The sequence below is a fragment of the Limosilactobacillus caccae genome (assembly GCF_900156885.1).
In the GTDB taxonomy this organism is placed as follows: Bacteria; Bacillota; Bacilli; order Lactobacillales; family Lactobacillaceae; genus Limosilactobacillus; species Limosilactobacillus caccae.
Genome location: NZ_FTOY01000008.1, coordinates 112,826 through 170,496 on the forward strand (window position 1 = coordinate 112,826; position 57,671 = coordinate 170,496).

Annotated in this window: 57 protein-coding genes, 1 tRNA gene, 1 pseudogene and 1 other annotated feature (2 of these 60 running past the window's edge); of the genes and pseudogenes, 49 read left to right on the forward strand and 10 right to left on the reverse strand. The window is 45.6% G+C overall.

Annotated elements, in window-relative coordinates; genetic code table 11:
* Nucleotides 1-138, forward strand: the 3' end of a protein-coding gene (locus tag CZ502_RS01585) for a hypothetical protein (RefSeq protein WP_076459365.1). It extends 381 nt beyond the left edge of the window; the window shows 138 of its 519 coding nt (coding positions 382-519); its start codon lies beyond the left edge, outside the window; the stop codon is at nucleotides 136-138.
* A gap of 390 nt (nucleotides 139-528) precedes the next feature.
* On the opposite strand, the gene CZ502_RS01590 is transcribed toward CZ502_RS01585, so the two are convergent.
* Nucleotides 529-602 (reverse strand) — tRNA-Arg (locus CZ502_RS01590).
* A gap of 179 nt (nucleotides 603-781) precedes the next feature.
* Here CZ502_RS01590 and CZ502_RS01595 point away from each other — a divergent pair.
* The 20 genes and pseudogenes from CZ502_RS01595 to CZ502_RS01685 all read left to right on the forward strand — a co-directional run bounded on the left by CZ502_RS01595 (nucleotide 782) and on the right by CZ502_RS01685 (nucleotide 15,316).
* Nucleotides 782-1,423, forward strand: a complete 642-nt coding sequence (locus tag CZ502_RS01595) for a TetR/AcrR family transcriptional regulator (protein ID WP_076459366.1) — start codon at nucleotides 782-784, stop codon at nucleotides 1,421-1,423.
* Between the two features lie 114 nt (nucleotides 1,424-1,537).
* Nucleotides 1,538-1,607 (forward strand) — a sequence feature (ribosomal protein L21 leader region).
* A 14-nt stretch (nucleotides 1,608-1,621) separates the two neighbouring features.
* Entirely contained in the window at nucleotides 1,622-1,930 is a 309-nt protein-coding gene (gene rplU / locus CZ502_RS01600; protein WP_076459367.1) for a 50S ribosomal protein L21, read from the forward strand.
* Between the two features lie 15 nt (nucleotides 1,931-1,945).
* Nucleotides 1,946-2,269 carry a ribosomal-processing cysteine protease Prp gene (locus CZ502_RS01605; RefSeq protein ID WP_076459368.1) on the forward strand — a complete coding sequence of 108 codons (324 nt, stop codon included), beginning with the start codon at nucleotides 1,946-1,948 and terminating at the stop codon, nucleotides 2,267-2,269.
* Nucleotides 2,270-2,294: 25 nt separating this feature from the next.
* Nucleotides 2,295-2,576 (forward strand): 50S ribosomal protein L27, encoded by a 282-nt coding sequence (gene rpmA, locus CZ502_RS01610; RefSeq protein ID WP_019252495.1) that lies wholly within the window; start codon nucleotides 2,295-2,297, stop codon nucleotides 2,574-2,576.
* A gap of 150 nt (nucleotides 2,577-2,726) precedes the next feature.
* Nucleotides 2,727-3,803, forward strand: coding sequence for a M24 family metallopeptidase (locus CZ502_RS01615; RefSeq protein WP_076459369.1), 1,077 nt, complete (start codon nucleotides 2,727-2,729; stop codon nucleotides 3,801-3,803).
* The gene (locus CZ502_RS01620) at nucleotides 3,804-4,478 is read left to right on the forward strand and encodes a 2'-5' RNA ligase family protein (protein ID WP_076459370.1); all 675 of its coding nucleotides are present in this window, start codon (nucleotides 3,804-3,806) and stop codon (nucleotides 4,476-4,478) included.
* 88 nt (nucleotides 4,479-4,566) lie between these two features.
* Nucleotides 4,567-5,004, forward strand: a complete 438-nt coding sequence (locus CZ502_RS01625; protein WP_076459371.1) for an Asp23/Gls24 family envelope stress response protein — start codon at nucleotides 4,567-4,569, stop codon at nucleotides 5,002-5,004.
* A 1-nt stretch (nucleotide 5,005) separates the two neighbouring features.
* The gene (nusB, locus tag CZ502_RS01630) at nucleotides 5,006-5,419 is read left to right on the forward strand and encodes a transcription antitermination factor NusB (protein WP_076459372.1); all 414 of its coding nucleotides are present in this window, start codon (nucleotides 5,006-5,008) and stop codon (nucleotides 5,417-5,419) included.
* 132 nt (nucleotides 5,420-5,551) lie between these two features.
* Nucleotides 5,552-6,409, forward strand: coding sequence for a bifunctional 5,10-methylenetetrahydrofolate dehydrogenase/5,10-methenyltetrahydrofolate cyclohydrolase (locus CZ502_RS01635; protein WP_083673296.1), 858 nt, complete (start codon nucleotides 5,552-5,554; stop codon nucleotides 6,407-6,409).
* A complete protein-coding gene (gene xseA, locus CZ502_RS01640; RefSeq protein ID WP_076459374.1) occupies nucleotides 6,402-7,739 on the forward strand; it encodes an exodeoxyribonuclease VII large subunit in 1,338 nt (445 codons plus the stop codon). The genes CZ502_RS01635 and xseA overlap by 8 nt, the downstream gene beginning before the upstream one ends.
* Nucleotide 7,740: 1 nt before the next feature.
* Nucleotides 7,741-8,019, forward strand: a complete 279-nt coding sequence (locus CZ502_RS01645; protein ID WP_076459375.1) for an exodeoxyribonuclease VII small subunit — start codon at nucleotides 7,741-7,743, stop codon at nucleotides 8,017-8,019.
* 12 nt (nucleotides 8,020-8,031) lie between these two features.
* Nucleotides 8,032-8,907 carry a polyprenyl synthetase family protein gene (locus CZ502_RS01650; RefSeq protein ID WP_076459376.1) on the forward strand — a complete coding sequence of 292 codons (876 nt, stop codon included), beginning with the start codon at nucleotides 8,032-8,034 and terminating at the stop codon, nucleotides 8,905-8,907.
* Between the two features lie 11 nt (nucleotides 8,908-8,918).
* Nucleotides 8,919-9,740 (forward strand): TlyA family RNA methyltransferase, encoded by an 822-nt coding sequence (locus CZ502_RS01655; protein ID WP_076459377.1) that lies wholly within the window; start codon nucleotides 8,919-8,921, stop codon nucleotides 9,738-9,740.
* Between the two features lie 16 nt (nucleotides 9,741-9,756).
* Nucleotides 9,757-10,209 carry an arginine repressor gene (locus CZ502_RS01660; protein ID WP_076459378.1) on the forward strand — a complete coding sequence of 151 codons (453 nt, stop codon included), beginning with the start codon at nucleotides 9,757-9,759 and terminating at the stop codon, nucleotides 10,207-10,209.
* A gap of 17 nt (nucleotides 10,210-10,226) precedes the next feature.
* The gene (gene recN, locus CZ502_RS01665) at nucleotides 10,227-11,906 is read left to right on the forward strand and encodes a DNA repair protein RecN (RefSeq protein WP_076459379.1); all 1,680 of its coding nucleotides are present in this window, start codon (nucleotides 10,227-10,229) and stop codon (nucleotides 11,904-11,906) included.
* A gap of 81 nt (nucleotides 11,907-11,987) precedes the next feature.
* A complete protein-coding gene (locus tag CZ502_RS01670) occupies nucleotides 11,988-12,212 on the forward strand; it encodes a hypothetical protein (RefSeq protein ID WP_076459380.1) in 225 nt (74 codons plus the stop codon).
* Nucleotides 12,213-12,470: 258 nt separating this feature from the next.
* Nucleotides 12,471-12,702: pseudogene (locus CZ502_RS10840) on the forward strand (IS4 family transposase); the annotation flags it as partial.
* Between the two features lie 397 nt (nucleotides 12,703-13,099).
* The gene (locus tag CZ502_RS01675; RefSeq protein ID WP_076459381.1) at nucleotides 13,100-13,354 is read left to right on the forward strand and encodes an AbrB/MazE/SpoVT family DNA-binding domain-containing protein; all 255 of its coding nucleotides are present in this window, start codon (nucleotides 13,100-13,102) and stop codon (nucleotides 13,352-13,354) included.
* Between the two features lie 61 nt (nucleotides 13,355-13,415).
* Nucleotides 13,416-13,766, forward strand: coding sequence for a type II toxin-antitoxin system PemK/MazF family toxin (locus CZ502_RS01680; protein ID WP_076459382.1), 351 nt, complete (start codon nucleotides 13,416-13,418; stop codon nucleotides 13,764-13,766).
* A gap of 722 nt (nucleotides 13,767-14,488) precedes the next feature.
* A complete protein-coding gene (locus tag CZ502_RS01685; RefSeq protein ID WP_076459383.1) occupies nucleotides 14,489-15,316 on the forward strand; it encodes an exodeoxyribonuclease III in 828 nt (275 codons plus the stop codon).
* A gap of 59 nt (nucleotides 15,317-15,375) precedes the next feature.
* Here CZ502_RS01685 and CZ502_RS01690 read toward each other — a convergent pair whose 3' ends face one another.
* Nucleotides 15,376-15,846: a hypothetical protein gene (locus CZ502_RS01690; RefSeq protein WP_076459384.1), complete on the reverse strand. Its 471-nt coding sequence runs from the start codon at nucleotides 15,844-15,846 to the stop codon at nucleotides 15,376-15,378.
* 329 nt (nucleotides 15,847-16,175) lie between these two features.
* Between CZ502_RS01690 and CZ502_RS01695 the strand changes: the two genes are divergently transcribed.
* From CZ502_RS01695 to CZ502_RS01705, 3 genes are all read left to right on the forward strand, one after another.
* Nucleotides 16,176-17,186 (forward strand): LacI family DNA-binding transcriptional regulator, encoded by a 1,011-nt coding sequence (locus tag CZ502_RS01695; protein ID WP_076459385.1) that lies wholly within the window; start codon nucleotides 16,176-16,178, stop codon nucleotides 17,184-17,186.
* A gap of 157 nt (nucleotides 17,187-17,343) precedes the next feature.
* A complete protein-coding gene (locus tag CZ502_RS01700) occupies nucleotides 17,344-19,263 on the forward strand; it encodes a sugar MFS transporter (RefSeq protein ID WP_076459386.1) in 1,920 nt (639 codons plus the stop codon).
* A gap of 13 nt (nucleotides 19,264-19,276) precedes the next feature.
* Nucleotides 19,277-21,289: a beta-galactosidase gene (locus tag CZ502_RS01705; protein WP_076459387.1), complete on the forward strand. Its 2,013-nt coding sequence runs from the start codon at nucleotides 19,277-19,279 to the stop codon at nucleotides 21,287-21,289.
* A gap of 180 nt (nucleotides 21,290-21,469) precedes the next feature.
* Here CZ502_RS01705 and CZ502_RS01710 read toward each other — a convergent pair whose 3' ends face one another.
* A complete protein-coding gene (locus tag CZ502_RS01710) occupies nucleotides 21,470-22,450 on the reverse strand; it encodes a polyprenyl synthetase family protein (protein WP_076459388.1) in 981 nt (326 codons plus the stop codon).
* A gap of 81 nt (nucleotides 22,451-22,531) precedes the next feature.
* On the opposite strand from CZ502_RS01710, the gene CZ502_RS01715 reads away from it, so the two are divergent.
* Complete coding sequence (locus CZ502_RS01715; protein ID WP_076459389.1) at nucleotides 22,532-23,434, forward strand: prenyltransferase; 903 nt, start codon at nucleotides 22,532-22,534, stop codon at nucleotides 23,432-23,434.
* A gap of 33 nt (nucleotides 23,435-23,467) precedes the next feature.
* On the opposite strand, the gene ubiE is transcribed toward CZ502_RS01715, so the two are convergent.
* Genes ubiE through CZ502_RS01730 form a run of 3 tightly spaced genes read right to left on the reverse strand, consistent with a single transcriptional unit; the run spans nucleotide 23,468 to nucleotide 26,827 of the window.
* Complete coding sequence (gene ubiE / locus CZ502_RS01720; RefSeq protein WP_076459390.1) at nucleotides 23,468-24,169, reverse strand: bifunctional demethylmenaquinone methyltransferase/2-methoxy-6-polyprenyl-1,4-benzoquinol methylase UbiE; 702 nt, start codon at nucleotides 24,167-24,169, stop codon at nucleotides 23,468-23,470.
* 26 nt (nucleotides 24,170-24,195) lie between these two features.
* A complete protein-coding gene (locus tag CZ502_RS01725; RefSeq protein ID WP_076459391.1) occupies nucleotides 24,196-25,413 on the reverse strand; it encodes an MFS transporter in 1,218 nt (405 codons plus the stop codon).
* A 58-nt stretch (nucleotides 25,414-25,471) separates the two neighbouring features.
* Nucleotides 25,472-26,827, reverse strand: a complete 1,356-nt coding sequence (locus CZ502_RS01730; protein ID WP_076459392.1) for an MFS transporter — start codon at nucleotides 26,825-26,827, stop codon at nucleotides 25,472-25,474.
* A gap of 102 nt (nucleotides 26,828-26,929) precedes the next feature.
* Between CZ502_RS01730 and CZ502_RS01735 the strand changes: the two genes are divergently transcribed.
* The 7 genes from CZ502_RS01735 to CZ502_RS10850 all read left to right on the forward strand — a co-directional run bounded on the left by CZ502_RS01735 (nucleotide 26,930) and on the right by CZ502_RS10850 (nucleotide 37,487).
* Nucleotides 26,930-27,781 carry a metallophosphoesterase family protein gene (locus tag CZ502_RS01735; protein WP_076459393.1) on the forward strand — a complete coding sequence of 284 codons (852 nt, stop codon included), beginning with the start codon at nucleotides 26,930-26,932 and terminating at the stop codon, nucleotides 27,779-27,781.
* Nucleotides 27,782-27,906: 125 nt separating this feature from the next.
* The gene (gene rpsN, locus CZ502_RS01740) at nucleotides 27,907-28,176 is read left to right on the forward strand and encodes a 30S ribosomal protein S14 (protein ID WP_076459394.1); all 270 of its coding nucleotides are present in this window, start codon (nucleotides 27,907-27,909) and stop codon (nucleotides 28,174-28,176) included.
* Between the two features lie 194 nt (nucleotides 28,177-28,370).
* Nucleotides 28,371-29,048, forward strand: coding sequence for an FIVAR domain-containing protein (locus tag CZ502_RS01745; protein WP_234982433.1), 678 nt, complete (start codon nucleotides 28,371-28,373; stop codon nucleotides 29,046-29,048).
* A 210-nt stretch (nucleotides 29,049-29,258) separates the two neighbouring features.
* Complete coding sequence (gene ahpC, locus CZ502_RS01750) at nucleotides 29,259-29,822, forward strand: alkyl hydroperoxide reductase subunit C (RefSeq protein WP_076459395.1); 564 nt, start codon at nucleotides 29,259-29,261, stop codon at nucleotides 29,820-29,822.
* Nucleotides 29,823-29,843: 21 nt separating this feature from the next.
* Nucleotides 29,844-31,499: an FAD-dependent oxidoreductase gene (locus tag CZ502_RS01755; RefSeq protein ID WP_076459396.1), complete on the forward strand. Its 1,656-nt coding sequence runs from the start codon at nucleotides 29,844-29,846 to the stop codon at nucleotides 31,497-31,499.
* A gap of 773 nt (nucleotides 31,500-32,272) precedes the next feature.
* On the forward strand, nucleotides 32,273-35,314 hold the full coding sequence (locus CZ502_RS10845; protein ID WP_076459397.1) for a mucin-binding protein: 3,042 nt from the start codon (nucleotides 32,273-32,275) through the stop codon (nucleotides 35,312-35,314).
* Nucleotides 35,262-37,487, forward strand: a complete 2,226-nt coding sequence (locus CZ502_RS10850) for a mucin-binding protein (protein WP_076459398.1) — start codon at nucleotides 35,262-35,264, stop codon at nucleotides 37,485-37,487. The genes CZ502_RS10845 and CZ502_RS10850 overlap by 53 nt, the downstream gene beginning before the upstream one ends.
* A 222-nt stretch (nucleotides 37,488-37,709) precedes the next feature.
* Here the strand turns inward: CZ502_RS10850 and CZ502_RS01775 are convergent, their stop codons facing one another.
* Nucleotides 37,710-39,113, reverse strand: a complete 1,404-nt coding sequence (locus tag CZ502_RS01775; protein ID WP_076459400.1) for a C69 family dipeptidase — start codon at nucleotides 39,111-39,113, stop codon at nucleotides 37,710-37,712.
* A gap of 143 nt (nucleotides 39,114-39,256) precedes the next feature.
* Here CZ502_RS01775 and CZ502_RS01780 point away from each other — a divergent pair, with 143 nt between their 5' ends.
* From CZ502_RS01780 to CZ502_RS01795, 4 genes are all read left to right on the forward strand, one after another.
* On the forward strand, nucleotides 39,257-41,086 hold the full coding sequence (locus CZ502_RS01780) for a cation:proton antiporter family protein (RefSeq protein WP_076459401.1): 1,830 nt from the start codon (nucleotides 39,257-39,259) through the stop codon (nucleotides 41,084-41,086).
* Nucleotides 41,087-41,167: 81 nt separating this feature from the next.
* Nucleotides 41,168-41,353 carry a 2-hydroxymuconate tautomerase gene (thmT, locus tag CZ502_RS01785; protein WP_065533034.1) on the forward strand — a complete coding sequence of 62 codons (186 nt, stop codon included), beginning with the start codon at nucleotides 41,168-41,170 and terminating at the stop codon, nucleotides 41,351-41,353.
* Between the two features lie 120 nt (nucleotides 41,354-41,473).
* Nucleotides 41,474-42,979: a glycerol kinase GlpK gene (gene glpK / locus CZ502_RS01790; RefSeq protein WP_076459402.1), complete on the forward strand. Its 1,506-nt coding sequence runs from the start codon at nucleotides 41,474-41,476 to the stop codon at nucleotides 42,977-42,979.
* Between the two features lie 62 nt (nucleotides 42,980-43,041).
* Complete coding sequence (locus tag CZ502_RS01795; protein ID WP_076459403.1) at nucleotides 43,042-43,551, forward strand: hypothetical protein; 510 nt, start codon at nucleotides 43,042-43,044, stop codon at nucleotides 43,549-43,551.
* On the opposite strand, the gene CZ502_RS01800 is transcribed toward CZ502_RS01795, so the two are convergent.
* The 3 genes from CZ502_RS01800 to CZ502_RS01810 form a co-directional block, all read right to left on the reverse strand.
* Nucleotides 43,497-45,242 (reverse strand): IS1182 family transposase, encoded by a 1,746-nt coding sequence (locus CZ502_RS01800; RefSeq protein ID WP_076459404.1) that lies wholly within the window; start codon nucleotides 45,240-45,242, stop codon nucleotides 43,497-43,499. The genes CZ502_RS01795 and CZ502_RS01800 overlap by 55 nt on opposite strands.
* Nucleotides 45,243-45,396: 154 nt before the next feature.
* Nucleotides 45,397-45,639: a hypothetical protein gene (locus CZ502_RS01805; protein ID WP_076459405.1), complete on the reverse strand. Its 243-nt coding sequence runs from the start codon at nucleotides 45,637-45,639 to the stop codon at nucleotides 45,397-45,399.
* A gap of 12 nt (nucleotides 45,640-45,651) precedes the next feature.
* Nucleotides 45,652-46,227, reverse strand: a complete 576-nt coding sequence (locus CZ502_RS01810; RefSeq protein ID WP_076459406.1) for an RNA polymerase sigma factor — start codon at nucleotides 46,225-46,227, stop codon at nucleotides 45,652-45,654.
* Between the two features lie 222 nt (nucleotides 46,228-46,449).
* Here CZ502_RS01810 and CZ502_RS10745 point away from each other — a divergent pair, with 222 nt between their 5' ends.
* The 13 genes from CZ502_RS10745 to CZ502_RS01875 all read left to right on the forward strand — a co-directional run.
* Nucleotides 46,450-47,169, forward strand: a complete 720-nt coding sequence (locus tag CZ502_RS10745; RefSeq protein ID WP_200804209.1) for a hypothetical protein — start codon at nucleotides 46,450-46,452, stop codon at nucleotides 47,167-47,169.
* A gap of 107 nt (nucleotides 47,170-47,276) precedes the next feature.
* Entirely contained in the window at nucleotides 47,277-47,672 is a 396-nt protein-coding gene (locus CZ502_RS01820; protein ID WP_076459407.1) for a winged helix-turn-helix transcriptional regulator, read from the forward strand.
* A gap of 405 nt (nucleotides 47,673-48,077) precedes the next feature.
* The gene (locus CZ502_RS01825; RefSeq protein WP_076459408.1) at nucleotides 48,078-49,079 is read left to right on the forward strand and encodes an LCP family protein; all 1,002 of its coding nucleotides are present in this window, start codon (nucleotides 48,078-48,080) and stop codon (nucleotides 49,077-49,079) included.
* 18 nt (nucleotides 49,080-49,097) lie between these two features.
* Nucleotides 49,098-49,976 carry a YveK family protein gene (locus CZ502_RS01830; RefSeq protein WP_076459409.1) on the forward strand — a complete coding sequence of 293 codons (879 nt, stop codon included), beginning with the start codon at nucleotides 49,098-49,100 and terminating at the stop codon, nucleotides 49,974-49,976.
* Between the two features lie 14 nt (nucleotides 49,977-49,990).
* The gene (locus tag CZ502_RS01835) at nucleotides 49,991-50,737 is read left to right on the forward strand and encodes a CpsD/CapB family tyrosine-protein kinase (RefSeq protein ID WP_076459410.1); all 747 of its coding nucleotides are present in this window, start codon (nucleotides 49,991-49,993) and stop codon (nucleotides 50,735-50,737) included.
* 26 nt (nucleotides 50,738-50,763) lie between these two features.
* A complete protein-coding gene (locus tag CZ502_RS01840) occupies nucleotides 50,764-51,414 on the forward strand; it encodes a sugar transferase (protein WP_083673299.1) in 651 nt (216 codons plus the stop codon).
* A gap of 16 nt (nucleotides 51,415-51,430) precedes the next feature.
* The gene (rfbA, locus tag CZ502_RS01845) at nucleotides 51,431-52,300 is read left to right on the forward strand and encodes a glucose-1-phosphate thymidylyltransferase RfbA (RefSeq protein ID WP_076459412.1); all 870 of its coding nucleotides are present in this window, start codon (nucleotides 51,431-51,433) and stop codon (nucleotides 52,298-52,300) included.
* Between the two features lie 10 nt (nucleotides 52,301-52,310).
* Nucleotides 52,311-52,892, forward strand: a complete 582-nt coding sequence (gene rfbC / locus CZ502_RS01850; RefSeq protein WP_076459413.1) for a dTDP-4-dehydrorhamnose 3,5-epimerase — start codon at nucleotides 52,311-52,313, stop codon at nucleotides 52,890-52,892.
* A gap of 11 nt (nucleotides 52,893-52,903) precedes the next feature.
* On the forward strand, nucleotides 52,904-53,944 hold the full coding sequence (gene rfbB / locus CZ502_RS01855) for a dTDP-glucose 4,6-dehydratase (protein WP_076459414.1): 1,041 nt from the start codon (nucleotides 52,904-52,906) through the stop codon (nucleotides 53,942-53,944).
* 82 nt (nucleotides 53,945-54,026) lie between these two features.
* On the forward strand, nucleotides 54,027-55,244 hold the full coding sequence (gene cps2T, locus CZ502_RS01860; RefSeq protein WP_076459415.1) for a beta 1-4 rhamnosyltransferase Cps2T: 1,218 nt from the start codon (nucleotides 54,027-54,029) through the stop codon (nucleotides 55,242-55,244).
* Nucleotides 55,245-55,246: 2 nt separating this feature from the next.
* Nucleotides 55,247-56,404: a glycosyltransferase family 4 protein gene (locus tag CZ502_RS01865; protein ID WP_076459416.1), complete on the forward strand. Its 1,158-nt coding sequence runs from the start codon at nucleotides 55,247-55,249 to the stop codon at nucleotides 56,402-56,404.
* Between the two features lie 14 nt (nucleotides 56,405-56,418).
* A complete protein-coding gene (locus CZ502_RS01870; RefSeq protein WP_076459417.1) occupies nucleotides 56,419-57,372 on the forward strand; it encodes a glycosyltransferase family 2 protein in 954 nt (317 codons plus the stop codon).
* A gap of 13 nt (nucleotides 57,373-57,385) precedes the next feature.
* On the forward strand, nucleotides 57,386-57,671 hold the start of the coding sequence (locus CZ502_RS01875; RefSeq protein WP_076459418.1) for a glycosyltransferase family 2 protein. The gene runs 737 nt beyond the window's last position; only the first 286 of its 1,023 coding nucleotides appear in the window; it begins with the start codon at nucleotides 57,386-57,388; its stop codon lies beyond the right edge, outside the window.

Genomic DNA, 57,671 nt, shown 5'->3' on the forward strand with positions numbered 1-57,671 from the left:
TACAACCACCAGCAGGAGAGCTTTCGCCATGCCTGGCACCTGTTATTAAAGATGGGCCTCGTTGACTGGCAATTGACAGTTAGCGAAGTCACTGCTGCTTATGAGAAAATGCTTGCTGAGCAACGTGCGGCACTATAATGAATTTAAAATAGGAAAGAGGCTGGAACCAATGATTCCAACCTCTTTTTATGTTGAACGGATAAAAGATTAAGCTTTTCGATCTCGTAAGTGATTGTTTGAAGCGCCGTGCTTGCCAGCCTCTTGATTGTTGAGGGTGCCAAACATAACTTCACCAATCACTGACGCAACCAAGATTAAAACAATAATAAAAAATGGTAGCATATAAATCACCTCAAAAAGCAATCTCTACCTAATAGATTAGGGTGAAAAATAAGCTTTTGCAACAATTCTGTAACATTCTTAAGCTGATTTAAGAAAATGTTTAGAAAGTTAATGGATCCTTTAATATTAAAGGTAAAATCCTTTTTAAAACAAAATGAAGCTAGCAAACACTAGCTTCATTGCTGATGAGGCGAGAGGGACTTGAACCCTCAACCCTCGGTTTAGAAGACCGATGCTCTATCCAGTTGAGCTACCGCCTCAGACAAAATTAAGTATATAATTTCTGGTCAAGCATTGTCAATGTGAAAAAGCAAATATAATTTTTTTCTTAAAATAAATTGCTTGTTTGACAAACCGCTTTCATGACAACTATACTTTAAATTAGTAGAAGTACGAAAGTGGGAAGAACTTAAGCTGGATATGGAAGGATGATGATTAAATGGCCGTAAATAAGACAGACCCGCGCGTAGTCAAGACACGGAATAGTCTACGCAAGGCGCTTGTTTATCTGATGAGACGTGAAAAGCTTGAAGACATCAGCGTCCAAAAGATTACTGAAACTGCCAACATCACCCGGGGAACATTCTACCTGCATTATAAGGATAAGCATGATTTTATTGAGTCCGCCATGCACGAGATCATCAATGAGTTCTTTAGCCAAGTAATGGTAGATAGTAATGATTTCCGCCTAGCAAAAGGGCGAACGGTACAGGTATTCTCACTGTGCAAGGCGTTTCAGTGCATTGGAAATGATGCTGATATTTTTGATGTTTTACTGAATAACGAAAAGAATAATTTCTTTTATGAACAACTTTACAATCGGCTGGACAATGAGATGACACGATTTAGTGAACAAATCTATGGAAACCAGCAATTGGAAGTTCCGCTCAATTTGCAGATTGCCTTTGTTGATTCCGCATTCTTAGGCTTAGTAAGTCGCTGGCTTGCAGATGGCATGATTTACACACCGCGGTACATGACCCAAAGTGTTGCCAGAATGTTAGAACAATATAGTAGCGACAGCGCTTCGCTGGTCAATTTCTTTGATTGGGAACCAGCGCCATCCCTCAAAGAAATGTGATTGCTACGGTAAAAGTCGGGGAATAGTTCACCGGCTTTTTTCTTTGGAAAATCTGGAGAAATAGTTGACGGTGCATGAAATATTTGCTATCATACAAACGTTGTATTTGTGAACCAACAACTACAACCGCACGTTACCAAGTTTAAAGCAACTGCTGCTTGGAGCGGCGAGTCTGAGATATTAAGGAGGTGCACAAAGATGTACGCAATTATCGTTACTGGTGGTAAGCAATACAAGGTAGAAGAAGGTGCTTCTATCTACGTTGAAAAGCTTGATGCTAAGGAAGGTGACAAGGTTACTTTTGACCAAGTTGTCTTCGTCGGTGGAGACGACACTAAGATCGGTACTCCATTAGTTGATGGTGCTTCTGTTGAAGCTACTGTTGACAAGCAAGGCAAGGAAAAGAAGGTTGTTACCTTCAAGTACAAGCCTAAGAAGCACACTCACACTAAGCAAGGTCACCGTCAACCTTACACTAAGGTTACTATCAACAAGATCAACGCTTAATGTGGAGGTGAGATCATGATTCGGGTACAATTTAAGTTAGATTCGAATCAACGGGTCACTTCTTTTAAGATGACTGGACATGCCGATGCTGGTCCGTATGGGCAAGACATTGTGTGTGCTGCAGTTTCGGCATTATCTATTTCAACGATCAATGGTCTTGAACAAGTTGTTCATAAAAAACCACACCTTGAACAGGATAGTGCTAATGGTGGTTTCCTGGAGGCCACCAAGTTGGACTTAGGCCGTGAGAGCCAAGTCCTCCTTCAGACTCTTCTGAATGGCTTAGTAGACATTCAAGAGAGCTATCCACAAAACATTGAAGTTAAAATGTTAAATTAAAGTTCATTTTCGGAGGTGAACAACTATGATTATGGATTTGCAATTCTTCTCCCACCACAAAGGGGGCGGTTCCACTGCCAACGGTCGGAACTCAGCTGGTCGTCGTCTTGGTACAAAGGCTGCTGATGGTTCAATCGTAACTGCAGGATCGATCATTTACCGTCAACGTGGTACGCACATCAACCCAGGTGAAAACGTGGGTCGTGGTGGCGACGATACATTATACGCTAAGGTAGCCGGTGTTGTTAAGTTTGAACGCATGGGCCGCAGCAAGCGGAAGGTATCTGTTTACCCAATCGCTGAATAAGCTAATAGATAAGGGAACGCTGTTAACGCAGGGTTCTCTTTTTTATTTTCGCTATTTTTAGGTTACAAGGGGGACTTTAGGGGGATTTGCGGTCAACCGTAGCAAATATTTGCTAAAATGATACTAATTAATAGGTTGGAGGAATAGCTAATGACCCGAATTGAACGGCTACAAAAGAAATTACCGGAATTATTTATCGATGCCCTGTTAGTTACCGATGAAAAAAATATCTATTACCTAACGGGATTTGACCTGTTGCAGGGGGATGGTTTCTTATTGGTGACGGCTAACAATGCAATTATCGTGACCGATGACCGTTACCAGTTAGCCTTAGAGGAGTTTGATAGCGATGAAGTGGTGGCCACGATTACTCGTGACTATTACGGCTCGTTAAATAGGATTTGCCAGGGGTTGCGGGTTGCAGTCCTTGGTTATGAAGATACGATTTCATATTCTTTGTATGACCTGTTAGACGAGTTAATGGATGCTGACTTGGTTCCCTTCCACCAGCAAATCGAACGGATGCGGATGATTAAAGATAGTCAGGAAGTTGCAAAACTACAGGCCGCGGCGAAGTTGCAGGAGCAAGGCTTTGAATATATCTTAGGCCAAGTCCGTCCCGGGATAACAGAACGACAAATTGCCAACCGCCTTGACTTTTGGATGAAAGAACACGGGGCTAGCGGGGCCTCTTTTCCGACGATTGTCGCTAGTGGGGCCAATGCCGCCAAACCACATGCCACGGCAAGTGACAAGCAAATTGAGGACGGCGATATTGTAACTTTAGACTTTGGCTATTACCTTGATGGCTATACGGCAGACATGACGAGGACCTTTGCTGTTGGTTCAGTTGACCCAGAGCTACGTGATGTTTACCAGATTGTCAACGAAGCCCGGCAGGCGGTTATCGATGCGGTGAAGGTCGGCCAACGGGGTGACCGCCTCGACTTTGCCGGCCGGCAGTTAATCGAAGAAGCCGGTTATGGTGATGAGTTCAACCACGGGATGGGTCACGGGATTGGCCTCTCCGTTCACGAGCTTCCGGCTAGTTACGGACCATCGACGACTGATCTTAAGCTCCGCAATAATGAAGTAATCACGGTTGAACCAGGGATTTATATTCCAGAAATTGGTGGGGTCCGGATTGAAGATGATGTTCTGGTAACCCACGGGGGACCGCAATTATTAACGACTGCTTCTACCGACCTAATTATTGTGGGTGATTAGGTGGACAAGTTAACGAACCTGTACAGCAACATCAACGCTGATGGAATTAGCGCAATCAAAAACCATCACGAGCAGGTTGACCCCTATTTAAGTCGCAAGCAGAAGGATGACCGTCGTGGCTTGACCTTGTTAGCAGCGCTGCCCGCCCATGTTTCGCGAAATATCAGCTTTTGCTTGCAGGAGTTGAAAGGCTTAGCACCGGCAGTTTATTTTTATCCGTCGGTAGATATGCATATTACAATCATCGACCTGCTTGCGGCAAGAAGCAATTTTTCCTTGCCAGCGGAAACGGCCGCTGCTTACCAGCGGGCATTACAGCGGGTGCTTGCCGGACAAGCGCCGGTTGAGTGGCACTTTGCTGGATTTATCGTTAGTCCTGGGGCAATTTTAGCAACGGGGTATTATTCACCAAGTTTAGCTAAGTTACGGACGGCGATTCGCACTGAGCTACCAAGTCAGGGCTTGGCGCTTGATGAACGTTATCCGACCTATTCAGGGCATGTGACGGTTGCCCGCTTTGCTGGCCCGTTAGCAGATAGTGATCAATTACTCCGTTTCATCCAACAAAATCGGCACACTGCTTTAGGAAATTTTCGGATAACCGAACTCAACCTGGTGAAACACGACTGGTATAACCACTATCAGGAATTACTTGGCCACTACCAACTAGGGTGAACTTGGTCCAGCTGTTGCATTTCATCGTGATTTAGTGCAAAATAGAAACGATACTTAAGAGAAGAAATATGATATTGGAGGGCTGACGATGGCTGAAGAATCAAAGATTGTTTTAAGTAGTGAAGACCAATCACTAGGGACAATTCAAATTTCGCCACGAGTTTTAGAAATTATTGCGGGGATTGCCGCAAGTGAAATTGATGGTGTTTCAAAGATGTATGGCTCCTTTGCCAACAGCGTAAGTGAGCTTTTGGGACGCTCAGATCACCGGCGCGGTGTAAAGCTTTCCAGCAATGACGAAGACATTTCCTTAGACGTGGATGTTTACGTTGAATATGGTGTATCCGTACCTAAGGTTGCTGCCCAGATCCAAGACAAGGTGAAGCAACAGATTACCCTGATGACTGATTTGAAGGTAAAGGAAGTAAACGTCCACATCAAGGGGATCGTCACGGCTAAAGAAGACCAACAGGTTGACCCTGATGACTTGTTTGGCGAACATGAAGATAGCGAGGCTGGTGAATAAGATGAGTTTGAACCGACACATGATTCGGGAAGAGGCCTTCCAGGTTCTCTTTGCATTGCAATCAGATCCCGAGACTGATATTCAGGCAATCTATGAAGCCATCCCCCACCACGATAAAAAAGAAATTCCCGCCTACCTCCTAACCTTGGTAAACGGGGTCCGTGAACACCAAGATGAACTCGATAAACAAATCAATGGTTTGTTAGCTAGCGGGTGGACGATTAGCCGCTTGGCTAAGCCGGACCTTGTCATTCTCCGTTTAGCATTATTTGAGATGCAATATGTCGATAATGTTCCCGCAGTCGTTGCGATTAACGAAGCGCTGGAGCTGACGAAGACCTTTAGCAGTGACAAGTCCCGCAAGTTTATCAACGGTGCCCTTGGCCAGTTTGAAAAGCAAACCACAAATAATTAGTTGATGATGAGGCTGAGAGTGATTACTCAGTCTCTTCATTATTTTTAAACTTAATTTTTACGATGGTAAACACCACGGGTTTCCGGACCCGGTATGGTAAAATATAACGAGGATAAAAAGGAGGCAATCGCTGTGACAACACTCATTGATGGGAAAGCACTTGCTAAAAAGACAAATGAAATAACGCAACAGCGGGTAAGTAGCCTGGCACACCAGGGGATTACACCGGGAATTGCGGTTGTAATTGTCGGCGAAGACCCGGCCAGTTTGATTTACACCCGTAATAAGCACCGTAAGGCCCAAAAGCTGGGGATTTACTCGGTCTTAAATCAGTTTCCGGCAACAATTAGCCAGGCAGAACTGCTGACGGAAATTGACCGCCTAAATGCAGACGAGCAGATTGACGGGATCCTGGTGCAACAGCCGCTGCCTGTACAAATCGATCCTGCTGTGGTTACGCAGGCGATTGCCCCTGATAAGGACGTCGATGGCCTTAACCCGCTCAACCTGGGCAAATTATTTGCGGGCGAAGGCGGTCATTACCCGGTTGCTTGCACTCCCCGGGGGATAATGAAGATGTTTAGCGAATACCATGTCGACCTGACAGGAGCGAACGTGGTAATCGTGGGCCGGAGTATCCTCGTTGGCAAACCAATGCTCGCATTATTAAATAACGCTAACGCGACGGTGACGCTCGCTGGTAGCCGAACGAAGAATTTGTCAGCGTTAACTAGGTCCGCGGATATTCTGATTGTCGCAACGGGGGTTCCTCAGCTGATCAAGGAAGCAGATGTCAAAGACGGTGCTGTCGTGATTGATGTTGGGATTAACCGCTTGCCATCTGGTAAGCTAGCTGGTGACGTTGATTTTGCGGGGGTAAAAGATAAGGCCCGGCTGCTTACACCCGTCCCTGGTGGAGTAGGCCCGATGACGATTGCCAGTTTAATGGAGCAGACTGTTGACCTTGCACAGTGGAGGCACCATGGATAGAAGTCAGTATTTAACCGTAAGTGAATTAACGAAGTACCTTAAAATGAAGTTTGACCGCGACCCCTACCTTCAGACGGTTTACCTGACGGGGGAATTGTCAAACTTTCGGTTGCGACAGCGGCACCAGTACTTCAGTATCAAGGATGATAATGCAGTCATCGATGCCGTCATGTTTGAGCGCCAGTTTCGGACAGTGAAGTTTACGCCGGAGCAGGGGATGAAGGTTTGCGTTGTCGGTCACGTCAGCCTTTATGAAAAGAGTGGCCGTTATCAGATTTATATTGACCGGATGGAACCAGATGGCCTTGGCTCCCTCTACCTTGCCTTTGAACAGCTGAAAAAGAAATTGAGTGCGGAAGGCTTATTTAACCAACCGAAAAAGCCGCTCCCGATGTTTCCTAAGCGGATTGCGGTTGTAACCAGTATTGATGGGGCGGTTATCCGTGACATCAACACCACTGTTCGCCGCCGCTATCCAATCGCCCAGGTTGTTTTATACCCGACAGTGGTCCAGGGAGATAAGGCGGCTGCAGATATTGCCCGGCAGATTAACCGCGCTAATGAGCGTGGGAACTTCGATACGATGATTATTGGCCGTGGTGGTGGTTCGATGGAAGACCTCTGGCCGTTTAATGAGGAAGTTGTTGCGCGGGCGATTGCTGCTAGTAAGATTCCGGTGATTTCCTCGGTCGGCCACGAGACGGATACGACAATTGCTGACTTAACAGCGGATCAGCGGGCGGCCACCCCCACAGCTGCCGCAGAGCTGGCTACTCCGGTAAAGCTAAATGATGTTTTAATGACCCTTAAAGATGACCAAAACCGGCTTTTAAATACCATGCGGACAAAGATCAATTTTGACCGCCAGCAATTACAAAAGCAGATGCAAAGTTACATTTTCCAGCAGCCAACCCGGCTTTACGAAAATTACGCGCAAAAGGTTGACCAGCTGACTTCCCAGCTAGGGCAGACGGCAAAGGGAACACTCCAAAACGCAACAACGATGGTCGACCGGTTGCGGTCACAATTAGCGGTTAACTCGCCGCTTTACCGGATCCAACAGGAAAAGCAACTTGTTAATCAGTTGAATAAACAGCTAGTAAGTAACGCCACCAGCTATCAAAAGGAAAAAGCACAAACAGTTGCTAGCCTGATCAAGCAACTTGATTCACTAAGCCCGCTTAAGATTATGAGTCGCGGTTATACGTACGTGACGAGTGATGATAAGGTCGTTAACCATGCAAAACAGTTAACAGCGGGGCAGACAATTCAACTGCACTTTGATGACGGTGAGGCACAAGCAGAAATTAAGAAAATAAAGGAGCACTAAAATGGCAAGTCAAGAACCAAGCTTTGAAGAACAACTCGCACAATTACAGCAGATTGTAAACCACCTTGAACAGGGGAATGTTCCCCTAGAAGAAGCCCTGACCCAGTTCCAAGAAGGGATCAAGCTATCAAAGGAGCTTCAAGCAAAGCTAACTAGTGCAGAAAAAACGTTGGGTCACTTGATTGATGACAATGGCGACGAGCAAGTTTACGAAAAGCAAAGTGATGACCCAAGCAACAACGGTGGTGGTAACCGTGGTTTTGGCAGTGAAGAAGATTAGGAGTTTTCGGTAATGGTTTCTTCAGTTTCAACCCTAAAACGACAGATTGACGAATATCTTAAGCAAAACCTGGCAAAAGATGTTGACCAGCAGACACTGGAGTCATCAATGGCTTATTCGCTAATGGCAGGCGGGAAACGGTTACGCCCTGCCTTAACCTTAGCGACGGTGGAAATGCTGGGAAAAGTATGTGACCAAGATGTATTACGGGCAGCGGCGGCACTAGAGTTGCTCCACACCTATTCCTTGATTCACGACGACTTACCGGCGATGGATAATGATGAATTGCGGCGGGGAAAGCCAACCAACCACTGCAAGTTTGGTGCGGGAATGGCAACGTTAGCCGGGGACGGTCTGTTAACATTAGCTTTTCAATGGGTTACTGACAACCAATTGCCAGCAACGACACGCAGCCGATTAGCCTGTGAATTGGCGAAGGCAGCCGGCCCAGCGGGGATGGTTGCCGGGCAAGCTCGCGATATTGAAGGTGAGCACCAGCACTTAGACCTCGACGCCCTTCGCTACCTTCACCGGCAAAAGACGGGCGCCCTGTTGCAGTATGCGGTCTTAGCTGGCGGCATTATTACCGACCAGCCGGCCGACGTCAACCACGCCCTTGCTGCCTTCGGGGCAAACTTTGGCCTGGCTTTTCAAATCTATGATGATTTAATGGATGTCTTGGGAACCGAAGAGCAGATGGGGAAGGCAGTTCATAAGGATGCTGGCGAGCACAAAAATACCTACCCCGGCCTATTAGGAGTTGACGGTGCCAAAGAGCAACTATCAATTGCTCTGGCGGCAGCAAAGGATAATCAGCAGCAACTCACTGCCCTGACAGGAAAGTCGTTTGCCGGTTACGACCAATTTTTGGCATATTTTAAGATGTAAGGATAATAATGATGAAAAAAGAACGTGTAGATGTTTTATTAGTTCAACAAGGTCTGTTTGACTCGCGGGAACAGGCAAAGCGGTCAGTGATGGCTGGTGAAATTCTCGGTAAGAACAATGAGCGCTTGGATAAGCCGGGACAAAAGATTCCAGTAACGACGACCCTGCACATGAAGGGGCACAAGATGCCGTACGTTAGTCGCGGGGGACTTAAATTAGCGAAGGCGCTTAAGGTCTTTAATATTTCGGTCAAGGGTAAGACCGTCTTAGACATTGGTTCATCGACCGGGGGCTTCACGGATGTAATGCTGCAAAACGGGGCGAAACTGAGCTATGCCCTTGATGTTGGGACAAACCAGCTAGTTTGGCAGTTACGCGAAGACCCACGAGTAGTTGTAATGGAACAGACTAACTTCCGTTATAGCAAGCGGGAAGATTTTACGAGTGGGCAGCCAGAGTTTGCCTCAATTGATGTTTCCTTTATTTCCCTGCGCCTGATCCTGCCTCCGCTTGCCCAGATATTAAAACAGGGTGACGAAGTCGTGGCCTTGATCAAGCCCCAGTTTGAAGCAGGCAAGGAACATGTTGGAAAAAATGGGATAATCCGTGACCACCAGGTGCACCGGATGGTCCTAGAAGAGGTTCTCAGTTTTGCTCGTGAAGATCACTTTGATATCCTGGGCCTTGACTATTCACCGATTAAGGGGGGCCAAGGGAACATGGAATTCTTAGTCCACCTTCGTTTAAGCGACCAGCAGGGAACCCTTGCGCAAGGAATTGACATTGATAAAGTGATTGCGGCCGCGGATGAAGACTTGAATCGAAAAGAATAGGGAGGTGACTGTGGAGATGAAGAAGGCAGAACGCCAGCAAAAAATTCGCGAATTAATTACCAGCGAGAGTATTGAACGCCAAGAAGATTTAGTTGACCACCTTCGTGCGATGGGGCTGACGGTGACCCAGGCGACCATTTCCCGTGACATCAAGGAAATGCAGTTGATAAAGGTGCCCGCAGATGACGGTGGTTACCGTTACGGGATGCCCGCCTACCAGCCGCAAGGTGAAGAGGGGCAGCTAGCTGCTGCACTCCATGACTCGCTTGAACAATTGAAGCGGAATGAATCATTTCTCGCCATCACCGTTCACCCTGGTAACGGCCCAGCAATCGCCAGCCTAATTCGGAAGATGGAGTTTTCAACTGTCTTTACGACAATTGGCGATGACAGCAACGTGTTAGTTGTCTGCAATTCTGCCCGAGCAGCGGTCGACCTCGAAGAAAAGCTTAATGCAATGCTAGATTAGGTGAGGGGTGCGTATTTTTGTTACAAGAACTTACAATTGATAACTTAGCGATTATCAAGCATTTGACGCTAACGTTTGCCAACCAAATGACAGTCCTTACCGGGGAAACGGGGGCCGGTAAGTCAATCATCATTGATGCGGTCGGCCTCCTCGCTGGTGGCCGGGGGTCCCAGGAATTTATCCGCCGGGGTGAAGAAAAGCTGCACCTGCAAGGGCAATTTTCAATCCCCCGTGATCCAGCCTTTGACGAATTGTTGGATTCCCTCGGGATTAACCACGAAGATGAGATTTTGATCATTTCACGGGAAATCCACCGTAACGGTCGCAATACGATCCGGGTTAACGGCGAGCTGATTAATACCACGACCCTCCGGAAAATTGGGGCGGGGCTGGTTGACATCCAGGGGCAAAATGAGCACCAGCAGTTGATGCAGCCGGAGACCCACCTGGGGATGCTTGACCAGTTTGCCATTAAGGAAGTGGGTCCACTTCGCCAAAAGTACCAGGAACAATACCATGCCTACATCAAGCTTAAGGCAGCGGTAAATAAGAAGCAGGCTAACGAACAGCAGTGGGCTCAGCGGCTCGACATGCTTCGCTACCAGGTAAATGAGATTGAAGAGGCAAACCTAAAGGAAAATGAGGAAGAGGAGCTGGTAAGTGAACGCGACCGGCTTGAACACTTCCAGCAAATCAACAACGCCCTCCAGCTGGCGGCGACCACCTTTAACGACGGTGAACAACCGGTGCTAGACCAGGTGGCTACGGTCATGGACGCCATTAACGAAATTGCGGAGTTTGATGATGCGTACGACAACCTCAGCAAGGCGCTTAATGATGCCTACTATGCCCTCCAGGATGTGGCTAATGAGGCTAGCCAGCAACTTGACCTGCTAGAATTTGATGATGAACGATTGGCACAGATTGAACAGCGGTTGACAACGATTGGCGACTTAGAACATAAGTACGGTGATTCCTTAGCAGAAGTTCTACGCTACTATACTAAGATTAAAAAGGAATTGGATGGGATGGAAGAGGCTGCCGACTCGAATAGCGACCTTGAAGAACGACTAGGTGTTGCTGAAAAAGAAATCCGCGAGACCGGGCGGCAGTTAAGCCAGGTCCGGCAAAAGGCTGCCCATGAACTGGGCAAAAAGGTTCACCAGCAGCTAAAGGAACTATACATGGAAAAAGCTGAGTTTGAGGTTCACTTTGCTAATGACAGCCATGAGCAATTTACCCCAACCGGGATTGACCAGGTCGAATTTTACATCCGGACAAACCCGGGAGAATCGATGGGGCCCCTTGCCAAGATCGCTTCCGGTGGGGAATTGTCACGGGTCATGCTCGCCCTTAAGACGATTTTTGCCCAAAAAGAAGGGGTAACGAGTATTATCTTTGACGAAGTAGACACCGGGGTGAGCGGCCGGGTTGCCCAGGCAATTGCCGATAAGATTAAGCTGATTGCACAGCATTCCCAAGTCTTGTGTATTACCCACTTACCGCAGGTGGCTGCCGTTGCCCAGCACCACTTCTTAATTAAGAAGTCGGTTCACGATGAACGGACCACCACGAAGGTCACGCCACTAAAGGAAAACCAACGGGTCGAAGAACTTGCCCGGATGCTGTCGGGAGAAAAGATTACCCAGCTAACCAAGGAGCATGCCCAAGAGCTTTTGCAAATGGCAAAGCAGTAGGGGCAAAATTAATCAACAACATGGGAAAAAGTCTTAGCCCAAAACGAAAAGCCGTAAGTCATTTAGTGCTTCAGGGAGAGAATGGAAACGATGAATTTAAGTAAATTTGATCGTCAAGCAAGAGCAAAACTCGTTTTCAATGATAACCAGGTTATCATTGGTAAAATTTTAAGCTATACCGGGCCCTGGAATACGGAAGATGACGAGGAGCCTTATGTTACTATCGTTCCGGAAAGCGGCGCACTAGAAGAAAGCCATGTAGACTGTTTTGAGAGTGAAGTTCGCTTTGCAAAATATTTAGATTAATGTGCTGGAAGCATGAAAATAGTTCTTATACTCTGTATTAGTTAAGGAAGGCTTGCTGACTCTGATAGCTTAACTGCTAGTTAGCCAGGAATTACCTTTCAGCAGTTTACCAGTTACTTAAAGCTAACTGATTGTGGGCGCTTAAAAGGCGCTCTTTTTTTATTATAAAAATAGAAAACGCAAGACTCTCGCGTTATACTTAAATCGCCTAAAAACTAAGTAGAAAAGAGCTTTGCGCAATGAAAAGTAATAACTTAGATTCGGAGCGAGAACGATACTAAAACTTAATTTCTTCATTTATCAAGCTAATTAGTCTAAGTCAGCTTAGTAAACGAATCAATTTCAAACGTCGTCATTCAACGATTTCTTTAGTTACCATCATCACTTGGTTATTTGAAATCTGCTTTAGTTGGCAGTCAATGTGTCGAGCCCAGACTAGTCAAAGTTTCACTTCATGAACCGCCAGAATGTCCTAAACAATGGCCGTATTCAGGTAATTAAAAGTATTGGTTAAATAGGTTATCAGAATACTTTGGCATGTTGTGAATGAAGACAAACTAACCCTTAGTAACAATGTTAATGATTTCTTATTATATGATTATGAGATTGCTTTATCTGAACTTAAGAACTATCCAGTAACAAGTTTGGGTGGGTGAATTTATGCAAGATTTTGCTAGTAAAGTTTGCTCGGATAAATACTATAACACTAGAAGATATGATAAATCTTTTAAATAAACGAATTAGCTCGAGGGGCTGGTGGACAATCTGCAATAGTCGCTCAGGCTTTTGATGTTGAATTAATTGACAATATGTATATCCTTGGATATACTAGGCGTGTGACAAAAAGTAAAGAGGGGACGTTCTCATCTTTTAAGGAGGAATGCAACGTGGAACAAACGCTTAAATTAGGAAAGTGGGGCAATTCCAATGCAATCCGACTCCCTAAAACAATCCTTGATAAAATTGGAATTGCTCCAAACGATAAAGAAGTTGAAGTTACAATAACTTCAGACTCGCTAATAATAAAACCTAAAAAAGAAAAGAGCCGTCTAGAACAGATGTTTAATGGGTATGATACTAGTAAACCATATCCATTCGAAATAGTTGATAAGGGTAAACCAGTTGGAAATGAATTGATTTAGCTTTAGTGTGCGAGTTGAAAGACGTCTGGAACACTCTAAAAATTGTATAGGAGGTGGTGCTATGGCATCATCACAGATAACAAAGGGCGATATTATCATGCTTGATAACGCGCCTAAGCCAGAACATAACCATGAACAAAAAGGTTATCGTCCTTGGCTTGTAGTTAGTGATCCTTTTCTAACAGTTGCTACACCTTTTGCGTGGGTTATCCCATTTACAAGTGAAGATAAATCTTTTCCAACCGCTATTAAATGGGATGGAAAAGAGGAAGGAACTGTGACTAAAGGGACATTGCTAGTAGAGCAAATGACAAGTTTAGATTTGCAAAACCGTAAATATAAGATTGTCGATCATACTGATCACATACCTAAACAGGTTTTTCGAAACATTATTAATATTCTTGGCATTTAAAATAAAAAATCCATCAGCTTATCGGTGATGGAACAGAGAGACTATATACTTTATGTGACAATTTAAGTATATAGTCTTTTTTTAATATCGTAAAGAAAACACATGTTTATTGACATTCCCTGACTTTAATTGCAAGGATAACTGATAAATTCGGCGATGGAATCCTTGTGAGACAGGAGTTCTTTTTGTCTTTAAAATAAATTCACGATAAAAAAGCGAGGTTGAAAATTTCGGTCTCGCTTTTTAGTTATGAAAGTGTCCGGGAACTCTTTCCCCAGTAATAGCCTTGTTGTAGTAATGCCGGTTCGCCAGCAAACAGTTGGTTGAAAATACCTTCCAGTACAAAGTCAAGTTGGTTGGCATGAGTAAATGACCGCTAGGCATTGATAAAACCAAGCGCGACTTCGGGGCCTTCATCCTTGAAAAGTAATGAGGATAACTTGAACAGTATCGGTGGTTAGCGAAGCCTAATGTCACCCCAATTGTGGGGAAGGTCGAAGATGAGCAGGATCTGGGACTTGCCGACCAACTACAAATTGAACTCCGGCAGGGCTATGCCTTTGACCGGCCGCAGTCGCTGACGAGGATTGATAAGGACTGACTTTCGGCTGCTTTATTGCATAAATTTGTTATCTATCATATAGTTGAAGAGGTTAGCTTTACCCGGTTAGATTTAGCGGGTAAGGGAAGTTATTAGTAAACGAGACAGGGAGAAGATAAGCGTGAAATTCATTTCGTGGAATATTGATTCAATCAATGCAGCATTGACTGGAACATCGGTGCGGGCCGGTGAGACACGAGAAGTTCTCAAGAAGATTGCGGCGCTGGCGCCGGACGTATTTGCTATTCAAGAGACGAAGCTGTCCAAAAACGGGCCAACAAAAAAGCACTTAGCAGTCTTAAATGAGCTCTTTCCTGGCTATGACTTGGCCTGGCGTTCATCGGTTGAACCCGCCCGTAAAGGTTATGCCGGGACGATGTACCTCTATAAAGAAGAGTACCAGCCAACGGTTAGCTACCCGCAGATTGGCGCACCAGCACCAATGGATGATGAGGGACGGATCATCACCCTTGAATTTCCGGACTTCTTCGTTACTGAAGTGTATACCCCGAATTCCGGGAATGGGCTAAAGCGGCTGGACGAGCGGCAAGAATGGGATGATTGCTACCGGGAATACTTGAAGGAGCTTGACGCCAAGAAGCCAGTCATTGCCAGTGGGGACTTTAACGTTGCCCACGAAGAAATCGACCTTGCGCACCCGGCAAATAACCATCATTCTGCCGGTTTTACGGATGAAGAGCGGGAAAACTTTAGTAAGCTACTCGCCGCTGGTTTTACGGACAGTTTTAGAAAGCTCCATCCTGATGAAGAAGGGGCATACTCCTGGTGGGCGCAGCGAGTTCTCACCAGTAAGCAAAACAATTCTGGCTGGCGGATCGACTACTGGTTGGTCAGCGACCGTTTGGCTGATAAGGTTACGAAGGCGGGGATGATTGACTCCGGCGAGCGTCGTGACCACACGCCGATTGAATTAGAAATTGATTTATAGGAAATAATCATGAGAGAAAAAAGTCGTGAGCAACTAATCGAAGCTCACGACTTTTTTATTTATTTGTTCCAGCTAATCTTGCGCGTATCATTAGTGCTGCTATGCCCGATTACGTGGCCGTTTAAGTAAATGGTTGTCTTGCAGCCCTTTTCAATATCCTTTTCTGACAACTTCTTGAGGTTATTATCGGCGAGAGTGCCGTAGACCCCGTTTTGCAGCGTCTGAATCAATAAGGTTCGCCGTGCTTTTGGCAATTGGTAGATGTCATCGTTAACGTCAACCTTAATCTGATTGTTCTTGGTGTACTTGATTGACTTGATGCTCGTGAACCCCTTAAAGGTTTGGTCATTTTGTTCGTATTGCTGACAATTGCCAAGGTAGTCGGCAATGTCCCGGTTGGCTAGGTCAAAGTTTTCCTGGGACATTGTTGCGGCATAAGTCACCGTTGGTGTTTGTTCGACCAAAGCGGTGCTAGTACCAAGCGTAACACCGGCTGCGACGAGTAATAAACTTTTTGAAATTTTGTGCATTATCATTTCCCCTTAACATTTAAATCACAAATATAATTATGCGCATTTTGCTGATAATAAACAAGGGATTACGGGAAGAAGTTTGGTGAAATTTAATTATATAGAATTTTATTAGCTTGACTTTTGGCAAACCTAGAGACATTTATGATTGGAATATGTATTGTAATTCTTATGCAACGATAGACCTAAAACGTTTGCTACCCAATAAGCCTTTGGAAAACAGGCCTCTTAATAATATTAATGAATAAATCAATATTATTGTGATTTACTCTTTTTACAAATGGGGTAACTATTTAGTACAATGAGTAAAGAAGAAGGGAGGCGTAGTAATGGCAACAATTAAAGAAATAGCAGCTAAGGCAGGCTTTTCACCAGCAACTGTGTCTCGGTTGTTAAATAATGATCCGGAATTATCAATCACTCCGACAACCCGTAACAAAATTATGAAGGTGGCTAATGAACTTGGCTATTGGAATAACCAAAAGAAACGCCGTCAGCAGCCAATTCGTCCTAATATTGCACTTTTATACCGCGTAAGTGGTGAAGAACAGTTACAGGATGAGTATTTTGCTTTCCTTCGTAATGAAATTCTTAAGGAAGTAGATAAAGCAGGGTTACAAATTCAAAATTTTAGTCGTATAGAGGATTTGGTGACGGCAGCTGACTCCTTTCAGGGTTTCATAGGTGTCGGTGCTGATCGGATTACTTTGAAAGAGTTAACGATACTGCATGAAAAATTACCAAATGGCGTCTTTGTTGATATTAATCCAGCACCCCAGCTATTTGATTCTGTTCAGCCAAACTTAGCATTAACGATTCAGGATGCCCTTCAACGACTAGTAAAAGCGGGCCATAAACGGATTGGCTTTATAGGGGGCACGGGGCTAAAATTAAATAATTCGCAGCAACGTGATAGTCGAGAAATTGCTTTCCGCGAATTTGCGGGGATGTATGGTATTAAAGAGGCACCGGTTTATGTAGATGGCCGTTTTAATGTTGAAAATGGTTATCGCTTAGGCAAGATGGTTCTCGAAAAAAGTGGGGATCACTTACCCGATGCATTCATTGTGGCTTCCGATACTTTAAGTGTTGGTGTATTGCAGGCTTTTAACGAAGTTGGGGTTATGATTCCTCGCGATACAGCCCTTATTAGTATCAATAATAGTGAAGTTGCGAAGTACGTCTCGCCACCGTTAACCTCGTATAATATCAATCAGCAAAGCCTAAGTCGGATGGCAATTGCACTACTGCAGGACCTGATAACTCATCCAGGCCGTCCGCAGATGCATTTGATGGTAAATACTGATATTGTGTATAGAAAAAGTTTTACAACTAACTAATTGTTTAAATGCCAAAGAACTGGTAACTTAATCAATTAGTTTTTTTATTTCTTTCTAGTAATGATTTTACTTTTAAAATAAAACATTTACTAAATGGTAATAGAGGACTATAATTCTATTGTAAGCGATTACAGATTGTAGTTTGGAGGTTTTATTTATGTCAAGTAGCCATAAGCTTACCGGGAAGCAGCTGATTTCCCGGGCGTCATTTTGCTTTGGTAATCTAGGACACTCCGCCTTTTATGGGGTAATGAGTACTTACTTTATCATTTTCGTTACTAGTGGAATGTTTGCTGGCCTTAGTAAATCGGTGGCCGACAAGCTGATCGGTTTGATTACCGGGTTGATCGTGTCTGTCCGGATTTTGGAACTCTTAATCGATCCGCTGCTAGGAAATATTGTTGACAACACCAAGACCCGTTGGGGGAAATTCAAACCCTGGATTTTGATGGGGAATATCGTTAGTGCAATTTTACTTTTGATTCTCTTTACCGGTATCTTTGGGATTGCCAAACATAACTGGGTATTATTTGCTATTCTTTTCGTGATTATCTTTATTACTTTCGATATTTTCTACTCCTTCTCTGATGTCTCCTACTGGGGAATGGTCCCAGCGTTGAGTGAAGATTCAGACGAGCGGGGGGTCTACACCTCACTAGGTGCCTTTGCTGGGACGATTGGTTGGAACGGTTTAACGATTATCGTGGTGCCAATCGTAACGGCCTTTACCTTCATGGCCACTGGTCAACACAAGGAAGGACCTGCCGGTTGGTTTGCCTTTGCAGCCATTATTTCTGCTTTAGCAATTTTGAGTGCGGTTGTAGTTTGCTTAGGAACAAAGGAAAAGCATAATGTAATCCGTAATTCCGCTCAAGAAAAGACGACCATTCGGGAAGTATTCTCTGCGATCTTCCACAATGACCAAATCTTATGGCCAAGTTTAGCTTACTTACTGTACTCCTGTGCCTATGTTGTTACGAACGGGGTTTTGTTCTACCTGTACAAGTTTGTTATCGGTAAGCCTGGTGAATTCTGGATTGTTGGGGTTATCGCCACGATTATTGGTTTTTGTACCAGTCCGCTTTACCCAATTTTAAACAAGTTTATTCCGCGGAAGTGGTTGTTCGTTGCCGGCCAAGTCTTCATGAGTTTGGCCTACGTCATCTTTATCTTCTTCCGGTCCAACATCTTTATGATGGACCTTGGCCTGGTTCTCTTTAACATTAACTTCGCCCAATTAGTTACTGTTTTGACCCTGACCGATGCGATTGAATACGGGCAATTAAAGAACGGTCAACGGAATGAAGCCGTTGTCTTGGCTGTGCGGCCAATGATTGATAAGTTAACTGGGGCGATTTCTAACGGGTTAGTTGGTTATATCGCGATTGCTGCCGGGATGACTGGTAGTGCTACAGCCGCAGATATGACTGCCCACGATATCAACACCTTTGATAGCATGGCCTTTTACATCCCATTAGTCTTAGCAATTTGTTCAATTGTGGTCTTCTTATTTAAGGTTAAGTTGAGTGAAAAGAAGCACGCAGAAGTGGTTGAACAATTAAAGGACAAGTTAGCAAGCGGGGAAGCTACGGAAGAACAAGCTCCTGCTGCAACGACTAAGCAACAGGTCCTTTATGCGCCGGTTGATGGCCAATTAATGGCGATGAAAGAAGTTCTTGACCAGGATGGCAAACCATTCCCTGGTAAAGGATTTGCAATTAAGCCAACCAGTGACCAACTCTATGCCCCATTTGATGGGAAGATTAATTTCACTTTTGGAACCAAGCACGCCTTTGGGATTACATCTGACAAGGGGTTGCAGATGATTGTCCACCTTGGTGTCGGCACCGTTAAGATGCGGGGTGAAGGTTTCAACGCCCACTACGTTGATGGTCAAGACGTTAAGAAAGGACAATTACTCTTTGACTTCGACCGTGATTTGATTAAGCAAAATGGTTATAGTGATGTAGTTGTGACCTTCTTTGCCCAGCCTCATCACATTGAAGATACCAGTGAATTTACGCCTGGCCAAAGTGTCAACCATGGTGATGAAGTAATGACTGTCGATTTTAAATAAGGTGCGATTAATAATGAAGAAAAAAGATTTACCACAATTTTTATATGGCGGGGACTATAACCCGGAGCAATGGCCGGAAGATACCTGGTCGGATGATATCAAGGTATTTAAGCAAGCAGAGATTAACTCAGCGACGATTAATGTCTTCTCCTGGGCCCTGCTTGAGCCGCAAGAAGGGGAATACGACTTTAGCCAGTTAGACAAGATTGTTAAAACTCTCTCAGATGCTGACTTTGACATTGTGATGGCGACGTCAACTGCCGCAATGCCTGCATGGATGTTTAAGAAATACCCTGACGTGGCCCGGGTCGACTATCAGGGACGCCGTCATGTCTTTGGTGCCCGGCATAACTTTTGTCCTAGCAGTAAAAATTACCAACGTCTTGCTAGCGACCTCGTAACGCGGATTGCTAAACGCTACTGTGACAATCCGCATATCGTCGCTTGGCACGTTAACAATGAATATGGTGGCAACTGTTATTGTGATGCGTGCGCAAAGGAATTTCGGCAGTGGCTTAAGGGCCGCTACCACACCCTTGATCAGTTGAACCAAGCGTGGAATATGAACGTCTGGAGTCATACTATTCATGACTGGGATGAAATTGTCGTGCCAAATGAGCTCGGGGATGCCTGGGGTCCAGAGGGTACAGAGACAATTGTTGCGGGGCTATCCGTTGACTACCTGCGTTTTCAATCTGACCAACTGCTTAACTTATATCAGATGGAAAAGCAGATTATTGAACAGTACTCCCCAGATATTCCGGTGACAACTAACTTCCATAGCCTGCCAAATAAGATGATTGACTACCAAAAATGGGCTAAATCACAAGACATTATTTCTTATGATAGTTACCCGGCTTACGATATGCCGACATACCACCCGGCATTCTTATATGACATGATGCGGACCCTTAAGCAGCAGCCATTTATGTTGATGGAATCAACACCATCACAAGTAAATTGGCAACCATATAGCCCGTTAAAACGTCCAGGACAGATGCGGGCAACAGAACTGCAAGCGGTCGCTCATGGGGCAGATACCGTTCAGTTCTTCCAGCTAAAGCAAGCACTTGGTGGTTCAGAAAAGTACCACGGGGCCGTCATCAGTCATTATGGCCGGACAGATACCCGGGCTTTTCAAGAAGTTGAGCGCCTTGGGCATGACTTACGTAAAGTCGGGCCAACGATTAAGGGTTCAATGCCTAACGCAAAAGTTGGACTCATCTTTGATTGGAGTAACTTCTGGTCATTTGAATACGTCGATGGGATTACCCACGACCTCCAGTATTTGCCGATCATTTTAGACTATTACCGGCAGTTCTATGAGCGCAATATTCCGACGGACGTCATTTCAGTTGATGATGATTTTAGCAAGTATGACCTGGTAGTGGCCCCGGTCTTATACATGGTCAAACCTGGTTTGGAAGAGAAAATTACAGATTATGTCGCGCAGGGCGGCCACTTGCTGACGACCTTTATGTCGGGGATGGTTGACGCCTCTGATAATATCTATCCTGGTGGCTACCCAGGTCCACTGAAGCAGGTCACCGGAATTTGGGTTGAGGAAAGCGATGCGATCCTTCCAGATCAGGATGTCAAAATTGCCTTGACTGGTGGACAGCAACTATCCGGTCACTTGATGGCGGACCTAATTCACTTAGAAAGCGCTAAGACAATCGCCAAGTACGCGAGCGAGTTTTACGCAGGCACCCCGGCGATTACCGAAAATAAATACGGTCAAGGAAAAGCCTGGTATGTTGGTAGCCGTCTTGACCATGACAGCTTACATAAGGTGATATCGATGGTGGTCGATGACTTATCACTGGCTTCCTTAGCTCAAAATACTAACTTAGAGGTCACGAGACGGGTTACTGCTGATGGTAAGGAGTTGTACTTTGTTTTGAACATGAGTAATGATTCCCAGCCATTGCCAGATGAATTTAAGGAGGGATATTATGATTTGCTAACGGGCCAATCACCTAAAGAAGTGCTAAGCGCATGGGATGTTGAGATTCTAGCAAAATAATATCTTACTTTTCTACAACAATATATTTGTAGTCATTAAATTAATATCCTATAGTATTTAGCTAATAACTCCCTAATTAATACCCCCATCAACCCAGTGCTCAGCCACTAATTGGCGGGTCTATTAAAAATATCTGACAATACAAAAAGGAAATGCGGTTTTACATTCCACATTTCCTTTTTAATTTGCCCGTTTTAATAACTTCTTTGCCAGTGACTTCAACAATTTTCGCAGCGTGCCATTTGGCAGCATGTCAATTTCATCTAATGCTTTTTGCGTGAACTTACCCGCAATTTCTCGCGCCTGGTCAACTCCCTGGTATTCGAGGACTAATCGCTGGACTTCTTCCATATCGGCAACGGTCATTTGCCGCCGTTTTGTCAGGATTGGCTTTAATTCTTCGCGGTGGTCTTGCAGGGTCAAGAGAAGGGGGAGGGAGTATACCCCGGTCGCGAGGTCTTCGAGAACCGGCTTGTTTAACCGGTGGTCACCGTCATAGTCTAAGATGTCGTCGAGAATCTGGAAACTGATCCCAATGTTTTGCCCGATCCGCTTGGCTAACTGGACGGTATAGTGGTCAGCGTGACCAAAGTAGGCGCCTTCTTCCGCTGCGAGACTAAAGAGCGCGGCCGTCTTACCATTGACGTTGCGGTAGTAGTCAAGCAGGGTCTGGTCAAGGTCAAAGCGGTTATTCATCTGGCCAAGTTCCCCGGCGAGGATCTTCCGCATCGTCCGCGCATTCAAGGCAAGGTAGGGGGAGTCACTCATTGTCTCAACTAACAGGTCAAAGAAGATGGTGAAGAGCAGGTCCCCGCTATAAACGGCGGTATCCTTGCCAAAGGCGGATTGTACGCTAACAGCACCCCGCCGTTTTGGTGAATCATCAATAATGTCATCGTGGATTAGGGTCGCCATGTGCAGAATTTCAAGAGAAGCAGCGACCTTGATCAACCTTTCCCGTTCGCGCGCGGGCTTGTCGGCGATTTCCGCAAATAAGAGGAAGAAGGCTGGCCGCAAGTATTTTCCGCCATTTGATGCCATCTGCTGGAGGGCCTTTTGCAGGTTTGAGTTGTTTATTTTTATCCGCTGGTTGATCAGCTGGTTGACCTCACTTAGGGCATGATCAATTGTCGGATAGGCATGGAAAAAATGTTGTTTCATTAATCGAAAATTCCTTTGTTATGGTGTAACATCTATATTGTATATTATCACATAACAATTTGAGAAAGGAAAATTTGCTAAATGTCATTAAATGTTTTTCTCGAATTAGTGGAGATTAAGGCCAAAACCGCCAGTATCTTGCCGATGCTCCTTGGGGTTTGCCTCAGTGCCTACTATTTCGAATCGGTAAATGTGGTTTATTCAATCTTATTTTTTATTGCGATGCTATTATTTAACATGGCCGTTGACATGATGGACAATTACAACGACTACAACCACGCAATCGATACGCAGGATTACAAGAAAAACACCAATATTATTGGCCGGGAGAACATCTCACCCCGCTTAGTATTCGGCCTCTTGCTTTCATTTAGTGTGATTGCGGCATTGATCGGGATCTACCTGGTCACGAAAGTCGGCTTGCCCCTGCTATGGATGGGGATCTTCTGCTTTGCGGTCGGGATCTTCTATTCATCGGGCCCGTTCCCACTGTCTGGCCTGCCAGTCGGCGAATTTGCTTCTGGCTTTACGATGGGTTTCATGATTGCGATGATTTCCGTGTATATCAACACATACCAGGTCTTCAACTGGACCTGGGAGAACATCGGGATCGTCTTTTTAGTCGCCTTACCGGATGAGCTGTGGATTTCAAACTTGCTGCTGGCCAACAGCATTTGTGACGCTGACGAGGACGAAGCAAACCAGCGGCACACGATCATTCACTATATCGGTAAACGGACCGGGCTATATGCCTTTGCTGTTAAGAATGTACTGGCATTTATCGCCTTGATTGCGGCGGTTGTTTTCCGGTTAGCACCGTGGACGGCATTATTGACCCTGCTGATTATCCCCTTTGTCGTCAAACAGACAAAGATGCTTTTTGCTAAGCAGGTCAAGCGGGTGACCTTCCCCTGCGCCGTTAAGATCTTGCTAGTTGGTTCACTGGTTTATGTGGTGACATACGCGGTTGGTTTAGCACTATAATGAAAAAGAGGCTTGCGTTTGCAAACCTCTTTTTTACTTCTCACCAAAGTGCAGGGCGGCGGCCCCCAAGTTAAGTTTTTGATAATGAACTTCCTTAAAACCGGCTGCCTTCATCATCCGCGCTAACTGGTGGGCGGAGACGAATTGCTGGCTGGTTTTCTTTAAGTATTGGTAATCCTTGAAGTGCCCACCGACTATTGAGGCCATTAAGGGGAAGGCTTCAAAGTATGCCCGCCAGCCGACATTAACTACCGGGTTCGTCGGCTGCGACATTTCTAAACTGACGAACTGGCCGCCCGGCTTCAGGACCCGGTAAATCTCACTGAGGGCAATATCTGCGTCCGGGACGTTGCGAAGGCCAAAGCCGATGGTGACGATGTCAAAACGATTATCATCAAACGGCAGGGCCATCGCGTCCCCCTTAATCAAAAAGAGGTTGCCGATTTCCTTCGTCTTTTCAAAGGCCAGGTCGAGCATCTCCTGGTTGAAATCAAGCCCCGTTACCCGGCCAGCAGGGATATGCTTGGCTAATTCAATTGCCAAATCACCGGTGCCGCAGCAGACATCAAGCGCGTTGGCGTGGGGGTCAATCTGCAGCTGGCTGAATAATTCCCTTCGCCAGAGCTTCTGGGTGCCCAGGCTAATAACGTTGTTTAATAAGTCGTAGCGGGGGGCCACCCGTGAGAAGAGGGCGTTAACTTGGTGTTCGTTTAGTATCTTGTTTGTTTGAACCATAATCTATTCCTTCTATTATCAAAGCGTTAAGCAGTCTTTTTTTGCTTTACTAACATTACTAAAGCAAAGTTTAGCAACAAGGTCAAGCCGGTGATGATGAAAACCATCTGGTAACTGGAGATCCCAGAGATAAATGACCCGAGGATCGAGCCCATTACTGCGCCGGCTGCCTGGAATGACTGGTTATAGCTAAAGATCCGGCCGAATGCTTCGGTTGGAACGTCGAGGGTTAAGACCGTCTGGGTTGCCGGCATCAGGGCCGCGTTGGCTAACCCTAAGAGGAAGCGCCAGAATGCGAGCGCCCATGGCGACTGGGTAAAGGTCATCGGGATAAAGAGGATAAAGGCCGCCATGATCCCGATTCGCAAGACTTTTTCGGGGCCGATGCGATCCATCGTATGCCCGACCTTTGAAGCCGCAATCATCGTCCCCAGTCCGGGGGTGGCGGCGACAATCCCGGCGACAAAGGCAATGTTACCGTGACCGCCCATCAGTTGCCGGACGTACAGACTAATGATCGGGTCGATTGACATGGTCGATGAGGTTACGATCATCGTCGTTAAAAACATGACAAAGATCAACAGCGGATTGTCAAGCTCGTGGATAATCTCGTTCATTGGCTTCATCGCTTCTTTTTTAATCGGCGTGAAGTGTTCGGTGGTTAAAAACCAGGTGCTTAAAAAGACACAAAACATCAAGCCCCCGGTGATAAAGAAGGGGATCCGGTAACCGAAGGCACTAGATAAGACACCCCCGAGAAGTGGTCCGACGAGGTTACCAGCAACCCCGGCCGTCGTCATCGCTGACATTACCCAACCGGACTTACGGTGGGGCGTTTCGCCAGCCATCATTGCCGTTGCGTTATTGATATAACCAGAGAAGACCCCCTGGAGAAACCGCATCCCGATGATCATCCAGACGCTCTGGGCAAAACCAATTGAGCAGATAGTGCAGGCCATCACGCCAGAAGCCCGCATACACATCAGCTTCCGGCCCTTTTGGTCAGCAAGGCTTCCCCAAAACGGCGACACGATTGCCTGGCTAATGAAGGTCACCCCAAAAGCCAGTCCCGAGTAAATATTTAATTGAAAGCGGGTAAAATTGCCCAGTTCAGCGATAAACAATGAGACAAAGGGCATCGTCATCGAATACCCCATTCCGGTAATAAAAGCGCCTAGCCATAAAGTATAAAAAGTTCGGTGCCAACCGTGAGGAAATTTTCCTCGTGCGACTTCCGAATCCATTTTGATTATCATCTCCTACAAGTATTTATTCGTAAATATCTAGTATAGCAGAGGTTTACTAATTTTTCTTTAGTGACAGGTAGCGGGCAAAGGTGAATAGCATTAGTAAGACAAGGATAACCGTTACCCACATTGATGCGCGAATCCCGGTGACAAGCGATGACGGGATACCGGAAATCACAACGAGCATCGTGACGGACACAGCACCGAAGACCTGGCGAAGGGTGTTATTTAATGCCGTCCCGTGGCTGTTTTCTGCCTGTGAGAGGTCCGAGAAGGCTTCCGAAAGTGCGGGACTGAAGACACAGGCATTACCAATCATCCGCAGGGCATAGGCAAATGTAATCAGCAAAATAGAGGAGTGGCGGGAGACAGTGACTAACGGAACGGAAGCAATGAGCATTAAGATCCCACCGGTGATAATCGGCCACTTTGGCCCGTACTGGTCATAGATTCGGCCGACGATCGATGCGGCAATCGCATTGCAGATGGCACCTGGTAAGAGGATCAAACCGGATGCAAAGCTCCCAATCCCACTGATCTTTTCCGTAAAAATGGGGATCATCTGCTCCGTTCCCAGCAGGACCATGAAGGCAAAGATCCCGACAAGGGTCATCAAGCGAAATGAAGGGTAGCTAAAGATCTGGACCTTTAACATTGGGTTAACCAGGCGGAGCTGCCGGCGAACAAACAGCGTAATGATTACGAGACCGGTGATTAACATGGCAAAGCCAGCGCCAACGTTCCGTTCAAAAGCGGTTAGACTACCAAGGGTTAAGGCAGACCCAATTAAGGAGATGATAACGGAAAGATAATCGATCTTGATGTTTCGCGGGGTGGCGAAGTTCGGCAGCTTCCAGTAACCGATGATAAAGACGAGAACCATCAGGGGCAAGACCAGGATAAACAGCCACCGCCAGGGCAGGACTTCCAAAATCAGCCCGGATAGACTCGGTCCAAGGGCAGGACCCGCCGAGATGATCAGGCTGGAAAGACCGAGAATCGACCCCCGCTTTTCAATCGGGTAAATTGAAATCATCGTCGTCATCTGAAATGACATCAGCATTCCGCCCGCGGCAGCCTGGATGAGCCGGGCCGCCAAGAGGGTGGCGAAGTTAGTGGCGATACAGCCCAGGACTGTGCCGACGATGAAGGTACCGATTGTGCCTAAAAAGACGTGGCGGTTTGTAAACTTATCATACATGTTTGACGACAAGGGAGTGACAATCCCAATGATCAGGGTATAGCCGGTCGTTAACCACTGGGCCGTGTTCATTGAGACGGTAAGGTCGTGCTGGATGACGGGTAATGCCGTGACCATCATCGTCTGGCTTGCCAGGCTGATGAATGTTGAAAAGAGCAACACGAGGGTAACAACTTTTCTGGTTTGGGGAGTAATTGCTGTTTCTTTCATCAAAAGTTCCTTTCTCTTTTTGAATAAATCAATCTTAAGTTTAGCACCATCAATTCGATTTCTGCTATAGTAGTATGGTAGAAAAGAAAGGGGAAATTGGTCGTGAAAAAGCGGATTGCGGTTTTTTCGGATACACATGGTAACCTCAGCGCGTTACGGGCGATGTATAAGGATAGTGTTAAGCAGCAGGCGGATGAATACTGGTTTATCGGGGACCTATTGATGCCGGGCCCAAGTGTGATGGCGATTTGGGAAATCTTCAAGGAGATGGATCCGACGGTAATCGTCCGCGGTAATTGGGATGACTTGGTTGTCCGCGGTGCCCGGGGGATGATGGACATGGAGCGACCGTCCCACGTCTACTTTGCCCGCTTAGCCCAGTACGTTGCCGAGCAGGCAGACCCGGCGATTATTGATGAGATGGCTGCCTGGCCGTTACACGTGACCAAGCGGGTCGGTGGGCTGAATTTTGGTATTTCCCACAACTTACCATCATTAAATATGGGGCAGGACCTTTTCCCAACCCAGTCGTCGACAAACTTTGATAAGCTCTTTAACGTTGCCGGCGAGCCAGTTGATGTGGCAATCTATGCCCATGTCCACCACGACCTCCTGCGCTACGGGAATGATGAACGGATCGTCTTAAACCCGGGGGCGGTTGGGGAGCCATTTAACCACTGGCAGCCCCTCCAGCGTGACTTGCGGGCGCATTATCTGATGTTAGAAATTGACGACCTCGGCTTGGCGGCGACCAGCTTCCGCCATGTGGCATATGACCGGAATAAGGAAAAGAAACTGGCAGCGAAGAGTGAACTACCATATGCTGATCTTTATAAGAAGATGATGGTTACCGGCCGTGCCTATACCCATGATGCTAAGTTACTGACGAAGTACAACCAGCAGCACCCATACGCTGCTGAGTACCAGGCCTATGCAAAGAAAATAAATGGCTAGGACTTATTGCTTGTCTTTTGGCAATAAATCATTAATAATAAGGGACGAATAGAATTCGCAGATGTTTTAATTTTAAGTAGTCGTTAGATAGAGGCTTTAATTTTAACAAAAGGAGAACTTACTGAATGGCAAAGAAGTCAAAGATTGCGAAGTTACATCATCAAGAAGCGCTGGTAAAGAAGTACGCGGCCAAGCGCAAAGAGTTAAAGGCCAAGGGGGATTACATCGGTTTGTCAAAGCTCCCACGTAATTCCAGCCCGGTCCGCCTGCACAATCGGGACCAATATGATGGTCGTCCCCACGCCTACATGCGGAAGTTTGGAATGTCACGGATCAACTTCCGTAACCTGGCACACAAGGGACAAATCCCTGGTGTCCGGAAGGCTAGCTGGTAATTACTAGCGCCATCGTTAAAATAAGAAAAAGAACGGCCGCTAATCTCCGTTAGTGGCCGTTCTTTTTATCGTCAAATTAGGGTTTTCCTACAAAAATTTAAATATTCTTACAAAAAAATCACTTTTTTGGCTTTGCTCACCGAGAATAACTGCTATACTATTAGTATGACGAGTAAAATCGGGCGGTGGAAATAATGAAAAATGTAGTATTTGATCAACTGAAAAAGGATGTAGCTGATCAAGAACGTGTACGCAAGACATATAAATACTTTAACGCTACGGACCATTCAAAGGGACTCTATGACGAATCTATCAGGATGGGGACAGACATTCTTGATGAGCATAAGGAGGGGCATGATGAGCCTCAAGCGATGGTCGATTTAGTTGACCAAGCGATTTATAATTCACGCAAGGCGCTTAATGGTAAGCCGACGGACAAGCATTCATTGACGATGCAGCTGTCACGGGCCGGTCAGTTCCTTCGTAGTCAAGAGTTTACGGGGTTACCAATAAAAACTCAGCAATACTGGGAACGGGAGATCGCCGTTGCGCACAATATTGAAGTTGCGTCAACGACGGACCAGGAGCTTGCTAATAAGACCGCAATCAAGGTGGCGACGATGTTCGATACAATGGAACAGATGCGGCCACAATTGATGAAGGAAGCAGCGCAACAACGGGCAGCACGGGCTAAGAAGGCAATTGCTGCACGAAAGGCGGCCGAAAAGGAACGCAAGAAGCGCGAAGCAACACTTGCGCGGGAGAAAGCACTTGCCGAAAAGGCAGCCAAGGAAAGCAAGGAAAAGAAGAACGATACCAAGAAGAGCTCTGGATGGAAGGGTTTCTGGTCGTTCCTTGGCTTCCACAAATAATATGAATACTGATAAAAGGGTTGTTATATTAGCAGCCCTTTTTCTTTTTTAAAATATTTAACCGGTGAGAAACTACCAATCCCGGTAGAACGGTTTTTGTATAAAAACAATAAATTTAGAATTATTCTAAGAAAGCCCTTGAATATTTAGAAATATTAGTTATACTAATAGGTGTAGTTAAGAATCATTCTAATTAAGGAGAGGATATACATGAATTTTGTCGGACACGAAATTGAAGATTTCAAGGTAAACGCATATCAAGATGGTGAGACGAAGGAAGTTACGAAGCAAGACGTCCTCGGTAAGTGGAGCATTTTCTTCTTCTACCCAGCAGACTTCTCATTTGTTTGCCCAACTGAACTAGAGGCTTTACAAGACAAGTATGATGAATTCAAGAAGGCGGATGCTGAGATCTACTCTGTTTCTGAAGATACTGAATTCGTCCACAAGGCCTGGGCCGAAGCATCTGACAAGATTGGCAAGATCAAGTACCACATGTTAGCTGACCCTGCTGGAAAGTTAGCCCGGATGTTTGATGTCTTAGACGAAGACGCTGGTCAAGCATACCGTGGTGTCTTCATCGTTGACCCTGACGGCAAGATTCAATCCTACACAATTAACAACATGGGAATTGGCCGGAGTGCTGATGAGATCTTACGGACCCTTCAAGCAGCCCAATTCGTTCGTGAACATGGTGACCGTGTTTGCCCTGCAAACTGGAAGCCAGGCCAAGACTCAATCAAGCCAAGCCTCGACCTCGTTGGTAAGCTTTAATCGAAAAGCAGGTGACTAGCGATGGCAGATGAACACTTATATGACCTGATTATCGTCGGTGCGGGGCCAGCGGGATTGTCTGCCGGGCTGTATGCTGGTCGGGCAACGCTTGATACCTTGATTTTGGAAGGCGATACAGTTGGCGGCCAGGTTACGACAACTTCGGTCGTGTACAACTATCCAGCGGTTGAAAAGGTCGATGGTACCCAGCTGATGAACCAAATGCAAAAGCAGGTTACCGACTTTGGGGTTGCCATTGAACACGACCAGGTAGTTGACTACCAGCTTGATGACACGGTGAAGGTACTGGTTGGCAAGAGTGGCAAGAAGTATCACGCGCGGAGTGTGATTATTGCGACCGGTGCCCAGCCGCGGAAAGTTGGTTTCCCTGGTGAAGATGAATTCCGGGGTCGCGGGGTAGCTTATTGTTCAACCTGTGATGGTGAATTGTTTACCGGCCTGCAGATTTTTGTCGTCGGTGGTGGCTATGCGGCGGCAGAAGAGGCGGATTACCTCAGCCGCTTTGGTAAGCACGTTACAGTTCTCGTACGAAGCGACCACTTCAAGTGCCCACCACTGATGGCAGCACGGGCACTTAACAACCCGAAAGTTTCCGTCGAGTACAATACGGAAGTTAAGAGTATTACCGGGGATGATTACGTTACTGAAGCGACCCTGATCAACAATAAGACGGGCAAGGAAACCGTCTACCACGTTGACGACGGCGATAACACCTTTGGGATCTTTGTCTATGTCGGGACCCAACCGCAGACTAAGAACCTCCATGGGATTATCGATCTGGACGAACATGGTTACATCAAAGCTGGCGCAAACGGCGCTACTAATGTCGACGGGGTCTACGCTGCCGGGGATGTTATTGTTAAAGACTTGCGGCAGATTATCACCGCTGCTTCTGATGGGGCTGTTGCCGCAACTACCGCTGAGCACTACATCACTGCCCAAAAGCAAGAACAGGGCGTGCCAATCCAGGCCGCACCAGCTAAAAAGGCGACAAAGACTGTCGGCCAGACAACCGACCTTGAAAAACAAGAACAGGTTGCCCCCCACGAGGGTAACTGGTTAACGGCGGATATCGACGGGCAGCTAAAACCAATCTTTGCCCGCCTGACCAAGGATGTTACCTTTGAAGTCGATACAGACGACAGTAGCCTTAGCCAACAACTAACTGGCTTTATCAACGAGTTCGCCAGCTTAGATGATCACTTCAAGGTTGTGACGAAACAAGGAAGCGGTGATTACCTGCCACTGTTGAAACTGCTTGATGAAGACGGCAATGATACCGGCCTTCATTATGCCGGAATTCCAACCGGGCATGAGCTAAACTCACTGGTCCTTGGTGTATATAACGTCGCCGGTCCCGGGCAGACGATTGATCCAGCAATGGCTGAACGAATCAAGAAACTGCCAGCAACGAATATCCGGATTGGGGTATCGTTGACCTGTCACTTCTGTCCAGACGTGGTTGCAGCTTGCCAACGGATGGCCTCCCTTAATCCAGGCATTACTGCAACGATGATTGACCTCCAACACTTCCCTGATTTACGGAAGGACAAGAAGATCATGAGTGTACCCGCCACGATGATCGAAGATGACCCGGTAATCTTCGGCAGCCAGTCACTAGAGCAGTTAGTGGCGGCTGTTGAAGCACACCACTAAGCGGGTGAGAAGCCATTAAACAGCGATGGTAATCGGATAAAGGATAAGATTGCGAGAAGAGGTAGGAAGACCCTGCTTCTTTTCCTATTTAAATGCTGTTAACTGAGATTTCTAGTTAAAGGCGATGGATTTTTGCCGCAAGTCAGTTAAAGCCCAGCTAAAACAGAAATCCTCTTGTTATCACAATATAAATATCCTTTCTGACCCGTTCGATCCCGACATATGAATAGCTTGTCATTTGTTTAAAGATATTTTAAAGTAATTTAAACATTGATTAGAACGTGAAAACGCCTTATTTATCAAGGCTTAACAAACTGAAATACTAGTGAGTAAGCACTTTGCGCCAAAAAACAGTTGAATTTATTTAAAATGCTGGTATCCTAAATAATGTAGATAGATCGCATGTGATTTATCGTACGTTAACTATTAAATCACAATGCTGCGAGCAAGGGTTTATTGCAATGACTTAACACTTTTTGCAATGTAATTGCTTAGTTACTTACACATTACTCAATGCATTGTCTTAAAAAAGGACCTCCGAAAGTGGTATCGGGGGTCTTTTTTTTATTACATTTAAAAGTTTTATTTATCGACTTGTAATTATATTTAATTAGGCTTATGATAATTTTGAATTGATGTATAAGCCAACTATATCAACCGTTTTGCAATAATAGTGTTATAACAATACTTTTACTGCCATTAATTAACCTCATTGATTAAACAAGTGAATGGCCGAATTACCAGTTACTTGTTATTTCAGGGAGGAAATATAAATGACTTCAAAAGATAACCAAGCTGATCGTCTATTGAAGAGTATGCCGCTGACGCAGCGCTATGCCTTACGGAAGTTAAGTGTTGGAGTGGCTTCTGTACTATTGGGAACAAGCATTGCGATGGGTATCAATGGTGAAATTGTCCACGCTGATACACAAAAGGAAGCGGGGCAACCCGTCGAAACTGCTGATGTGCCAGCAACGATGGAGAAGAGCGTTACCCTTCCCGCTGTCACGACAAGCCCGAATACGGCTGAAGCAATGGTCGATAGCGCTGCTAGTGCTGACGAGGCAGCAACTGCAAACCAATTAAAGGCAACGACGCCGGTTAGTGACGCCGCTTATACCGTGACTAACGTCAAGGCTAGTTCAGAACCTGGGGATGGGACTGACCACACTGGGCGGACTAACTTATCATTCGATATTAATATCGATGTTGCTAACCATGATATTGACGCGGGAAATTATATTGATGTGTCGATGGGGATCCCTTATAAGCTAACTGCGGATGGGGAAGAACACGTCCTCGCATACGGTGGTGGTGCCAAGGACACGATGCCGATTAACCTGGACTACCAAACGACCACCGGTGGCGAACATACTGCGGTGATTGGTTATATGCGGCCAGTCAGCCCTGCGGAACGTTCGTATGCGACCTCTTACCACCAGTCACCAGCAGCGGATGTTGATAACGTTACCTGGCGTAAGGAAAATAATGATAATTCACTCGGGAAGAACGGTAACGGTGGGTCCAACGACGGCTACCAAATTGTCTTTAATGACCAGCTCGCTAAGATCAAGAAGGATTACGGGGATAACAACCTCTCGCTTGCTCGGATGCACTTTAATCTGACCTGGCATAACATCACTGGCTTTGACCTTGATGAAGCCCCGCTCGATACCCGCTACTACCACTTGTACTCGACTAATTCAGCAAGGGATACGACGCTGGTTCCGCAAAATGATATTAAAATTGGTGGGCAGACGTTCACCAGTGGCTTCTCAATCCCGGTTAAGGGGAAAGTCCACGATGCGGATAACTTTAATAAGACGGTTATCCCGGTTAGTTCGGCGAAATACGCTGCCCATACCTGGTACTATGACCAAAAGTCTAAGCAGTGGGGAATTGGGACAGAAGTTGTCCGCTTCCCTGATCAGTTTGAAGCCGTTGAGTTGGCGCCTCAAAATGACCAGGGCGTAAAACTAGGGCAAGACTTTACGATTACGGTCACCAAGCCGGCCGAAAATAAGTATGTCAGCTATAACTTCATCGACGACGACGCGCTCAAGGCGGACCTGATGAAGGCAATCGTCGTTAACCACCATAACTACGACCTTGACCCGGTTGACGGGGCAGATGACGTCTACGTTACCCGGACGATGATTGCGTCAACGATCCCAGACATTACGGTGGCGAGTGCCGACAGCAATGATGGATTGACGCGGACCTACCACGTTAAAATTAATGGTAATTACCTGGGCTTTAAGAAGGATAAGGCCATTTCACTGATTAACTGGCGGGCAATCGACCTCCAGGGGATGTTGCCACCGGAAAACCTGACGAACCCGCAGGATGATACCAGCAGTCAAACCGGCTATTACGATGGCGTAACTCTCCGCGATAGCGAACTGCAAGCCTTTTTGGAAAAGAACCCGTGGAAGCTCCAGGTTACGAATAGCGAAAAGCAAGACCTTTACAACAGCCCGGCCGGTTACTATGTTCAACCATACGTATACCGGGACGATGTAACGGCCAACAACGGGATTTTAACCGGGACGATTAATGACATCGAAAACGCCCAGGTAACGGAAACCATCCACTACCTCTATAAGGGTGGCCAAAAGGATGGTCAAGAGGCTGCACCAACTTACAGTGCTAAGCTTGGCTTTGCCCACTTAAACGTCGACGGTACTTGGCAAGCCTGGACCCCTGCTAGTGACACCTTCGCGGCGGTCGACGCCCCAACAGTTGTTGGCTACCACGCAGTTGACGACAGTGACAAGGCAGTTAAGGCGGTCGACGCGATTAACGTTAGCCACGACACTGATGATATTGACATTACGATTTACTACGTTGCTGACCCGCAGCGGTTGACATACACCGTGATTGATGATGATAAGGGAGAGGCGCTGGAAAGTGATGCTGATCTGGCAGACGGTTTGAGTGACGAGCCATTGCCGGCAGATACCGATGCGAAGTACCAAAAGATCATCAACAGCTACCTCGACCAGGGTTACTACCTGGTAAGCAAGGACCAGCTGCCAGCTAACTTTGACGATGACACAGCGGTTGACCAAAACGTCGTTGTCCACCTTAAAAAGAAGAACACCCTCCAGACTGAAGACCACCAGGTTACCCGGACGATTACTTATTATGACCAGACGACTGGTAAGCAGATTGTGATCGATGGGGTTACTGACCCGGTTAAGCAGACGGTTAGCTTTGAACGCCACGCCGTTATCAGTGGGGCTGATGGCAAGACCGTCCTTGGGTACAATACCGATGGCAAGCAGGATGAAAAGGGTAACTACCTTGTTGAAATTACGACTGATCAGGCTGATAGTGCTTGGCAAAAGAACAATGGCAAGTGGGCGAAGTCTACCAACCCTGACCTAGCAAAGTACGGTTATGACAGTGCCAAGGATAGTCAGGATAAGGATTACCCTGCGGTTGCTGCGGAAACGCCAACGGTCGCAACGAAGGACGAAGCAATTAAGGTTTACTACCCTGAAAAGGTCGTCACCAGCCCAGAAACCACCCAGGTAACCCGGACGATTCACTACACTTACGGCAACGGGCCACACAAGGGTGAAACGGCTGCTCCTGACGCAGTCCAAAAGGTCGATTTTAGCCGGGAAAAGAAGGTTAACCAGGTAACAAAGGAGACGTCATTTACTGCCTGGCAGGCAACGCCAGCTGCAAAATTACAAGCTGTATCGTCACCAGCTATCGACTACTACACACCGAGTGACAAGCAGGTTAAGGCGGTTGCAGTTAAGGCCGGCGACAAGGATACCACGGTTCACGACGGAACCAAATAAGGTTACCTACACGGTAATTGATGACACGACGGGCAAGACCCTGGTTGACCATCAAGAACTTACCAATGGCTTTGCGGACGAGCAGCTGCCAGCAACGGCTACGAGCGATTACCAAGCCGCTGCTAAGCACTACCAAGATCTTGGCTACACGATCGTCAACCAGGATGATTTGCCAGCGGCCTTCACCCACGAAGATCAAAACGTGACGATCCACCTGTTGATGAAGAACAGCCTGCAAACGGAACGGCAAACGACCACCCGGACGATTACTTACTATGATAAGGATACTGGTAAGCAGATCATGATCGACGGGGTCACCGAGCCGGTTATGCAACGGGCAATCTTCCAGCGGCAAGCGGTCATTAGTGGTCCAAACAACGCGGTTCAGGGCTACAACCTTGATGGCCAACGCGATAAGAACGGTAACTACCTGGTTGAAGTACCAGTCAGTGATGCTGATTCGGCATGGCAGCTTGCGAGCGGTGGCTGGCCAGCGGCGATGAACCCGGACCTGGCTTACTACGGCTACCAACCGGCAGAAACGGTCGACGGGGATGCCTTCCCAGTAGTTGAGGCTGGGCAACCAACAGCGTTAACGCCAAACGAGAGTGTGAAGGTCTACTACCAAGCACGGGTAACGCCAGGTGAGGAGACTGCTACGGCTACCCGGACGATCCACTACGTTTACGCTAATGGACCAAAGCAAGGGAAGACTGCTGCTCCAGACGCAACGCAAACCGTTACCTTCACCCGGACCACGGCGACGAATGAAGTGACGAAGGACGTGCAATTCGGTGATTGGCAAGCCAGTTCATCAGTATCCGTAATTGATGGACAAAAGAGTGAGAATGAGAATAAGGATGAATTTGCGGCAGTTGATTCACCAGTCATTACTGACTATACGCCGGACCAGGCAACGGTTGCGGCAGTGGTCGCTAACCGGAACGGTGACCCGCTTAATGTCACGGTTAACTACACGACCCAACCACACCAGATTACTTACACCGTCATTGATGATGTAACTGGCTTGAAGTTGGTCAATGACTACTTCTTGACGAAGGGCTTCCCAACCGAAAACGTGCCAGTTGATGCAAAGACGAGCTACGATGAAGTAGCCAGTCATTACGTTGACCGGGGTTACCAGCTAGTCAGTGCAGACCAGTTGCCAGCGGTCTTTGCCGACCACGATGAAAACATGGTCATTCACTTAACACATGCCACGAAGTCCGTCACGGAAAAGCGCAACGTTAATGAAGACGTCAAGTACCAGTTCGTCAACGGCGCCGCAGCTGCACCGACCTACCAGGCAACGCCGATTGAATTTACGCGGACCGGAACGGTTGACCAGGTAACAAACCGGACGGTATGGCAAGCCTGGACGCCATCAAGTGCCAGCTTTGCTGCGGTTGTTTCGCCAGAAATTAGTGGCTACGAGACAAATACGCCACAGATTGACGAACAATTTGTCAACGAAAGTAGTCAGGACTTGCACTTTATCGTCCTCTACTCCAAGACACCAACGAAGCCACACACGACGCCAGAAGAGCCTGAGCAACCAGTGACGCCAGCGCCACCAGCTTCGTCAGGAGATTCAGCTTCTGATACGCCAGCAACGTCAAGCTCATCAGCAACTTCAACGCCGGCGAAGTCAACGGAACCAACTTCATCGACCAGCGCAACGCCTGAGATTCCAGTCGTGCCGCCGACATCTTCGGCTAGCTCAGCTGCTGAACAACCGACAACACCAACCTCAGATGTGCCGGCAAGTTCAGCACCGGATACCCCAGCGTCAACAACACCGGATTCGAGTGCCCCAGCTTCAACCCCGGCTTCAGTAACGCCGGAATCAAGTGCGCCAGCCTCTACCCCGGCCTCAGTGACGCCAGATTCAAGCGCTCCTGCTTCGGCACCAGCCTCGACAACTGACCAGCCGGCAACGAGTTCAGCAACTCCTGCCCAATCCACAGCAGAAGTTACGACCGCTGAACCAGCCCGGCAGGTTCAAGCAGTTGCTACCCATGCGGCGGGCGCGGAAACAGCAGCAAAGGCCAGTGCTGAAAAGACCCTGCCAAAGACCGGGAACCAGCACCGGAGCATTTGGCAAGTAATCATCGGCGCCTTCCTTGGTTTGTTCGGGATTGTCCTCGGCAAGAAGGGGAAGAAGCAAAACTAAATAACCACATCTTGAGCATGAAAAAAGCTGAGGCTGAGAGGAAACAGATTTTCTTCTCAGCCTCAGTTCTTTTCTTTATCTCCGAATATTACACAGTAATCGCGGAAAAAAGCGAGCCCCTCAAGGGTAACTACGGACAAACGTCGGCCCGTGCCGTGCCAACGTCCGTCCTAGGTTACCCCACCGGGGCTCCGGGAAGCTTTTTTCCAGCTTGATTTTTATTTACAGGTTTTCGTCAGTATTGAAGTTTAGCTCGGCATAGTCGGTCATCTTGGTGATCAACTCCAGGCTCAGTTTCTTGTAGGCGTTGAGGGTGTCGGTTGCGAAGTTCTCACTTTGGCGGGTGAGGAAGCGGGCGCGCTCATCTCCCTTATAATTTGGCAACTGCTGGTCGGTCTCCGCAATCATCTTGATGGCCGCGCTGTTCCGCTCCTTTTGGACATCCCGCAGCAATGGTAGGAAGTCGTGTAGGTGGCTGTCGACCAGGACACTGGCGTGCTTGAAGATCCAGTAGGCGGAGTTCAACTGGGCGGGTAGCTTACCCCGCTTGTATGGTGCCGGTGTATCAAAGATGCCGTTGAAGAATGGAACGTAGGTACTCTCGGCGGCGACCCCCATTGCCAGCCAGTGGATGTTAGCCCCCGGCCGGTTCATCTGGAGAATGTGTGATTCCTGGGTCTTGGCAAGGCTGATTGGCCGGTACTTATGGGCGTCCTTGCCGTGGCCGAGGGGGTCAAATTCTGTTCCCTCGTAGTGGTTGCTCAGGTAGTGCTGGGCGTCAAAGATCGAGAGCTTGCGGTCCGCCTTCATGATGAATGGCAGGTCGGCTGACTCGGGGGTCTCAGCTGTTGCTTGACGCGGACTGAACATCTGGTGACCGATCCAGACCCGTGGTTCGGAGTAAATCGCGTCCGACCGGTCAGCGGTCCCGAAGATCTTCCGGAAGTTGAAAGTCGTTGGGTCCGGGTTTAGGTGGTACTTTTCGACGAACTCCTGGATCCCTGGATGGTACATGAAGTTGTTTGTATCGTTAAAGTCAATTTCCTGGATTGCCAGCTGGTTGGCGACGACCGCGTAGGAATCATCTGGGATCCGCTGGGCAACCCAGTAGTGACCGGCCCCCGATTCAAAGTACCAGGCTTCATCATTATCGGCGAACAAGACCCCGTTAGTCTCGCCGGTCCCGTACTTGGCAATTAGGTTCCCGAGTCGTTGGACCCCTTCACGGGCAGTCTTGACGTAGGGGAGGACAACGGTGATCATCGCTTCTTCATTGAGGCCGTTTTCTACCAGCGGGTCATAGCCGAGGACCAATTCATTGGTGTAGGCACTCTCGGTCGCGGACATGGCGACGTCATATTCGTTAATCCCGTCTTCTTCAAAGAGTCCTTCCTTATCGGTCCATTCGGGGGTAGCAGTATAGCGGGCGCTTTCTGCTGGTAGGTCGAGTGCTAGCTTGGTCTCTTTAGAAACGAAGTGGGTCGGCATCTCACCATGTTCGTGGACGACCATGTGCTTCGGCCAGGCAGCCTTGGCGTCCTCGTTACGGCCAATCATGATGGTGCCGTCGATGCTAGCCTCCTTCCCAATTAAAATACTTGTACATGCAGATAATTTATTAGCCATAAATCCATGCTCCTTTGGTTAATATTAATTTTATTGTATCGCAAACGATTATCAATGTCGATTTAGGTGCAAATTCATTAATGTTAATTTGAGGAAAAAAGTATATAATGTTCCCAGTATTATATAGGAAGGGAGAGAAAATTATGGAACAAATCTCAACGCTGCTCGTGATGGTGGCAGCGTTAATTATTCCAATCATGATGGCCCGGTTTAAGGTTGCCAGCGTGCCGACCGCGGTTGCTGAAATTGTTACCGGGATCATCCTCGGAAAGAGCGCGTTAAACATCGTTAGCCCGAACTATGAACTAAACCTTTTGTCGACGTTGGGGGTGATTATCCTGATGTTTTTGTCGGGGATGGAGATCAACTTCGACCTATTTAAAAAGACCCCCGGCAAGAAGCGGGACAGCAAGTCGCCCGTGGTGATGGCCTCAATGGCCTTTGCCCTGGTAATCATCACCGCCTTTATCCTGGGGGCCGTGGTGAAGATGGTCGGCCTCTTTAGCGATATCTTCTTGGCAACGATCCTATTTTCAACGGTTGCCCTCGGGGTGGTAATCGCGACGCTAAAGGAAAAGGAGATCCTCCAGAAGCCGATGGGGCAGACGATCCTCCTGACAGCGGTCCTCGGGGAAGTAATCCCGATGCTGTCGCTGACGGTCTATGCCTCAATTAATAGCGGCAATGTCGGCCGGCTATGGCTGATCATCCTCTTGTTCTTGGCCGCAATCCTTCTTCTACGACGGTTTAAGCAGCCCTTTGTCTGGTTTAATAAGATCTCGAAGTCGACGACCCAGCTGGACATCCGGCTGGCCTTCTTCTTAATCTTTATCCTGGTTGCGATCGCTGAGACGGTCGGGGCAGAAAACATCCTGGGCGCCTTTTTGGCGGGGATGGTGATGAAGCTCCTGGAGCCGAGCGAGGCGACCGAAGACCGGCTAACCTCGATTGGCTACGGCTTCTTGATCCCGTTCTTCTTCATCATGACCGGTGTCAAGCTGGACATTAAGAGTCTCTTTGCCAACCACCAGGCCCTGGCCTTAATTCCGGTGCTGGTCGTCTGCTTCATCTTGGCCAAGCTGCCGACGATGCTGATTTACCGGCGGCGTTATACCAGTCGCAACTCTTTTGCCGGTAGTTTTTTGGTCGTCACGACGATCACGCTGGTCCTGCCATCACTGCAAGTGGCGCGGAACCTGCACGCTATTACCAGCGCCCAGTCAGATGCCTTCACCTTGGCCGCCATCATCGTTTGCATCATTGCACCGATTGTCTTCAACTCAACTTATAAGTTAGGCAAGGCAGACCTAATCAAGCAGCGGGTCGTCTTTGTCGGCACCAATACCTTCACCGTCCCTGTCTCCCAGCAGCTCTGGAAGAACTGGTACGATGTCCGGATGGTGACTGACGTGGAGGAAAACTACAAGACCTATAATAGCGAGGTCAAAAACCTGGCCTACCTGCCGGAAATCAACGCGGACACCCTTGCTGAGAAGGGCTACTTCGACTGTGATATCTTAGTAATCGGCTTCCGGAATGATAAACGGAATGCCCGGCTAGCGGCGGCCGCCAAGGAGCGGGGGGTTACCCGGGTGATTGCTAGCCAAAATAGTCCCCGCCTTGACCCGGTCATTTGTGACGGCTTACGGCAAAAGGGAGTTGAGCTGTTCAACGCCTTTAACGTGCAGACGAGTGTTTTGCGTTCACTGATCGAGTCGCCGTCGATTATGACGATGCTATCGAACACCGATGCCGGCTTGTTTGAAGCCACCGTGCTCAACCAGCGTTACAGTGGTCGCGAGCTCCACACCCTGCCGTTTATTAACCAGATTACGATTAGTCGGATCATGCGGAACCACCAGCCGATTGCACCGCACGGGGATACGGTCATCGAATACGGCGACCACATTCTCTTTACCGGTGACCGGCAGGCCGCGGATGAAGTGCGGTCCCGGTTGCGGCGGCCAAATTAATCCAATAATTCCGCGAGGTATATTGCCGGTAAAGCGCTATTATGGTAAGATTTTAAATGAGTTTATAAGGAGGCACGGATTATGCCATTAGTTCACATTGATTTGATTGAAGGCCGGACCGACGAGCAGTTAAAGGCTCTCGTGAAGGATGTTACCGCAGCGATTTCAAAGAATGCCAACGTTCCTGCCGAACGGGTGCATATCGTGTTAAATGAGATGCGCAAGGACCGCTACAGTGTAGCTGGAAAGATGGTCAGCGACAAGTAACAACCAAGGCAGTCATCGGGGGAAGGGCAGTGCTTCTTTCACCGGTGGCTTTTTTTGTCGCGACGCTTTGAGACAGATAGCTAGAGACGCCAGTAATTGATGGCGAAAGGATGAACAACATTGAACGAACAACAATACATTATGGCGATTGACCAGGGGACGACGAGCTCCCGCGCCATCATCTTCGACCACGACGGAAAAAAGGTAGCGATCAGCCAGCAGGAGTTTCCCCAGTACTTCCCAAAGCCGGGCTGGGTCGAGCATGACGCCTTAGAGATCTGGGACAGTGTCCAGTCAGTGATTTCCAACGTAATGATCAAGTCACAGATTAGGCCGTACAAGATCGCGGCGATCGGGATCACCAACCAGCGGGAGACGACCGTCATCTGGGACCGCCACACTGGCAAGCCGATCTACAACGCAATCGTCTGGCAGTCAAAGCAGACGAGCGACATTGCTGAGCAACTGATTGAGGACGGCTATAAGGAGATGATCCACGACAAGACTGGTCTGGTCATCGACTCCTACTTTGCCGCCACGAAGATCAAGTGGATTCTGGACCACGTTGACGGTGCCCGGGAGAAGGCAGCCAATGGTGACTTGATGTTTGGGACGATTGACACCTGGCTCTTATGGAACTTGACTGGGCGGCGGGTCCACGCGACCGACGTCACCAATGCCAGCCGGACGATGCTGTTTAACATCCACAAGCTTGACTGGGACCAGGACATCCTCGACCTGCTGGATATTCCGCGGGCGATGTTACCAGAGGTCAAGCCAAGTTCAGCAATCTATGGCTACACCGGTGACTTCCACTTCTACGGGGTGCAGATTCCGATTGCCGGGATTGCTGGTGACCAGCAGGCCGCCCTCTTCGGCCAGTGTGCTTATGAGAAGGGGTCGATCAAGAATACCTACGGGACCGGGGCCTTCATCGTGATGAACACCGGGCTTAAGCCGACCCTGTCCGCCAATGGCCTCTTGACGACGATTGCCTATGGGATTGACGGCAAGACCTACTATGCCCTAGAAGGGAGCATCTTTGTTGCTGGGTCAGCAGTTCAGTGGCTGCGTGACGGGCTCCAACTCTTCCGTCACGCCAGCGAGTCCGAGCAGATGGCCGTCGATGCCCAGACAACCGGGGGCGTCTACGTCGTCCCATCATTTACGGGTCTCGGTGCACCATACTGGGATCAGGAAGTGCGGGGGGCAATGTTTGGCCTGACCCGGGGGAGTAACCGCGGCAACATCGTCCGGGCAACCCTTGAGGCGATTGCCTACCAGACCCGTGACGTGGTCGATACGATGGTCAAGGATACTAATTTGCCATTGAAAGCCCTGACGGTTAATGGCGGGGCTTCGCGGAACAACTTCTTGATGCAGTTCCAGGCAGATATCTTACAGACCCAGATCCGTCGGGCAGCGATGGAGGAGACGACGGCGCTGGGGGCCGCCTTCTTAGCTGGTCTGGCCGTCGACTTCTGGGATAGCCAGGAAGAGTTGAAGGACCTGTCCAAGATCGGCGATAAGTTTGCACCACAGATGGCGGCTGAGCAGGCGGATGACTTGTACGCCGGCTGGCAGCAGGCAATCGCGGCCGCCCAGTACTTTAGTAAGAAAAAATAAACCAACACGAGCAATGCGCTTAACCACCATTCAACAAACTGTATATAAAGAGGAATTGAGTAATGAAAAAGATAACGCCAATCCAAATGACTGATGATTTAGCACACTTTATCGCGGAGACACGGGAAGATGTCGCCTTCCCCCATGAATCCTTGTATGTTGATTTGCTAGTACAGTGGAAGGCTTTGAGCAACTATAACCTTAAATGGGCCGATGATACCAGCCGGGAGCTCTATGACATTTACTGGTCGTCGATGAGAAAGTGGTACGAGATCTTTGACCAACAGCGGGCAAAGCTGTTAGAACCGGCGGCGATGCCATCAGTGGAACTGGTTGACTTCTATGCCGGTTTGATTGATGACCTCTCTTGCCACGTGCTGAGTGTGATCCCTGATTACCCCCACGCCGAGGTGATCGACCTGACGGATTTTCGGGTATTGTTGAACATCCAGTTGCAAAACTTCACCGCGCTAAACCTGCGGGTGCAGGGGCCGATGGACTTTGCGATGCTGATTGACTACTGGAAGTTAATGAACGAGGCCTTTGGGCAGGTTGATAAGAAGGTTTCATAAAAAAGAGGCTGGGAAAAAACTAAATTCCTTAAGCCTCTAAATATGAAAATCCGAACTATGATTTTTGTTTTGGCAAAAATTGTGGTTCGGATTTTTACTTTTTTCTTTAAAATTGCCGGATAATTGGCAATCATTTTGCCTAACTTGGTTAAATTCATGGCCATTAAGACCAATCCAATATCGTTTTCCACTGTCTGTTGGCCGCGAAGGTGGGTTCGGCGTACGCCAAAATCCCTCTTCATGCGACCAAAAACAGGTTCAACGTCGAACTTGCGTCGACGATAAATTGCTTGTCCTTCGTCACTAGAGAGGGTTTCTTTGACTTGTGCTTTAAAATAGTTCCAAGTAGGATTGACCTGGATGTAACGCAAACGACCACTAGGAGTCTTCGCTAGTTGATCTAACTCTGCCGATAATTGATGTTTATCAGCACGGTAAAGTTTAAGATCACGCGTAAAACCGTACCGATCGGTTCGTTGACTGTAACGAGCAAAACCAAAACGCACGCCTAAATGGTCTATATAATAGTCATCTTTAGCGTTGTACTGCCAATTTTGTGGCTTAGTTGAATCATTTTTGAACTTGCGCTTCTGTTCTTTCTGGTAAGTTGTATAAGGAATAATTGGTTGTTTTTCAAATTGATCAATAATCGTTGTGTAATTGTACTCACTTCCGTAGCCAGCGTCAGCTACAATGTGTTCAAAGAAATTTAAACAATGGAATTGCTTGAGGAAGGGAACTAATGTCCTTGTATCGGTTGGATTACTAAACAAGGCATAATCAAGGACAAATTGATTATGAGTGGCAATCTGAAGGTTATAGCCGGGCTTTAGTTCGCGGTTTTTCATTGAATCTTCTTTCATACACATGAAAGTCGCATCGTGATCAGTTTTAGAGAAACTATTACGGCCCTGAAAGACTGTCTCAGCTTCCTCATATTTTTTTGCCCGCGGGACCATATCTTGCTTAAGTTTTCGATGTAGTTTTTTTAAGAAACGACGTCGTTGTTTCTTAACTGAACCACCCTTGATCACTTTCGGTTCTTTTTTTATTTCTTCGTTGAGCTGCCCAATCTGTTTTTCTAATTGATCAGTCATCGTTTCCAAACATTCTGATGATTCAATGAGTTCTGGTTTCATTGCCTGAATAACCTTTTTCTCTATCAATTCATCATACATTGCGTTTATGTCTTGCTTTAACTTAGCATGATATTTCTCAACTGATTTCCGCCAAGTAAAGGAATACTTATTAGCGTCTGCTTGAACCTTAGTTCCATCAATAAACAAAGCATCTTTTTTGACCAAGCCGTGATCAGTTAGGGACATCGTGAAGTAAACAAACGCACGCTTGATCAAGTTAGCAGCGTGTTGACTACTTCTGAAGTTATTGATGGTATGGTAACTATAGGTATGATCGCGAGCTAACCACCGCATTGGTAAGTTTTCGACCAGCATAGTTTCAATCTTACGTCCCGAATATGTTTGACGAGCATAGGCAAATAATAAGATTTTCAGCATAATTGCCGGATGTGAAAGTGGGCGACCGGTAGTCGCCACTTTTTCTGATAATAAAACTTCCACCGGGATCGAGTCGACAAAGGCATCGATCAACCGAACTAAATGCGTTTTAGGGACGTTAAAATCAAAGTTTAATACGAATTCAGTTTGTCCTGTGATATAATTTTGACACATGAAAATCATTCCTTTATTTTTGTTTTGTGGTAATTACATAATATCAGGAACGATTTTCTGTGTATACACAAAGCCGGACGATGAACCAAAAAATGGCTCATCGTCCGGCTTTTAGTTTTAGACTAGGACTTTTTTCCCAGTCTCTTTTTTAAATCTATTCGCGATCTAGCCAGTCCTGGAGGTAAGCGACCAGAGCGCGGGCATCTTCTCTTGTGAGGGCGAAGGTATTATCGTGACTCCGGTTAGTAAGGTCAATGTTGGAGAGCAGGAGCTGGAGTTCCGGGTCACCCGGGATCCGGTAGATGCTCAGCTCGTTGGCACAGCCATCGTCGCGGTCTTCACCGTTGTATTTGATGTGGAGCCAGTGGTCCTGGCAGTTGATTTCGTGTTGTTTCATTTTCTTTTCACCTCAAAACTTCCCATTCATTTTAGCACGAAGCTGGTGGGCACGGGAAATGACGCCTTGCTTCCACTGGTGGACTGCCTGGCGGGAGACCCCGTAGGTGCGGGCGACCTGCTTGTCAGTCAGGTGGTGGTTAAGCTTGGCAATTAGGTAGCGCTGCTGGTTTGGTGAGCAGTGCTGGTAGAGGTAGCCCAGAAAGTCGCCCTCTTCTCGGTGGGCAAAGGGGTTGGTCGATTGCCGGTCGATGAGCAGGTCATTGTAGTCGTGATCATTTTCGTCATCATCAAGGGAGTAGGTGCAGTGGGCCTTTTCTAGCTGGTCGCGACGGAGGTGGTCGAGGATTCGCCAGCGCATCCTTTGGAAAGCGTAGCACATCAGGTCCCGTTCGTTAGTGGGGTCGGTCTCGTCCTGTAGGTAGTTGGCATAGGCATGGGCAAAAACGAGGGAGGCTTCCTGGACAAAGTCGTCATAGTCGTCCCGGCGTGGTGAGATACCGAGGCTCTTGAGGACCCCGTGAACAATCGTAATCCGCTTATCACGCATCAGAAAAGATAAGCCTGCGGGAATTTTTTCGTAATCCATTTTTGAGAACATCCTTTAGAAATTATTCTCAAAGCGCTTTGAGTGCTTTTACTTTACCCCCTTAACCGAACCTGAGCGAACGATAAAAAGGCACAAAATGGCGGTAAAAAGCTATTGACAGCGGATACATTAATTGGGTATTGTTATATGCGCATCTGAAACGAGATGTTTCATGATGAGATATAATTAGGATTTTATTTGACCTACTGAAAGGGGATTTTTATGTCGACTATAATAGACATGAACAATTTGTCAAATCAAAAAATTGATGAGGTGACGACCAGCTTCCAGGTACGCTGGGATAATGTCTTATTGCTGACGGCTTACAGTGCAAATGAGACCTTTATCCTGACGGTTGAGGGGGAAAAGATCGTGTTGACACGGCGGCTGCAGGATGTCTTGGCAAAGTTTGCGGCGGAGAATGGTATTCCGCGCTACTTGATGGAGGCACTCTATAAGCAGGTTGGTTGTCGGACGCGGGGTTATGTTGCAGGCCACCACCGCCTTGTGCCGTCTTGTGGGGTATCAAATGAACGGGTCGTCTACTACATGGTCCACCACCTGGACCATGCGGAGTCGTTAGCGGCCGATAAAGGAACGCTGATGGTATTTAAGGGCGACCGCCAGCGGTTTTACGTGGCGATTCCTTCCCCGGAAAAGACCTTTCGGCGGATTATCCGCGCGGCTGATGAGGTAGCAGGGATCCAGTTGGCAATCTACGAGAGTTGCCGGGAACAGTACGGGAAGCTTCCCCAGGGTCAGCTAGCTGAGCGGAGTTACGACAGCGACTACTATGTCATCCAGGAGCGACGCGAAAAAAGCCGGTATATAATGGAAGAAACAGTTATCCAAATCATCAAAACCGCCTTCATCGAGCTATATGGGGAAGTCTTTGATAAGGAGCTATTAGCACAGGTTAAACGGGTGATAAATCGATATTAGTAAAATTTTGCTAAGGAAATGGACGGGAATTAACCAATTGTTGACTAGCTTGCTATAATGAAGGGGAAGATGCGATGTAGTGAGATTTGGAGAAATGGAGCGGTAGGATGACAACGGAAATGCACAGTGGGATCGACTACACCATTGACGTCTTGCAAGGCAAGTGGCGGCCGCGAATTATCTTTTGGCTCGGGATAAGGCCGCTGACGGGGAATGAGTTGCTGCAGCTGGTACCGGGGAGCAGCGCGGAGCAGTTGACTCGCCAGCTCACTGAACTACAAAATCTGCGGGTGGTTAATCCCGTCCAAGACCAAGCCGGCAAGTATGCCCTGACCGCAGCGGGGAATGACTTGCGGAGTACGATGACGGCGATGGCAGTCTGGGGGCGACAAGAGATGGATGACACGGCAAATGAGCTGCCACGACAGGTGGTCGAACCGGACGCGTCAGCGAACATGGAGGAGCTGGTGCGGTATATTCCGGTGTTAGACCGCTACCTATAACATCTGCACTATAATGAAGAAAATGACCGTTAACTGAAAAAGTTAGCGGTCATTTTTCATATTACATTTCTGTCATATGTTGTAACTGAAATGAAATATTGGGGCTAATCAGCAAGTGTTTGCGGAATGACAAACGTTAAACTAAAGAGATAACAACGATTCGTTTATTACAACGGTTATTAAATTTGCATTTTGTGAACTTTTTGTGAAATATCTTCTTGACTAAATTGATTACATTCCTAATAATGTATAAAGTATTAATTAAATTTGATTAGCTGACAACGGACAGCGAAGAGTTCGCAACGAGGCAGTTACATTGTATATTGTTTAGCTTCCAGTAATGTACTCGTTGCACTAGTGGATTTTTTGTTTGTCAGTAGCAGTTATTATATGGGAGAAATTTTTATGTCAGACGAAAATAATCGACCCTTAGATAGTAACAATGATCAACAGATGCACCACCATGAGCATCGCCATCACCACCGGCACCATCATCGCCGGCGCGGGTGGAAGATCTTCTGGTCTGTCGTCGGAGTATTGGTGCTGGTAGCGATCTTCTTTGCGGGGATGGCCTGGCACAACCTGAAGTCGACCACCGATGACATGTACTCCAGCGCGGGGGCAAATAAGTCGCGGGACGCCCAGAAGGTGCTTGATCAAAAGAAGCCAGTATCGATCCTCTTGCTGGGGACAGATACGGGGGCGCTCGGCCGGGACTACAAGGGCCGGACAGATACGATGATGATCATGACCTTGAACCCGAAGACAAAGACGACCACCATCGTCAGTTTGCCCCGGGATATGAAGGTCAACTTACCGGACTACCCACAGTACTCGCCAGCGAAGATCAACGCGGCATACACATACGGGGGAGTCAAGGAGAGTATCAACACCATTCAGCAGCACTTCAACATTCCGATTGACTACTACGTGTTAGTTAATATGGGTGGCTTGGAGAAGGCCATTAACCAGGTTGGCGGCGTTGATGTGAAGTCACCTCTAACATTTGACTATGAAGGTGCTCACTTTACAAAAGGTGAGACCTATCACCTGAACGGATCAAAGGCATTGAAGTTTAGCCGGATGCGTTATGATGACCCACAGGGAGATTACGGTCGTCAAGAGCGGCAACGATTAGTTATCACTGCCCTATTAAAGAAGTCGGTTTCTTACAAGACAGTGTTGAACCGGGCATTCCTAAAATCGGTGTCTGATAGTTCACAGACCGATTTGACCTTTAGTGATATGATGAACCTGGCTCAAAATTACCGTTCAACAAATGAACATGTTGTGCAGGATCACGCTCAGGGGCGGACGTCTGACGAAGGTGGACAATCGTTTGAAGTTGTCCCAACAAGTGAACAACAACGGATTTCAAATATCATTCAAAATAGCTTAAAGAATTAATGTTAAGGAGTAGAAGTCGTGAATAGCTCACAACAAACACTAAATAATACGATTGATTTGCATCGTTTAATGTTGCTTTGTCGCAAACACATTAAAATGTTAATTGTGTGGACATTATTAGCCGGGATTCTTGGCTTTGTCGTTGCTGAATTTGTAGTGGTACCTAAGTACACTGCGACGACAGAAATTTTGGTTAACCAGAAGCACTCAAATGATAACAACGGCCAAGCTTATACAAATCAACAGGCTGATATCCAGATGATTAATACCTATAAGGATATCATTACTAACCAGGTTATTTTAAGTAAGGCTAGCAAGCAATTAAAGGATCCAGTTAGAGTTGTTAAGCCCGCACAAAAGGCCGTTTACCGGCGAAATGCGGATGGGACACGCCGATTGATTAAGGAAGCTGAGCCAGCTGTTGTTGAGCGGACTGGTAAAGGCTATGATATGTCAACGAAAGAGTTGAAAGAAGCAATCAGCGTTGCAACTCAACAAAATTCACAGGTGTTCTCATTACAAGTGAAGACCGATGATCCTGCTAAGTCAGCAGCAGTTGCTAATGTAGTTGCGAATGAATTTAAAGATCAAATTAAGAAGATTATGAGTGTTAACAATGTAACAATTGTTTCACGGGCGAATACTCCTGATAATCCTTCGTTTCCTAATGTTAAGTTGTTTACTTTAGCAGGAGCAGTAATTGGATTACTTCTAAGCTTTATATCAATTTTAATTGGTGACTTGATGGACACAACTGTTCACGATAATGATTATTTAACCAATGAATTAGGCCTTACTAATTTAGGGCAAGTTAGTCATATTCAAATGAGTCACCGGGTTGACTTTAGTGTAAATAATCAGAATAGTCGGCGTGAAACAAAGAGCCGCCGTGTTTAGGGAGGGATGAGCAAATGTCATTATTTCATCGAACACAAAAACAATCTACAGATACTATGGATAATGGAGCAAAGTTAATAACGGTTGCACACCCCAAGAGTCCTATCTCAGAGCAGTTTCGGACAATTCGTACGAATATTAATTTTATGGCGATTGACCATCCTATTAAAACGTTAGCGTTAACATCTGCTAATGTGAGTGAAGGTAAGTCAACAGTTACGGATAATGTCGCCGTTGTCTGGGCGCAAACTGGTCAAAAAGTTTTACTAATTGATTCTGATTTACGTCGTCCAACACTTCACGCCACTTTTAATAAGAGCAACCAAAAGGGGTTAACAACAATTCTTACAAGCGGAACAGATTCTGTAGATTTGCGGGAGATTATTCAGACTAGCGGTGTTGATAATCTAGATATCCTTACGAGTGGACCAATTCCTCCTAACCCTGCTGAATTATTAAATTCACAACGGATGAGAACCTTACTGGATTCAGTAAAAGAAATTTACGATATGGTGATTGTTGATGTTCCTCCAATGTTAGAAGTTACTGATACACAAATTTTATCTCGGTATCTTGACGCAATTGTTCTTATTGTAAAACAAGGACAGACACAAAAATTGGGAATTAAGCGGTCTGTTGAATTACTTAATTTGGCCCACGCTAACCTTCTTGGTTACATTATGAATGATGTTAATGCAGATGGAGATGCGGGATATGGTTATGGATACGGATACGGTTATGGAGTAGATTCAGAAAATTAGTTAGTTATGGGGGTGTAACCAATTTGATGGTAGATAAGCTATTAACACTAAATAAAGAAAAAATTAAATCCCGATATATATATAATTTTTTTAAGAGAATTTTTGATTTTTTGGCTTCTTTATTAGGCTTAATTTTACTAAGTCCTTTAATGGTAGTAATTGCTTTTTTAATCAAAAAAGAAGATGATGGTCCGGTTTTTTATAAGCAAACACGGGTTGGAAAAGACGGAAAAGAGTTCCAAATGTTTAAGTTTCGGTCAATGTTTGTTAATGCTGATCGAATGCTTGATGAATTAAAAAGCCATAATGATGTTGAAGGACCAATGTTTAAAATGAAAGATGATCCACGCATTACAAAAATTGGTCATTTTATTAGGAAACACAGTTTGGATGAGTTGCCACAGTTTTTCAATGTAATTAAAGGGGACATGAGTCTAGTGGGTCCTCGTCCGCCTTTACCATCAGAGGTTGAAGAATATAGTCAATATGATAAGCAACGTTTACTTGTAATACCAGGTTGCACCGGCTTATGGCAAGCAACTGAGCGGAATGAAGTTGGATTTAATGAAATGGTTCAATTGGATATTCAATATATTCAAAAAGCAAGTTGTCTTTTTGATTTATGGATTATTTTTAAGACTGTTCAAATTGTAATAAAGCCAAATAGTTCATATTAGGAATAGGGAGAAGAAGATGAAAGGTATTATTTTAGCTGGCGGATCGGGTACCCGCTTATATCCAATTACACGTGGTATTTCTAAACAGTTAATTCCAGTTTATGATAAACCGATGATTTATTATCCTTTATCAACCTTAATGTTAGCTGGTATTCGAGATATTTTAGTGATTTCAACTCCTGAATACATCTCACTTTTTGAAGAGTTGCTAGGAGATGGCGCTAATTTGGGGATGAAGTTCTCATATAAGGTCCAAGAATATCCTAATGGTTTGGCAGAGGCTTTTATTCTAGGCGAAGACTTTATTGGTGATGATTCTGTCGCGCTTGTCTTAGGGGATAACATCTACTACGGTGCTGGTCTATCTGAATTAGTCCAAGCTGCCACTAAAAAGGCCGACGGTGCTACCGTCTTTGGTTATCACGTCAACGATCCAGAGCGTTTTGGGGTGGTTGACTTTGATAATCAGCTGCATGCCTTATCAATCGAGGAGAAGCCAGCACACCCAAAGAGTAATTATGCTGTTACTGGTTTGTACTTCTATGATAATAACGTGGTTAACATCGCAAAAAACATCAAACCATCGGCTCGTGGTGAACTTGAGATTACCGATGTCAATAAGGAGTACCTTAAACAGGGCAAGCTTGATGTTAAACTGATGGGGCGTGGATATGCTTGGCTAGATACTGGTACCCATGATTCAATGCTCGAAGCGGCCAACTTTATCGCAACAATTGAAAAGCGGCAAAACTTAAAGGTTGCTGCAATTGAAGAGATTGCTTACCGGATGGGCTATATTGATAAAGAGCAGTTAGTCAAGTTAGCACAACCGCTCAAGAAGAATGACTATGGTCAGTACTTATTGCGGTTAGCGGAAGAAGATTAGGAGATCAATAATGGGACAATTAACAGTAAAGACAACTAAGTTACAAGATGTTAAGATTATCACCCCGAAGGTTTTTGGCGATAACCGGGGATTCTTTGAAGAAACTTATTCTGATCGTGACTTTAAAGAAGCCGGAATTGATTTTAACTTTGTCCAAGACAACCAGTCCTTGTCTTCACGGGCCGGTGTCCTTCGTGGACTCCACTTCCAACGGGGTAAGGCTGCGCAAACAAAGTTAATCCGGGTAGTAACCGGGGCCGTTCTAGATGTAATCGTTGACGTTCGGAAGGGTTCTCCTACTTATAAGCAATGGGAAGGCTACATCTTATCTGCAAGCAATCACCGGCAACTGTTAGTTCCTCGTGGCTTTGCCCATGGATTTCTAACTTTAACGGACAACGTTAACTTCTTATACAAGGTTGATAACTACTACAACGCCGAAGCTGATGGTGGAATCTCATTCAAGACGCCGGAATTAAACATTGATTGGCCAATTGAATTTGATAAGGCGATCACATCTGAAAAGGATGCAGCTCAGCCAACCTTGACTGAATTTGAAAAGGACAACCCATTTGTTTACGGTGAGATTTAAGCGAGGTTAACATGGAAGAATTTAAAAATATTATTGTCACTGGGGGAGCTGGTTTTATCGGCTCCAACTTCGTTCACTATGTGGTCAATAACCACCCAGAAGTCGAACACATTACCGTTTTAGATAAGTTGACTTATGCTGGTAACCCAGCTAACATCGCTGGACTGCCAAAAGATAAGGTTGAATTAGTCGTTGGCGATATTTGTGATAAAGACCTAGTTGATAAGTTAGTCAGAAAGGCCGATGCCGTTGTTCACTATGCGGCTGAAAGCCACAATGATAACTCATTGATTGATCCAACCCCATTTATCCAGACTAATATCGTGGGGACTTCCGTGTTGATTAACGCCTGTCGGAAGTATGATGTTCGTTACCATCACATCTCAACCGATGAAGTTTATGGGGACTTACCATTACGAAAAGACTTACCTGGTCATGGTGAAGGAAAAGGGGAAAAGTTCACGCCTGACTCACCATATCGACCATCGAGTCCATATTCATCATCAAAGGCTAGCTCTGACTTGCTAGTGCGGGCCTGGGTTCGGTCATTCGGCCTGCGGGCAACAATCTCTAACTGTTCAAATAATTACGGCCCATACCAACACATTGAAAAGTTTATCCCGCGGCAGATTACCAACATCTTAAGTGGGATTCGCCCAAAACTATATGGCTCTGGGAAAAACGTTCGTGACTGGATCCACACTAATGATCACTCACGGGCTGTTTGGGATATTCTGACCAAGGGTAAAATTGGTGAAACCTACTTAATTGGGGCTGATGGTGAAAAGAACAACAAAGAAGTTCTTGAACTGATTCTCGAAATGATGGGTCAGCCTAAAGATGCCTATGACCACGTTAAGGACCGTCCAGGGCATGACTTGCGGTACGCAATTGACGCTACAAAATTACAGACTGAGCTAGGATGGGAACCGGAGTTTACTGATTTCAGAAACGGTCTACAACATACCATTGATTGGTACACCGAACACCAAGACTGGTGGAAGGATGAAAAGACCGCAGTTGAAGCGAAGTATGCTAAAAATGGACAATAGTATTTATAGAAAGTTCTAAATTTCTCTTATCGAAGTGGTTCACTAAAAATAAGAGAAGTTTTTATTATAGAGGGAAATAAAAATGCAAGATGTTTTTATAATTGGAGCAAAGGGTATTGGAAATTATGGGGGATATGAAACCTTCATAAAAAAGTTAATTGAAACTGATAAAGGTAATAAAGAAATTAAATATCATATTGCTTGTAAGTATAACGGCCAGGGAGCAATGGATGAGTCAAAGCTATCAGGTGCTGAAACAATCAATGATCACCATTTCACATATTATAATGCTGACTGTTTTAAGATTAACATTTCAGAGAAATTAGGACCAGCACAGGCTATATACTACGATATTGTAGCCTTTAAGGAATGTATTCGACAGATAAGAGAACAGAGTATAGAAAATCCAATTGTGTATGTCTTAGCTTGCCGGATTGGACCTTTTGTTGGTAAATACGTTAAGCAATTACACCAACTAGGAGGCAAGATGTTTGTTAATCCTGATGGACATGAATGGATGCGTGCCAAGTGGTCAAAACCAGTTCGAAAGTATTGGAAAATTTCTGAGGCTGGAATGGTTAAGCATGCTGATCTATTAATATGTGATTCAGTTAATATTCAAAAATATATTAAAGCAACATATGCAAGGTATAAGCCAAATACAACGTTTATTGCCTATGGTGCTGACATTACTTCATCCCACCTGTCGGAAGACAATGCAAAGGTTCGTAAATGGTTTTCAGAAAAGGGAATAGAGGAAAATGAATACTTTTTAGTAGTTGGAAGATTTGTACCTGAAAATAATTATGCTACGATGATTTCAGAATTTATGAAGAGCACAGTTGAAAAGGATTTAGTAATAATTACAAATGTAGAACATAACAAGTTTTTTGACAAATTAAAAAGTAAAACGAATTTTGAAGCTGACCCACGTATTAAATTTGTTGGAACAGTATATGATAGTGAATTGTTAAAATATATACGAGAAAACGCATTTGGTTATTTACATGGTCATTCTGTAGGTGGTACTAATCCTTCCTTACTTGAAGCATTAAGTAGTACAAAATTAAATCTCTTATATGATGTTGGCTTTAATCGTGAAGTAGGACAAGATTCTGCATTATATTGGACTAAAGAAGACAATAGTTTAGCTCACTTGTTAGAAGAGACAATTAATCTATCAGAGAAAGAAATTAATGATTTAGATGAAAAAGCTAATAATCGAATAAGAAATTATTATTCATGGAAATTGATAACAGAACAATATCGAAAAACGTTTTCAGAAAAAAAGGCACGTTAAATATGGAAAATATATTATATTTACATGCAGGCGCAGAAATGTATGGTGCAGATAAAATTCTTCTGGAGCTAGTTAGTGGACTAAATCCAGATCATTTTCACCCAATTGTTGTTTTGCCAGAGCATGGTATTTTAGAGAAAAAATTAAAAGAGAATAACGTTGAAACTTATGTTATTCCCTACCCAATTTTGCGTAGAAAATATTTTAATGTTAAGGGGATTTTGCAATATGTTAGTACTTACTATTCCTCAAGTAAAAAGATAAAGGAAATAGTAGAAGAAAAAAGAATTAATTTAATTCACGTTAATACAGCAGCAGTATTAGAAGGGATTTATTTAAAAAAACAATTAAAAGTTAAATTAGTTTGGCATATTCATGAAATAATTTTATCACCAGCAATTGTAGGAAAAGCTCTTAATTATCTTGTTGGAAAATATTCTGATAAGTGTGTTGCTGTTTCGGATGCCGTAAAAGCCAACCTTCTAAAATCCGGTTATTTTAAATCGAATCAAATAGATGTAATTTATAATGGTGTTGATTCTCATAAATTCACTCCATCTTTAGATAGTAGTTATTTATATGATGAGTGGAATATACCCAGGGATGCTATAAAAATCGGAATGATTGGTCGCGTTAATGCGTGGAAAGGTCAAAATGATTTTTTAGAGGCTCTAACGCCATTACTTAATCAATACCATAATTTATATTTATTCATTATAGGTAGTGCTTTTAGAGGACAAGAATGGCGTGTTCACAAACTCAAAAAAAGAATTTTAGAAGATAAAAATAGTAAGCGAATAGTTTACTCAGAGTTTAGATCAGATAATAACTATATTCAAAATTTTTTTGATCTATTAGTTTTACCTAGTACCAGTCCTGATCCATTACCAACAGTAGTGCTGGAGGCAATGGCAAGTGGAACGCCAGTTGTTGGCTATAGACATGGTGGAGTAACAGAAATGATTAGGAATGGTAAAGATGGGGCATTAGCAAATATTAATGATCCAATAGATTTGCGTCAAAAAGTAGAAAATATATTAGATAATGGTAAATTAAGTCTGTATGGGAAAAATGCAAGAGCTCGACAAGAAAAGGATTTTTCAATTCAGACTTTTATTTCGAATTTTGAAGAAATATATACCAAATTAATTACTAGTTGAGGAGTTAGAAGTAAATGCAAAAACGTGTTTGTGCAGTTTTAGTAACATATAATAGATTATCTTGCTTAAAAAAAGTCATTCAAGGGTTAGAAAACCAGAGTTATAAGTTATCTGGAGTTTTTATTTTTGATAATCAAAGTACTGATAATACAGATGCTTATTTACGTCAAAGTGGATTTAAACAAATTAAATCTGAAAAAGAAAACATTCAAGATGGTAAATATTTTTTTAGAAATAAAGAAAATATAGGTGGAGCTGGTGGTTTTTCTAAAGCTATTGATTTGATTAATAAGTTAAGTGATTTTGATTATATATGGATAATGGATGATGATGTATATCCCGAAAAAGATTGTTTAGAAAAACTTATGAATCAACTAGTAAAGGAAAATGTTCAGGCTGTAATTCCTAATCGTACTGATAAAAATTATGAGGATAATGCTTGCATTGGAATTGATTTTAGTGATTTTCGCAAATTCTGGACTTGGTGGCGTAAGGATTATGCTTCCAAACCATTGAATAAGGAAATTTATTTTGTTAAAGATATGGCATTTGAAGGTCCACTATTAGATAAAAAATTAATAGATAAAATTGGTATTCCTAATCCTGGATTCTTTTTAGAATATGATGATTCGGATTATGCACAAAGAATTTTGAAATATACTAATATAATCTTTGTTACTGACGCAACTCTTCATCGCCAATTAGCAAGAAAAAATAATAGTAGTAAAAAGGGAATGGAACCATATAATTGGCGATTCTATTATCTTATTCGCAATAATATTATTTTTGATAAAAAATATGGTAAAAATTGGGGAGTTAGGCATATTAGCCCTAATCTGTTATTACTTCATCACATAGCATTATCTATTCGAGATCATCACCTTAAAAATAATTTGCCGATTATCTTAAAAGCATGGAATGATGGAAAACACAATCGGATGGGTAAAAGAGTAAATCCAAATTATTAGGTAATAAGTTATTATGACAAAACCAATTTTAACAGTAGTAATACCCGTGTATAATTCTTCAGAATATTTAGAAAGGTGTTTTAGAAATCTTTCTAAAATGATTGGGGAAAATGCTAAAAATGTGGAAGTTTTATTTATAAATGACGGTTCAACAGATACATCTTTAGAGCAATTAGAGTATGAAGTAAAAGACAAAGCACAATACAAAATTATTAATAAAGCACATACTGGTGTTAGTGATACACGAAATTATGGTATAAGCCAAGCAAAAGGGCAATATGTAACATTTCTTGATTCTG

Excerpts from the sequence above, each read along its gene's own strand:
- CZ502_RS01595 (WP_076459366.1), top strand. The coding sequence starts at position 782 with ATGGCCGTAAATAAGACAGACCCGCGCGTAGTCAAGACACGGAATAGT.
- rplU (WP_076459367.1), top strand. The coding sequence starts at position 1,622 with ATGTACGCAATTATCGTTACTGGTGGTAAGCAATACAAGGTAGAAGAA.
- CZ502_RS01605 (WP_076459368.1), top strand. The coding sequence starts at position 1,946 with ATGATTCGGGTACAATTTAAGTTAGATTCGAATCAACGGGTCACTTCT.
- rpmA (WP_019252495.1), top strand. The coding sequence starts at position 2,295 with ATGATTATGGATTTGCAATTCTTCTCCCACCACAAAGGGGGCGGTTCC.
- CZ502_RS01615 (WP_076459369.1), top strand. The coding sequence starts at position 2,727 with ATGACCCGAATTGAACGGCTACAAAAGAAATTACCGGAATTATTTATC.
- CZ502_RS01625 (WP_076459371.1), top strand. The coding sequence starts at position 4,567 with ATGGCTGAAGAATCAAAGATTGTTTTAAGTAGTGAAGACCAATCACTA.
- nusB (WP_076459372.1), top strand. The coding sequence starts at position 5,006 with ATGAGTTTGAACCGACACATGATTCGGGAAGAGGCCTTCCAGGTTCTC.
- xseA (WP_076459374.1), top strand. The coding sequence starts at position 6,402 with ATGGATAGAAGTCAGTATTTAACCGTAAGTGAATTAACGAAGTACCTT.
- CZ502_RS01645 (WP_076459375.1), top strand. The coding sequence starts at position 7,741 with ATGGCAAGTCAAGAACCAAGCTTTGAAGAACAACTCGCACAATTACAG.
- CZ502_RS01650 (WP_076459376.1), top strand. The coding sequence starts at position 8,032 with ATGGTTTCTTCAGTTTCAACCCTAAAACGACAGATTGACGAATATCTT.
- CZ502_RS01655 (WP_076459377.1), top strand. The coding sequence starts at position 8,919 with ATGAAAAAAGAACGTGTAGATGTTTTATTAGTTCAACAAGGTCTGTTT.
- CZ502_RS01660 (WP_076459378.1), top strand. The coding sequence starts at position 9,757 with ATGAAGAAGGCAGAACGCCAGCAAAAAATTCGCGAATTAATTACCAGC.
- CZ502_RS01670 (WP_076459380.1), top strand. The coding sequence starts at position 11,988 with ATGGAAACGATGAATTTAAGTAAATTTGATCGTCAAGCAAGAGCAAAA.
- CZ502_RS01680 (WP_076459382.1), top strand. The coding sequence starts at position 13,416 with ATGGCATCATCACAGATAACAAAGGGCGATATTATCATGCTTGATAAC.
- CZ502_RS01690 (WP_076459384.1), bottom strand. The coding sequence starts at position 15,846 with ATGCACAAAATTTCAAAAAGTTTATTACTCGTCGCAGCCGGTGTTACG.
- CZ502_RS01695 (WP_076459385.1), top strand. The coding sequence starts at position 16,176 with ATGGCAACAATTAAAGAAATAGCAGCTAAGGCAGGCTTTTCACCAGCA.
- CZ502_RS01700 (WP_076459386.1), top strand. The coding sequence starts at position 17,344 with ATGTCAAGTAGCCATAAGCTTACCGGGAAGCAGCTGATTTCCCGGGCG.
- CZ502_RS01705 (WP_076459387.1), top strand. The coding sequence starts at position 19,277 with ATGAAGAAAAAAGATTTACCACAATTTTTATATGGCGGGGACTATAAC.
- CZ502_RS01710 (WP_076459388.1), bottom strand. The coding sequence starts at position 22,450 with ATGAAACAACATTTTTTCCATGCCTATCCGACAATTGATCATGCCCTA.
- CZ502_RS01715 (WP_076459389.1), top strand. The coding sequence starts at position 22,532 with ATGTCATTAAATGTTTTTCTCGAATTAGTGGAGATTAAGGCCAAAACC.
- ubiE (WP_076459390.1), bottom strand. The coding sequence starts at position 24,169 with ATGGTTCAAACAAACAAGATACTAAACGAACACCAAGTTAACGCCCTC.
- CZ502_RS01725 (WP_076459391.1), bottom strand. The coding sequence starts at position 25,413 with ATGGATTCGGAAGTCGCACGAGGAAAATTTCCTCACGGTTGGCACCGA.
- CZ502_RS01730 (WP_076459392.1), bottom strand. The coding sequence starts at position 26,827 with ATGAAAGAAACAGCAATTACTCCCCAAACCAGAAAAGTTGTTACCCTC.
- rpsN (WP_076459394.1), top strand. The coding sequence starts at position 27,907 with ATGGCAAAGAAGTCAAAGATTGCGAAGTTACATCATCAAGAAGCGCTG.
- CZ502_RS01745 (WP_234982433.1), top strand. The coding sequence starts at position 28,371 with ATGAAAAATGTAGTATTTGATCAACTGAAAAAGGATGTAGCTGATCAA.
- ahpC (WP_076459395.1), top strand. The coding sequence starts at position 29,259 with ATGAATTTTGTCGGACACGAAATTGAAGATTTCAAGGTAAACGCATAT.
- CZ502_RS01755 (WP_076459396.1), top strand. The coding sequence starts at position 29,844 with ATGGCAGATGAACACTTATATGACCTGATTATCGTCGGTGCGGGGCCA.
- CZ502_RS10845 (WP_076459397.1), top strand. The coding sequence starts at position 32,273 with ATGACTTCAAAAGATAACCAAGCTGATCGTCTATTGAAGAGTATGCCG.
- CZ502_RS01775 (WP_076459400.1), bottom strand. The coding sequence starts at position 39,113 with ATGGCTAATAAATTATCTGCATGTACAAGTATTTTAATTGGGAAGGAG.
- CZ502_RS01780 (WP_076459401.1), top strand. The coding sequence starts at position 39,257 with ATGGAACAAATCTCAACGCTGCTCGTGATGGTGGCAGCGTTAATTATT.
- thmT (WP_065533034.1), top strand. The coding sequence starts at position 41,168 with ATGCCATTAGTTCACATTGATTTGATTGAAGGCCGGACCGACGAGCAG.
- CZ502_RS01795 (WP_076459403.1), top strand. The coding sequence starts at position 43,042 with ATGAAAAAGATAACGCCAATCCAAATGACTGATGATTTAGCACACTTT.
- CZ502_RS01800 (WP_076459404.1), bottom strand. The coding sequence starts at position 45,242 with ATGTGTCAAAATTATATCACAGGACAAACTGAATTCGTATTAAACTTT.
- CZ502_RS01805 (WP_076459405.1), bottom strand. The coding sequence starts at position 45,639 with ATGAAACAACACGAAATCAACTGCCAGGACCACTGGCTCCACATCAAA.
- CZ502_RS01810 (WP_076459406.1), bottom strand. The coding sequence starts at position 46,227 with ATGGATTACGAAAAAATTCCCGCAGGCTTATCTTTTCTGATGCGTGAT.
- CZ502_RS10745 (WP_200804209.1), top strand. The coding sequence starts at position 46,450 with ATGTCGACTATAATAGACATGAACAATTTGTCAAATCAAAAAATTGAT.
- CZ502_RS01820 (WP_076459407.1), top strand. The coding sequence starts at position 47,277 with ATGACAACGGAAATGCACAGTGGGATCGACTACACCATTGACGTCTTG.
- CZ502_RS01825 (WP_076459408.1), top strand. The coding sequence starts at position 48,078 with ATGTCAGACGAAAATAATCGACCCTTAGATAGTAACAATGATCAACAG.
- CZ502_RS01835 (WP_076459410.1), top strand. The coding sequence starts at position 49,991 with ATGTCATTATTTCATCGAACACAAAAACAATCTACAGATACTATGGAT.
- CZ502_RS01840 (WP_083673299.1), top strand. The coding sequence starts at position 50,764 with ATGGTAGATAAGCTATTAACACTAAATAAAGAAAAAATTAAATCCCGA.
- rfbA (WP_076459412.1), top strand. The coding sequence starts at position 51,431 with ATGAAAGGTATTATTTTAGCTGGCGGATCGGGTACCCGCTTATATCCA.
- rfbC (WP_076459413.1), top strand. The coding sequence starts at position 52,311 with ATGGGACAATTAACAGTAAAGACAACTAAGTTACAAGATGTTAAGATT.
- rfbB (WP_076459414.1), top strand. The coding sequence starts at position 52,904 with ATGGAAGAATTTAAAAATATTATTGTCACTGGGGGAGCTGGTTTTATC.
- cps2T (WP_076459415.1), top strand. The coding sequence starts at position 54,027 with ATGCAAGATGTTTTTATAATTGGAGCAAAGGGTATTGGAAATTATGGG.
- CZ502_RS01865 (WP_076459416.1), top strand. The coding sequence starts at position 55,247 with ATGGAAAATATATTATATTTACATGCAGGCGCAGAAATGTATGGTGCA.
- CZ502_RS01870 (WP_076459417.1), top strand. The coding sequence starts at position 56,419 with ATGCAAAAACGTGTTTGTGCAGTTTTAGTAACATATAATAGATTATCT.